The sequence below is a fragment of the Mesorhizobium temperatum genome (assembly GCF_002284575.1).
Taxonomy (GTDB): Bacteria; Pseudomonadota; Alphaproteobacteria; order Rhizobiales; family Rhizobiaceae; genus Mesorhizobium; species Mesorhizobium temperatum.
Map to the genome: position 1 here is coordinate 114454 of NZ_NPKJ01000040.1, position 51598 is coordinate 166051.

57 protein-coding genes, 1 tRNA gene and 1 riboswitch (1 of these 59 cut by a window edge) are annotated in these 51598 nt (G+C 61.6%); of the genes, 46 read left to right on the forward strand and 12 right to left on the reverse strand.

What is annotated here, in order from left to right:
- Window positions 1-177: the final stretch of a Tex family protein gene (locus CIT26_RS11715; RefSeq protein ID WP_095492714.1), read on the forward strand. 2139 nt of this gene lie to the left of the window's left edge; 177 of the gene's 2316 nt are visible here — the last part of the coding sequence; the start codon falls outside the window, past its left edge; its stop codon occupies window positions 175-177.
- On the opposite strand, the gene CIT26_RS11720 is transcribed toward CIT26_RS11715, so the two are convergent.
- Window positions 178-1074: a LysR family transcriptional regulator gene (locus tag CIT26_RS11720; protein WP_095492715.1), complete on the reverse strand. Its 897-nt coding sequence runs from the start codon at window positions 1072-1074 to the stop codon at window positions 178-180.
- 158 nt (window positions 1075-1232) lie between these two features.
- Between CIT26_RS11720 and CIT26_RS11725 the strand changes: the two genes are divergently transcribed.
- The 17 genes from CIT26_RS11725 to CIT26_RS11800 all read left to right on the forward strand — a co-directional run bounded on the left by CIT26_RS11725 (window position 1233) and on the right by CIT26_RS11800 (window position 24907).
- Complete coding sequence (locus CIT26_RS11725; protein ID WP_095492716.1) at window positions 1233-2423, forward strand: acyl-CoA dehydrogenase; 1191 nt, start codon at window positions 1233-1235, stop codon at window positions 2421-2423.
- 121 nt (window positions 2424-2544) lie between these two features.
- Window positions 2545-5922 carry a transglutaminase family protein gene (locus CIT26_RS11730; RefSeq protein ID WP_095492717.1) on the forward strand — a complete coding sequence of 1126 codons (3378 nt, stop codon included), beginning with the start codon at window positions 2545-2547 and terminating at the stop codon, window positions 5920-5922.
- 6 nt (window positions 5923-5928) lie between these two features.
- Window positions 5929-8334 carry a circularly permuted type 2 ATP-grasp protein gene (locus CIT26_RS11735; RefSeq protein ID WP_095492718.1) on the forward strand — a complete coding sequence of 802 codons (2406 nt, stop codon included), beginning with the start codon at window positions 5929-5931 and terminating at the stop codon, window positions 8332-8334.
- A gap of 24 nt (window positions 8335-8358) precedes the next feature.
- Window positions 8359-9243 carry a transglutaminase family protein gene (locus CIT26_RS11740; protein ID WP_095492719.1) on the forward strand — a complete coding sequence of 295 codons (885 nt, stop codon included), beginning with the start codon at window positions 8359-8361 and terminating at the stop codon, window positions 9241-9243.
- 148 nt (window positions 9244-9391) lie between these two features.
- Window positions 9392-10498 (forward strand): DNA topoisomerase IB, encoded by a 1107-nt coding sequence (locus tag CIT26_RS11745; protein ID WP_095492720.1) that lies wholly within the window; start codon window positions 9392-9394, stop codon window positions 10496-10498.
- Between the two features lie 116 nt (window positions 10499-10614).
- Entirely contained in the window at window positions 10615-10989 is a 375-nt protein-coding gene (locus tag CIT26_RS11750) for a YciI family protein (protein WP_095492721.1), read from the forward strand.
- The gene (locus CIT26_RS11755) at window positions 10986-12260 is read left to right on the forward strand and encodes an RNA polymerase sigma factor (protein WP_095492722.1); all 1275 of its coding nucleotides are present in this window, start codon (window positions 10986-10988) and stop codon (window positions 12258-12260) included. Before CIT26_RS11750 ends, CIT26_RS11755 begins: the two co-directional genes overlap by 4 nt.
- A 171-nt stretch (window positions 12261-12431) precedes the next feature.
- On the forward strand, window positions 12432-13943 hold the full coding sequence (amaB, locus tag CIT26_RS11760) for an L-piperidine-6-carboxylate dehydrogenase (protein ID WP_095492723.1): 1512 nt from the start codon (window positions 12432-12434) through the stop codon (window positions 13941-13943).
- A gap of 346 nt (window positions 13944-14289) precedes the next feature.
- Window positions 14290-15825, forward strand: coding sequence for an FGGY-family carbohydrate kinase (locus CIT26_RS11765; RefSeq protein WP_095492724.1), 1536 nt, complete (start codon window positions 14290-14292; stop codon window positions 15823-15825).
- On the forward strand, window positions 15822-16598 hold the full coding sequence (locus CIT26_RS11770) for a DeoR/GlpR family DNA-binding transcription regulator (protein ID WP_095492725.1): 777 nt from the start codon (window positions 15822-15824) through the stop codon (window positions 16596-16598). Before CIT26_RS11765 ends, CIT26_RS11770 begins: the two co-directional genes overlap by 4 nt.
- The gene (locus CIT26_RS11775; RefSeq protein ID WP_095492726.1) at window positions 16595-18373 is read left to right on the forward strand and encodes a glycerol-3-phosphate dehydrogenase/oxidase; all 1779 of its coding nucleotides are present in this window, start codon (window positions 16595-16597) and stop codon (window positions 18371-18373) included. The genes CIT26_RS11770 and CIT26_RS11775 overlap by 4 nt, the downstream gene beginning before the upstream one ends.
- Before the next feature lie 223 nt (window positions 18374-18596).
- The gene (locus tag CIT26_RS36545; RefSeq protein ID WP_167391369.1) at window positions 18597-18755 is read left to right on the forward strand and encodes a hypothetical protein; all 159 of its coding nucleotides are present in this window, start codon (window positions 18597-18599) and stop codon (window positions 18753-18755) included.
- Between the two features lie 134 nt (window positions 18756-18889).
- Complete coding sequence (locus tag CIT26_RS11780; protein WP_095492727.1) at window positions 18890-19540, forward strand: DUF2291 family protein; 651 nt, start codon at window positions 18890-18892, stop codon at window positions 19538-19540.
- Window positions 19537-21078 (forward strand): sugar ABC transporter ATP-binding protein, encoded by a 1542-nt coding sequence (locus CIT26_RS11785; RefSeq protein ID WP_095492728.1) that lies wholly within the window; start codon window positions 19537-19539, stop codon window positions 21076-21078. Before CIT26_RS11780 ends, CIT26_RS11785 begins: the two co-directional genes overlap by 4 nt.
- A 25-nt stretch (window positions 21079-21103) precedes the next feature.
- On the forward strand, window positions 21104-22240 hold the full coding sequence (locus CIT26_RS11790; protein ID WP_095492729.1) for an ABC transporter permease: 1137 nt from the start codon (window positions 21104-21106) through the stop codon (window positions 22238-22240).
- Window positions 22241-22272: 32 nt separating this feature from the next.
- Window positions 22273-23232, forward strand: a complete 960-nt coding sequence (locus tag CIT26_RS11795) for a D-ribose ABC transporter substrate-binding protein (RefSeq protein WP_095492730.1) — start codon at window positions 22273-22275, stop codon at window positions 23230-23232.
- Between the two features lie 562 nt (window positions 23233-23794).
- The gene (locus tag CIT26_RS11800; protein WP_095492731.1) at window positions 23795-24907 is read left to right on the forward strand and encodes an AI-2E family transporter; all 1113 of its coding nucleotides are present in this window, start codon (window positions 23795-23797) and stop codon (window positions 24905-24907) included.
- On the opposite strand, the gene CIT26_RS11805 is transcribed toward CIT26_RS11800, so the two are convergent.
- From CIT26_RS11805 to CIT26_RS36550, 5 genes are all read right to left on the reverse strand, one after another.
- Complete coding sequence (locus tag CIT26_RS11805; RefSeq protein WP_095492732.1) at window positions 24880-25185, reverse strand: hypothetical protein; 306 nt, start codon at window positions 25183-25185, stop codon at window positions 24880-24882. The two genes, CIT26_RS11800 and CIT26_RS11805, sit on opposite strands and share 28 nt — an antisense overlap.
- Window positions 25182-26195, reverse strand: coding sequence for an ABC transporter substrate-binding protein (locus CIT26_RS11810; RefSeq protein WP_095492733.1), 1014 nt, complete (start codon window positions 26193-26195; stop codon window positions 25182-25184). The genes CIT26_RS11805 and CIT26_RS11810 overlap by 4 nt, the downstream gene beginning before the upstream one ends.
- A complete protein-coding gene (locus CIT26_RS11815; RefSeq protein WP_095492734.1) occupies window positions 26192-26950 on the reverse strand; it encodes an ABC transporter ATP-binding protein in 759 nt (252 codons plus the stop codon). Before CIT26_RS11815 ends, CIT26_RS11810 begins: the two co-directional genes overlap by 4 nt.
- Entirely contained in the window at window positions 26947-27747 is an 801-nt protein-coding gene (locus CIT26_RS11820; RefSeq protein WP_167391371.1) for an ABC transporter permease, read from the reverse strand. Before CIT26_RS11820 ends, CIT26_RS11815 begins: the two co-directional genes overlap by 4 nt.
- 22 nt (window positions 27748-27769) lie before the next feature.
- Window positions 27770-27916 carry a hypothetical protein gene (locus tag CIT26_RS36550; protein ID WP_167391372.1) on the reverse strand — a complete coding sequence of 49 codons (147 nt, stop codon included), beginning with the start codon at window positions 27914-27916 and terminating at the stop codon, window positions 27770-27772.
- Window positions 27907-28019, reverse strand: a riboswitch (TPP riboswitch). It overlaps the preceding gene by 10 nt.
- A 361-nt stretch (window positions 28020-28380) precedes the next feature.
- Between CIT26_RS36550 and CIT26_RS11825 the strand changes: the two genes are divergently transcribed.
- The 4 genes from CIT26_RS11825 (at window position 28381) to CIT26_RS11840 (ending at window position 31814) form a co-directional block, all read left to right on the forward strand.
- Window positions 28381-29157: a sulfite exporter TauE/SafE family protein gene (locus CIT26_RS11825; RefSeq protein WP_095492735.1), complete on the forward strand. Its 777-nt coding sequence runs from the start codon at window positions 28381-28383 to the stop codon at window positions 29155-29157.
- A gap of 134 nt (window positions 29158-29291) precedes the next feature.
- Window positions 29292-29801, forward strand: a complete 510-nt coding sequence (locus CIT26_RS11830) for a superoxide dismutase family protein (RefSeq protein ID WP_095492775.1) — start codon at window positions 29292-29294, stop codon at window positions 29799-29801.
- A gap of 199 nt (window positions 29802-30000) precedes the next feature.
- Complete coding sequence (locus CIT26_RS11835; protein WP_095492776.1) at window positions 30001-31011, forward strand: ATP-binding cassette domain-containing protein; 1011 nt, start codon at window positions 30001-30003, stop codon at window positions 31009-31011.
- Window positions 31008-31814 (forward strand): ABC transporter permease, encoded by an 807-nt coding sequence (locus CIT26_RS11840; protein WP_095492736.1) that lies wholly within the window; start codon window positions 31008-31010, stop codon window positions 31812-31814. Before CIT26_RS11835 ends, CIT26_RS11840 begins: the two co-directional genes overlap by 4 nt.
- A gap of 69 nt (window positions 31815-31883) precedes the next feature.
- Here the strand turns inward: CIT26_RS11840 and CIT26_RS11845 are convergent, their stop codons facing one another.
- The 4 genes from CIT26_RS11845 to CIT26_RS11855 form a co-directional block, all read right to left on the reverse strand.
- Window positions 31884-32333 (reverse strand): hypothetical protein, encoded by a 450-nt coding sequence (locus CIT26_RS11845; RefSeq protein ID WP_095492737.1) that lies wholly within the window; start codon window positions 32331-32333, stop codon window positions 31884-31886.
- Window positions 32334-32349: 16 nt separating this feature from the next.
- Window positions 32350-32445 (reverse strand) — tRNA-Sec (locus tag CIT26_RS36555).
- Window positions 32446-32514: 69 nt separating this feature from the next.
- Window positions 32515-33528: a site-specific integrase gene (locus CIT26_RS11850; RefSeq protein WP_245319370.1), complete on the reverse strand. Its 1014-nt coding sequence runs from the start codon at window positions 33526-33528 to the stop codon at window positions 32515-32517.
- Between the two features lie 149 nt (window positions 33529-33677).
- On the reverse strand, window positions 33678-34439 hold the full coding sequence (locus CIT26_RS11855) for a DUF924 family protein (protein WP_095492739.1): 762 nt from the start codon (window positions 34437-34439) through the stop codon (window positions 33678-33680).
- A 120-nt stretch (window positions 34440-34559) separates the two neighbouring features.
- Between CIT26_RS11855 and CIT26_RS11860 the strand changes: the two genes are divergently transcribed.
- The 20 genes from CIT26_RS11860 (at window position 34560) to CIT26_RS11960 (ending at window position 47649) form a co-directional block, all read left to right on the forward strand.
- Window positions 34560-34769: a hypothetical protein gene (locus CIT26_RS11860; protein ID WP_167391373.1), complete on the forward strand. Its 210-nt coding sequence runs from the start codon at window positions 34560-34562 to the stop codon at window positions 34767-34769.
- Window positions 34766-34972 carry a hypothetical protein gene (locus CIT26_RS11865; protein ID WP_143747831.1) on the forward strand — a complete coding sequence of 69 codons (207 nt, stop codon included), beginning with the start codon at window positions 34766-34768 and terminating at the stop codon, window positions 34970-34972. Before CIT26_RS11860 ends, CIT26_RS11865 begins: the two co-directional genes overlap by 4 nt.
- The gene (locus tag CIT26_RS11870; protein ID WP_245319371.1) at window positions 34969-36414 is read left to right on the forward strand and encodes a replicative DNA helicase; all 1446 of its coding nucleotides are present in this window, start codon (window positions 34969-34971) and stop codon (window positions 36412-36414) included. Before CIT26_RS11865 ends, CIT26_RS11870 begins: the two co-directional genes overlap by 4 nt.
- Window positions 36414-37319 (forward strand): hypothetical protein, encoded by a 906-nt coding sequence (locus CIT26_RS11875; protein WP_095492742.1) that lies wholly within the window; start codon window positions 36414-36416, stop codon window positions 37317-37319. The genes CIT26_RS11870 and CIT26_RS11875 overlap by 1 nt, the downstream gene beginning before the upstream one ends.
- Window positions 37316-37981, forward strand: coding sequence for a hypothetical protein (locus CIT26_RS11880; RefSeq protein ID WP_095492743.1), 666 nt, complete (start codon window positions 37316-37318; stop codon window positions 37979-37981). The genes CIT26_RS11875 and CIT26_RS11880 overlap by 4 nt, the downstream gene beginning before the upstream one ends.
- Window positions 37978-38838 (forward strand): hypothetical protein, encoded by an 861-nt coding sequence (locus tag CIT26_RS11885; RefSeq protein WP_095492744.1) that lies wholly within the window; start codon window positions 37978-37980, stop codon window positions 38836-38838. The genes CIT26_RS11880 and CIT26_RS11885 overlap by 4 nt, the downstream gene beginning before the upstream one ends.
- Window positions 38835-39239: a hypothetical protein gene (locus tag CIT26_RS11890; RefSeq protein WP_095492745.1), complete on the forward strand. Its 405-nt coding sequence runs from the start codon at window positions 38835-38837 to the stop codon at window positions 39237-39239. Before CIT26_RS11885 ends, CIT26_RS11890 begins: the two co-directional genes overlap by 4 nt.
- Window positions 39236-39628, forward strand: a complete 393-nt coding sequence (locus CIT26_RS11895) for a hypothetical protein (protein WP_095492746.1) — start codon at window positions 39236-39238, stop codon at window positions 39626-39628. Before CIT26_RS11890 ends, CIT26_RS11895 begins: the two co-directional genes overlap by 4 nt.
- Entirely contained in the window at window positions 39621-39845 is a 225-nt protein-coding gene (locus CIT26_RS11900) for a hypothetical protein (RefSeq protein ID WP_095492747.1), read from the forward strand. The genes CIT26_RS11895 and CIT26_RS11900 overlap by 8 nt, the downstream gene beginning before the upstream one ends.
- Complete coding sequence (locus tag CIT26_RS11905) at window positions 39838-40026, forward strand: hypothetical protein (protein WP_095492748.1); 189 nt, start codon at window positions 39838-39840, stop codon at window positions 40024-40026. Before CIT26_RS11900 ends, CIT26_RS11905 begins: the two co-directional genes overlap by 8 nt.
- On the forward strand, window positions 40010-40483 hold the full coding sequence (locus CIT26_RS11910) for a terminase small subunit-like protein (RefSeq protein ID WP_095492749.1): 474 nt from the start codon (window positions 40010-40012) through the stop codon (window positions 40481-40483). Before CIT26_RS11905 ends, CIT26_RS11910 begins: the two co-directional genes overlap by 17 nt.
- Window positions 40461-41885, forward strand: a complete 1425-nt coding sequence (locus tag CIT26_RS11915) for a hypothetical protein (protein ID WP_095492750.1) — start codon at window positions 40461-40463, stop codon at window positions 41883-41885. Before CIT26_RS11910 ends, CIT26_RS11915 begins: the two co-directional genes overlap by 23 nt.
- A gap of 368 nt (window positions 41886-42253) precedes the next feature.
- The gene (locus CIT26_RS11920; RefSeq protein ID WP_167391374.1) at window positions 42254-43345 is read left to right on the forward strand and encodes a hypothetical protein; all 1092 of its coding nucleotides are present in this window, start codon (window positions 42254-42256) and stop codon (window positions 43343-43345) included.
- A 9-nt stretch (window positions 43346-43354) separates the two neighbouring features.
- Entirely contained in the window at window positions 43355-43975 is a 621-nt protein-coding gene (locus CIT26_RS11925; RefSeq protein ID WP_095492752.1) for a lysozyme, read from the forward strand.
- A gap of 2 nt (window positions 43976-43977) precedes the next feature.
- A complete protein-coding gene (locus CIT26_RS11930) occupies window positions 43978-44190 on the forward strand; it encodes a hypothetical protein (protein ID WP_095492753.1) in 213 nt (70 codons plus the stop codon).
- Window positions 44190-44453 (forward strand): hypothetical protein, encoded by a 264-nt coding sequence (locus CIT26_RS11935; RefSeq protein ID WP_095492754.1) that lies wholly within the window; start codon window positions 44190-44192, stop codon window positions 44451-44453. Before CIT26_RS11930 ends, CIT26_RS11935 begins: the two co-directional genes overlap by 1 nt.
- Complete coding sequence (locus CIT26_RS11940; RefSeq protein WP_095492755.1) at window positions 44438-44641, forward strand: hypothetical protein; 204 nt, start codon at window positions 44438-44440, stop codon at window positions 44639-44641. The genes CIT26_RS11935 and CIT26_RS11940 overlap by 16 nt, the downstream gene beginning before the upstream one ends.
- Window positions 44641-44967 (forward strand): hypothetical protein, encoded by a 327-nt coding sequence (locus tag CIT26_RS11945; protein ID WP_095492756.1) that lies wholly within the window; start codon window positions 44641-44643, stop codon window positions 44965-44967. Before CIT26_RS11940 ends, CIT26_RS11945 begins: the two co-directional genes overlap by 1 nt.
- A gap of 630 nt (window positions 44968-45597) precedes the next feature.
- A complete protein-coding gene (locus CIT26_RS11955) occupies window positions 45598-46356 on the forward strand; it encodes a hypothetical protein (RefSeq protein ID WP_095492758.1) in 759 nt (252 codons plus the stop codon).
- Between the two features lie 441 nt (window positions 46357-46797).
- Window positions 46798-47649 carry an ATP-dependent DNA ligase gene (locus CIT26_RS11960; RefSeq protein ID WP_245319372.1) on the forward strand — a complete coding sequence of 284 codons (852 nt, stop codon included), beginning with the start codon at window positions 46798-46800 and terminating at the stop codon, window positions 47647-47649.
- 1 nt (window position 47650) lies between these two features.
- Here the strand turns inward: CIT26_RS11960 and CIT26_RS11965 are convergent, their stop codons facing one another.
- Window positions 47651-47887 (reverse strand): hypothetical protein, encoded by a 237-nt coding sequence (locus CIT26_RS11965; RefSeq protein ID WP_342587009.1) that lies wholly within the window; start codon window positions 47885-47887, stop codon window positions 47651-47653.
- A gap of 36 nt (window positions 47888-47923) precedes the next feature.
- Here CIT26_RS11965 and CIT26_RS36560 point away from each other — a divergent pair, with 36 nt between their 5' ends.
- Window positions 47924-48076, forward strand: a complete 153-nt coding sequence (locus CIT26_RS36560; RefSeq protein ID WP_167391375.1) for a hypothetical protein — start codon at window positions 47924-47926, stop codon at window positions 48074-48076.
- A gap of 276 nt (window positions 48077-48352) precedes the next feature.
- On the opposite strand, the gene CIT26_RS37540 is transcribed toward CIT26_RS36560, so the two are convergent.
- A complete protein-coding gene (locus tag CIT26_RS37540) occupies window positions 48353-48571 on the reverse strand; it encodes a hypothetical protein (RefSeq protein WP_245319373.1) in 219 nt (72 codons plus the stop codon).
- Between CIT26_RS37540 and CIT26_RS11970 the strand changes: the two genes are divergently transcribed.
- From CIT26_RS11970 to CIT26_RS11980, 3 genes are all read left to right on the forward strand, one after another.
- The gene (locus CIT26_RS11970; protein ID WP_245319375.1) at window positions 48554-50512 is read left to right on the forward strand and encodes a hypothetical protein; all 1959 of its coding nucleotides are present in this window, start codon (window positions 48554-48556) and stop codon (window positions 50510-50512) included. The two genes, CIT26_RS37540 and CIT26_RS11970, sit on opposite strands and share 18 nt — an antisense overlap.
- Entirely contained in the window at window positions 50509-50748 is a 240-nt protein-coding gene (locus tag CIT26_RS11975) for a spike base protein, RCAP_Rcc01079 family (protein ID WP_095492761.1), read from the forward strand. The genes CIT26_RS11970 and CIT26_RS11975 overlap by 4 nt, the downstream gene beginning before the upstream one ends.
- Window position 50749: 1 nt before the next feature.
- Window positions 50750-51598: hypothetical protein (locus CIT26_RS11980; protein WP_206072754.1), on the forward strand; the 849-nt coding region annotated here is incomplete at its 3' end.

Consider the following 51598-nt stretch of genomic DNA (forward strand, 5'->3'; position numbering starts at 1 on the left):
CGCAAGCGCATCGGCTTGTCGATGCGTAAGGACGGCGATGGTGGCGCATCGAAGGGACCTCGCGACAATGGCGGCAAACCGGTGCCGCGAGCGCCGGCGCCGCAGCGTCAGCCGGAGCGGCCGGCGCAACAGGGCGCGTTCGGCGCCGCGTTGGCGGATGCGTTGAAGCGTAAGTAGCTATTTCTCCGGCGGCACATGGGCCAGCAGCCAGTCGCGAAAACTGGCGACTGGTGGATGGCCGCGCTTGTCGTGCGGCACGACGAGATAGTAGGCGCTGCGGCTCTGCATCGGCCGGCCCGGCGCCGGGACGAGCTGGCCGCGCTGCAACTCGCCTGAGATGAGGACCTGCGGCAGCAGCGCCACGCCAAGCCCGGCCATGCAGGCCTGGGCGGCGGTGCCGAATTGCTCGAACTGCATGCCCGGTCCGGTCGGCGCGCTTAAACCCTGGTGCTCGAACCACTCGGTCCATGCGCCGGGCCGCGTCGCCATATGCAGCAGCGGCAGGCGGCCGATGTCGGCGGGTGTGGCAAGGTCCCGGCCGGCCAGAAATTCAGGCGACACGACAGGCACCACCGTCTCGCGCACCAGCAGCGTCGAGTCGGCATCCGGCCAGTCGGGCAGGCCGAAATGGATGGCGGCATCGAGTCGTTCGCGGGCGAAGTCGAAGCGGCCGATGCGAGTGACGAAATTGATGGTGATGTCGGGGTTGTTTTCAACGAAATCCGGGATGAGCGGCATCAGCCAGCGCGTGCCGAAGGTCGGCAGGATGGCGAGATTCAAGATGCCACTATGCCGATTGCTCATCAATCCCAGGGCTGCATCGCGCAAGTGCCCAAGGGCGGCGCGCACCGCTTCGGCATAGATCTCACCTGCCGCCGACAGTCTGACATTGCGGCTGTCGCGATCGAACAGCCGGCGGCCAAACTGGTCCTCCAGAAGCTTGATCTGCCGGCTGACGGCGCCCTGGGTCAGATCGAGCTCCTGCGCGGCGGCGGTGAAGCTGCCCAACCGGGCCACCGCCTCGAAGGCGGCAAGGGCGCTGATACCAGGCAAAAGGCGGCGCTGTACGTTCATAATCCATTACTATCGCTCATTGATCGCCGAAGCAATTTCGTTTGATTTTTTCGAGCTGGAAGCCGATAAGCCGCGCACTTCATGATTTTTGTTTATGCAGTTATCCCAAAACCGCCGAACATTTCTGGGTAACATGCAAGAGTTTGGGAGACCGAGCCATGGCCGCCGACAAGAATGCATTCGTCTGGGACGATCCTTTCCTGATCGAGAACCAGCTTTCGGAAGACGAACGGATGGTGCGTGATGGCGCCGCGGCATTCGCGGCCGACAAGCTCGCTCCCAGAATCGAGGAAGCCTATCTCGAGGAAAAGACCGATGCCGGGATCTTTCGCGAGATGGGCGAGGCAGGCCTGCTCGGCATCACCATCCCCGAGGAATATGGCGGGCTCGGTGCCAACTATGTCACCTATGGACTGGTGGCGCGGGAAGTCGAGCGCATCGACTCGGGCTATCGCTCGATGATGAGCGTGCAGTCGTCGCTGGTGATGTATCCAATCCATGCCTATGGCTCGGAAGAACAACGCAGGAAGTACCTGCCGAAGCTCGCCAGCGGCGAATGGATCGGCTGCTTCGGCCTGACCGAGCCGGATGCCGGTTCCGACCCGGGCGGTATGAAGACGCGGGCCGAAAAGACGGCGAGCGGCTACAAGATCTCCGGCTCGAAAATGTGGATTTCCAACGCGCCGATCGCCGACTTATTTGTCGTCTGGGCGAAATCGGCCGCGCATGACAACGAGATTCGCGGCTTCGTGCTGGAAAAAGGCATGAAGGGGCTGTCGGCGCCGAAGATCGGCGGCAAGCTGTCGCTTCGTGCATCGATCACCGGCGAAGTGGTGATGGAAGGTGTCGAGGTCGACGAAGACGCGCTGCTGCCTAATGTCTCCGGCCTGAAGGGGCCGTTCGGCTGCCTCAACCGGGCGCGTTATGGCATTTCCTGGGGGGCGATGGGTGCGGCGGAAGATTGCTGGCACCGCGCTCGCCAATATGGCCTCGACCGCAAGCAATTCGGCAAGCCGCTGGCCGGCATGCAGCTTTTCCAGAAGAAGCTCGCCGACATGCAGACCGAGATCGCGCTCGGCCTGCAGGGCAGCTTACGAGTTGGGCGGCTGATGGATGAAGGCAAGATGGCGCCTGAGATGATCTCGATCGTCAAGCGCAACAATTGCGGCAAGGCGCTCGACATTGCCCGCCAGGCCCGTGACATGCATGGCGGCAACGGCATCCAGATCGGCTACCATGTAATGCGCCACGCGCAGAACCTGGAGACGGTCAACACCTATGAGGGCACGCATGACGTGCATGCGCTGATCCTCGGGCGGGCGCAGACGGGGTTGCAGGCGTTTTTCTGAGCGACCCCTAGACCGGCAACGCTGCTTAATTTAGGTGCAGCGCAACATCTCTGCTTGGAGAATGGCCAGCATTTGTGTCAGGGTTCGGCGATATCGTTTGAACGCCGACTTTCGGGGCCCCATGGCAATTCTGGCAGCCGTCTACCACCTGACCCATTACAAATATGACCGGCCGGTTGTTCTCGGCCCTCAGGTCATCAGGCTGCAGCCGGCGCCGCATTCCCGCACCAAGGTGCTCAGCCATTCGCTGAAGGTCGAGCCGGCGAACCACTTCGTCAATCTGCAGCAGGACCCTTACGGCAACTTCCTTGCCCGCTTCGTGTTTCCAGAACCGGTGGCGGAACTGAAGATCGAGGTCGACCTCGTCGCCGACATGACGGTCTACAATCCGTTCGATTTCTTCGTCGAGCCGTCGGCCGAGATCTTTCCATTCGAATACCCGGAAGAGATCAGCGCCGATCTCGCCATCTACCGGACGCCGGAACCGGCCGGACCGCTGCTGTCGGCGTTCCTGCAAACCATCGATCGCAGCCCGACCAACACCGTCAATTTCGTCGTCGACCTCAATGCGCGCCTGCAGCGCGAGATCGCCTATATCGTGCGCATGGAAACCGGCGTTTTTTCGCCGGAGGAAACGCTGGCCGCCAAGAAAGGCTCGTGCCGCGACACGAGCTGGCTGCTGGTGCAGATCCTGAGGAACCTCGGCATCGCTGCGCGCTTCGTTTCCGGCTACCTAATCCAGCTAAAGCCCGACCTCGTCGCGCTTGACGGACCGCCCGGCACTGCCGTCGACTTCACCGATCTCCATGCCTGGTGCGAGGTCTACCTGCCGGGCGCCGGCTGGATCGGCTTCGACCCGACCTCCGGACTGCTCACCGGCGAAAGCCATGTGCCGCTCGCCGCAACGCCGCATTTCCGCAACGCCGCGCCGATTTCCGGCATGGCGAGCTTCGCCAATGTCGAGTTCGGCTTCGACATGCGGGTCGACCGCATCGCCGAGCATCCACGCATCACCAAGCCGTTCTCGGATGAAAGCTGGCAGGCGCTCGATGCGCTGGGCAACCGGGTCGACGCCGCGCTCGATGCCGGGGACGTGCGGCTGACCATGGGTGGCGAGCCGACCTTCGTGTCGATCGACGATTTCGAGGCGGAGGAGTGGAATACTGCCGCCGTCGGCCCGACAAAACGCGAAAAGGCCGATGCGCTGATCCGCCGGCTGCGTGAGCGTTTCGCGCCCGGCGGCTTCCTGCACTACGGGCAGGGCAAGTGGTATCCGGGCGAAAGCCTGCCGCGCTGGACGTTCTCGCTGTACTGGCGCGCCGACGGCGAGCCGGTGTGGAGCGACCCATCGCTGATCGCACGGGAAAACAGCGAAGCAGATGTCGGACCGAAGCAGGCTGAAGGCCTGCTGACGGCGATTGCCGATGAACTCGGCATCGACAAGACCATGGTCAGCGAAGCCTATGAGGACCCGGGCGAGTGGCTGCTCAAGGAAGGCAAGCTGCCGGAGAACGTCGATCCGTCCAATTCGAAGCTGGACGACCCCGAGGAGCGCAGCCGCATGGCGCGGGTGTTCGAACGCGGCCTGACCAAGCCGTCGGGCTATGTATTGCCTGTCCAGCGCTGGAACAGCCAGGCGTCGGGACCGCGCTGGCGTTCGGAGAGATGGAAAACGCGGCGCGGCAGGCTGTTTCTGGTGCCGGGCGATTCACCGGTCGGCTACCGCCTGCCGCTGGGCACGCTTCCCTATGTGCCGCCGGCGCAGTTCCCCTACATCGTGCCGGTCGATCCTTCCCTGCCGCGCGGGCCATTGCCGGCGCGCGAGGCTATTTTGCCTGAAGCCGCTCCCTTGTCGGAGGCTGCACCGGCCGAACTTGAAGGCGCCGACGAAATGGCGCGCCGCCAGCAGGCGGCGTCCTTCACCGCCGCGACCGGCCAGCAGGACCGTGTCGAACAGGAGATCACCGAGATCGGCGGCGCGGTACGCACCGCGCTCTCGGTCGAGCCGCGCGATGGACGGCTTTGTGTGTTCATGCCGCCGGTCGAGGCGCTGGAAGATTATCTCGAATTGGTCGCGGCGGCCGAGAATGCGGCAAAGGCTATCGGCCTGCCGGTGCATATCGAGGGCTACGGCCCGCCGCACGATCCGCGCCTCAACGTCATCCGCGTGGCTCCCGATCCCGGCGTCATCGAAGTGAACATCCATCCGGCTGCGAACTGGCAGGACTGCGTGGCGACGACCACAGCGATCTACGAGGAGGCGCGGCAGACGCGGCTTGGCGCTGACAAGTTCATGATCGACGGCCGCCATACCGGCACCGGCGGCGGCAACCATGTCGTCGTCGGCGGCGCGACGCCTAACGACAGTCCGTTCCTGCGCCGCCCCGACTTGCTGAAGAGCCTTGTGCTGCAATGGCAGCGCCGTCCGTCGCTGTCCTATCTGTTCTCAGGCCTGTTCATCGGCCCGACCAGCCAGGCGCCGCGTTTCGACGAGGCGCGCCACGATTCGCTCTACGAGCTCGAGATCGCGATGGCGCAGGTGCCGCATCCGGACAAGGGTCGGGCCCCGCTGCCGTGGTTGGTCGACCGGCTGTTCCGAAATCTTCTGACAGACGTGACAGGGAATACCCACCGCTCGGAAATCTGCATCGACAAGCTGTTTTCGCCGGACGGCCCGACCGGCCGGTTGGGGCTGGTCGAGTTCCGCGGCTTCGAAATGCCGCCCAATGCGCGCATGAGCCTCGCGCAGCAATTGCTGGTGCGCGCCATTATCGCCCGCGCCTGGAAGAGCCCGCTCGATGGCCGCTTCGTGCGCTGGGGCACGTCGCTGCATGACCGTTTCATGCTGCCGCACTATGTCTGGGCTGACTTTCTCGACGTGCTGGACGATCTCAAGCTGAACGGCTTTGAATTCCGTCCCGAATGGTTCGACGCGCAGCTCGAATTCCGCTTCCCGTTCTGCGGCGAGGTCCAGCATGCCGGCATCAAGCTGGAACTGCGGCAGGCGCTGGAGCCGTGGCATGTCATGGGCGAGCAGGGCGCCATCGGCGGAACCGTGCGCTTCGTCGATTCCTCGGTCGAGCGGCTGCAGGTGAAGACCGAAGGGCTCAACCCGGAGCGTCACGCCGTCGTCTGCAACGGCCGCATCGTGCCGATGAAGATGACCGACACCAGAGAGATCGCGGTTGCAGGGGTCCGCTTCAAGGCCTGGCAGCCGGCATCGGGGCTGCATCCCGCGCTGCCGGTCAACACGCCGCTGGTCTTCGACATCTACGATCGGTGGTCGGGCCGGGCGGTCGGCGGCTGCGTCTACCATGTCGCGCATCCCGGCGGGCGCAGCTACGACACCTTCCCTGTCAACGGCAACGAAGCGGAGGCACGGCGGCTCGCCCGCTTCGAGCCGCGCGGCCATACGCCGTCCGGCTACGTGCTGCGCGACGAACAAGCCTCTGAGGATTTCCCGATGACCCTTGACCTACGGCGACCTGCAAGACTCTGATCAGCCATGGCAAAGGGGAATCACAAGAAAATACGCGGCTGGCCGCACAACCTGCTGGAGCACTACCAGCCGATCGACGGCGTCGTCGACGAGATGGTCGATGCATCAGGCAATCCCCGCCCGGTCTGGAAGGAGTTCATCGAGGCACTGGAAGAACTGGGGCCCGAAAAGCTGGCCCAGCGCTTCGCCCGCGCCGACCAGTATCTGCGCGACGCCGGCGTCTATTACCGCGTCTACGACAAGGCCGGCGCCAATGAGCGCGAATGGCCGCTGGCGCATGTACCGCTGCTGATCGAGGAGCAGGAATGGGCCGCGATCAGTGCCGGCCTGGTTCAGCGGGCCGAGCTGTTCGAGGAAACGATCGCCGATATCTACGGGCCGAACCGCCTGGTCGAGAAGGGCATCCTGCCGGCGGGGCTGATCGCGGCCAGCCCGGAATATTTGCGGCCCGTCGTCGGCACCAGACCGGCCAGCGGCCATTTCCTGCATTTCTGCGCCTTCGAGCTCGGCCGTGGACCGGACGGCCGCTGGTGGGTGCTGGGTGACCGCACGCAGGCGCCGTCGGGTGCCGGCTTTGCGCTGGAAAACCGCGTCGCCACCACGCGCGCGCTGTCCGACATCTATGGCGAGATGCATGTGCACCGCCTTGCCGGCTTCTTCCGTCGCTTTCGCGACGCGCTGAACGGTATGGCCAAGATATCAGGCGGCCGTGTCGCCATCCTGACGCCGGGGCCGCTCAACGAAACCTACTACGAACATGCCTATATCGCCCGCTACCTCGGCATCATGCTGCTCGAAGGCGAGGATCTGACCGTCTCCGGCGGCCGGCTTATGGTGCGCACCGTTTCGGGGTTGATGCCGGTCAGCGTGCTTTGGCGACGGCTCGACGCCGCCTTCGCCGATCCGCTGGAGTTGCGGCCGGATTCGCAGATCGGCACGCCAGGGCTGGTCGAGGCGATCCGCCGGGGGGCCGTTTCAGCCGTCAACGCGCTCGGCTCCGGGCTGATGGAAACGCGGGCGATGTTCGCCTTCCTGCCGAAGATTTCGCGCGAATTGCGCAACGAGGAGCTTCTGCTGCCGAGCGTCGCGACGTGGTGGTGCGGGCGGGACACGGAACGCGACCATGTGCTGGCTAACCTCGACCGCATGGTGATTGGTCCGGCGCTGTCGACACGGCTTGCCTTCGAGGACGACGATTGCACGAGGCTTGGCTCGGCGCTGGTTGCCGGGGAGCGGGCCGAACTGATAGCACTGATCGAGCAGAACGGCGGCGACTTTGTCGGACAGGAAGCGGTGACGCTTTCGACCACGCCGGTCTATGTCGGCGGCTGGCTGGAGCCGCGGCCAGCAGCCCTGCGCGTCTATCTGGCGCGAACGCCGGAAGGCTGGACAGTGATGCCCGGCGGTTTTGCCCGCGTCGGCTTTTCGCTCGACCCGACCGCAATCGCCATGCAGCGCGGCGGCCAGGCAGCGGATGTTTGGGTGGTCAGCGACAGACCGGTGGAGCGCGAGACGCTGCTGCCGCAGGAGCATGACAGCTTCACCCGTACCTTGCCGGGCAGCCTGCCCAGCCGCGCGGCGGAAAACCTGACATGGCTCGGCCGCTATATCGAGCGATCGGAAGACACGGTGCGCATCCTGCGCGCCTATCATGTGCGGCTGGCCGAGGCCTCCGACCCGGATATGCCGCTGCTTGCCGATATCAGAGACTATCTCGAACCGTTCGGCATAGACGTCGAAACCGCGATCCCGCCGGGGCTGATCGGCACCTTGGACAGCGCCGTCTACAGCGCCGGACAGATTCGCGACCGCTTCTCGCCCGATGGCTGGCTGGCGCTGAAGGATCTGTCGAAGACCATTCATCAATTCGCGACAACGGTGGCGCCGGGCGATGATGCGACGCGGGCGATGACGGTCATCCTGCGCAAGCTCGCCGGGTTTTCCGGCCTGCTGCATGAAAATATGTACCGCTTCACCGGCTGGCGCTTCCTGGAGATCGGCCGGCGGTTGGAACGCGGCATCCAGATCGCCCGCACGCTCGTCCGGTTGACCAGGACTGCGGCGCCGGACGGCGCGCTCGACATGATGCTGGAGATCGGCGACAGCGTCATGACCCACCGGCGGCAGTATCCAGTGCAGGCCGGCCGGCGCACGGTGATCGACCTCCTGGTGCTCGATCCGCTCAACCCGCGCTCCATCCTGTTCCAGCTCGAGCGGCTGAAGGCCGAAATCGCGCTGTTGCCCTCTGTCGGCAGCGAGGGGCACATGTCGCCGGCGGCGAAGGAGATCCTGCAGCTCAACACGGCAATCGCCATCAAGGAGCCCTCGGACATGACGGCGAAGGCCCTGGACGATCTCGCCACCGAGATCGGCGGCCTCTACAACAGCCTCGCCAAAGCCTATTTCGGCTAAGGACGGGTTCGGATAAAGGCGGGCATGCTCTACGACATCAGGCTCAATCTGCGTTACGATTACGATGCTGCGGCGGGCGGCGGCCGCCATCAGGTGCGCGTGCTGCCGCCGACGATATCGGGCGTGCAGCGCGTGATCGCCGCTTCGCTGTCCTTCGCGCCGACGCCGAGCGAACGCTCGGATTTTTCCGATTTCTTTGGCAACAATGTCACGTCGATCGCCTTTCGCGACGTTCACGATGCGCTCGACATCAGGATGAGCGCGCGCGTCGCGGTTTCGCGGCCGGAACCCGGGCTTGACGTGTCGCCCGACATTCGCCGGCTGAGGGAGGAACTCGATGCGGTGCGGTCGCTGTCGCCTGATACACCGCATCACTTTCTGGCCGCCAGCGACCATGCTGGCATCGATGCTGATATCACGGGTTACGCGCGGAGCAGTGCCGGCAACTCCGCTGTCAGCACGGCCATGGACCTGTGCAACCGTATCTACCGCGATTTCACCTATGATGGCGAGGCGACTACGGTGCAGACCCGGGCAAGCGATGCCTTTGACCTGAAGCGGGGCGTCTGCCAGGACTTTTCGCATATCATGATCGCCGGCCTGCGCGGCATGGGTATCCCTGCCGGCTATGTCAGCGGGTTCCTGCGCACCATTCCGCCGCGCGGAAAACCGCGGCTGGAAGGGGCCGACGCCATGCATGCCTGGGTGAAGGTGTGGTGCGGGCGCGACACCGGATGGCAGGAGTTCGATCCGACCAACGGCATGCGGGCAAGCAACGACCACATCACCGTCGGCCACGGCCGCGACTACTCGGATGTCGCGCCGATCGTCGGCATCCTGAAGACGACCGGAGGGCAGGTCGGCGAGCAAGCGGTCGACGTCATTCCGGTCGTGCTCGAGAAAGCATGACGGCAGGCGATGCCGCATCGATTTGTAAGCGCTGAACATAGACGGAAGACGGGTTCTCATGCGGTGAGCCTGACATGTTTGTGAAAGCCATGGCGGAACCAGCGGCCGGTCCGGCGCTTATCTACGGGAAATTTCTCGCGGAGAGGACATGCTGGATAAATCCGGGTCGCCGTCCGGCCGATTGGCTGCCGGGGATGTTGCACCAAGAAAGGGAACGCCGAAGAATGGTGGGGAGGCCTCGGCCGATCGAGCCTCGCTGGCCTATGTCACCGATACCGAGCCCGGTATCCGCCGTTTTAGGACTGGCAGGGGATTTTCATACAAAGGACCTGACGGGCAGGGTGTCGACGACGACACTATGGCCCGCATCAAGGCGCTCGCCATACCGCCGGCGTGGACGGATGTGTGGATCTCGCCGGATGCTGACGGTCACATTCAGGCGACGGGCCGGGATCAGCGTGGGCGTAAGCAATATCGGTATCATGCGCTGTGGGCGGAGGAGCGTGACGGCGTCAAATATTCGAGCCTGGTTGCCTTTGCAGAAAGCCTGCCTGAGCTGCGGCGCCAGATCGATGCCGATCTGCGCCGTCACGGCCTGCCGCTGGAACGCGTTGTCGCCGCTGTGGTCTGGCTGCTCGACAGCACGATGATCCGCGTCGGCAATGCCGCCTACGCTCGCGACAACAACAGCTTCGGGCTGACCACGCTGCGCGACCGTCATGTCGACATCAATGGCTCGAGCCTGCGTTTCGCTTTCAAAGGCAAGTCCGGCAAGGAATGGAAGCTGAAGCTCGTCGATCGCCGGATTGCCAGGATCGTGCGCGGGGCGCAGGATCTGCCGGGCCAGAAGCTGTTCCAGTATCTCGACGAGGACGGGAGCAGGCGACCGATTCGCTCCGACGACGTCAACCGCTACATCAGGGAGAACGCAGGGGACGATTTCAGCTCGAAGCATTTCCGAACCTGGGGCGGCACCATCCATGCTGCGTCACTGTTTGCGCAAACCGAACGACCCGAAAGCCAGGCACAACAGAAGCGGGTGATGAACGGCGTCATCGACAAGGTGGCCGAGCGGCTGGGCAACACGCGCGCCATCTGCCGCAGGTGTTACATCCACCCGCAAGTTTTCGAAGCCTGGTCCGAAGGACGGCTGCTCAGCGAAATGGCGGATGTGAACAAGCGGAAGCGATCGATACTCGGTCTTGATGACGAAGAAGCCCTCGTTCTGAGATGGCTGAAGGCGCAGGAAAGCTGAACCGAACAGAGCAGCCACAGGCTTTCATTGCGCTGGCAGGACGTAATTTTTTTTATCGACGTTATGTCGGGATAGGTCCTAATGTTTCGTCCTTTGACAGAGAAAAGGACACACCCATGCTCTACGCTATCCTCTGCTATGCCTCCGAAGACGTCGTCTGCTCCTGGAGCAAGGAACAGGACGATGCCGTCATGGAAAAACTCCTGGGCGTGCAGGAAAAATACGCTCAGGCGGGCCGGCTTGGCCCGGTGGCGCGGCTGCTGCCCACAACCGCTGCGACAACGCTGAGAAAGGTCAAGGGCGAAGCGGTCGTCATCGACGGACCATTTGCCGAAACCAAGGAACAGTTCCTCGGCTTCTACACGCTCGAATGCGCCGATCTCGACGAGGCCGTCGACTTTGCGCGCGAACTTTCCGAGGTCAACCCGAGCGGCGGCTCCTACGAAATACGGCCGGTTTCGCTCTTCAAACCCGCCAGGATTCCCGCATGACCGATCTCACCTGGATCAGCACGGCGATCAGCACCGCCCGCCCACAAGCGATGGGCGCGCTGCTGCGCTACTTCCGCGATCTCGATGCGGCGGAAGAAGCTTTCCAGGACGCGTGCCTGCGAGCTCTGAAGAACTGGCCGACAAACGGCCCGCCGCGTGATCCGGCAGCCTGGCTGATCTTCGTTGGCCGTAACAGCGGCATCGACGCGGTACGCAAGCGGGCCAAGCAGGCGCCGCTGCCGGAAGAGGACCAGATCTCCGATCTGGAGGATGCCGAGACTGATATTGCCGAACGGCTGGACGGCGCGCATTACCGCGATGACATATTGCGGCTGCTGTTCATCTGCTGCCATCCCGACCTGCCGGCGACGCAGCAGATCGCCGTGGCGCTGCGCATTGTTTCAGGCCTGAGCGTCAAGCAGATCGCCCGCGCCTTTCTCGTCGGTGAAAGCGCCATGGAGCAGCGCATCACACGTGCCAAGGCGCGCATCGCCGATGCCGGCGTGCCGTTCGAGACGCCCGGTGCGGTCGAGCGGTCCGAACGGCTCGCCGCCGTCGCCGCGATGGTCTACCTGATCTTCAACGAAGGCTATTCGACCAACAGCGGCGAGGCGCCGGCCCGGGCGCCGCTCTGCGAAGAGGCAATCCGGCTGGCCCGGCTGCTGCTCAGGCTGTTCCAGACCGAGCCGGAGATCATGGGCCTGACGGCGCTCTTGCTTCTCCAGCATGCGCGTGCGCCGGCGCGTTTCGACGAGAACGGCGAAATCGTGCTGCTCGAAGACCAGGACCGCAGCCTGTGGAGCCGCAAGATGATCGACGAGGGGCTGGCGCTGGTCGACAAGGCGCTGCGCCATCAGAAGCCCGGTCCCTACCAGGTGCAGGCGGCGATCGCCGCCCTGCATGCGCGGGCGGAAAAGCCTGAGGACACGGACTGGAACGAGATCGAGCTGCTCTACAGCCTGCTCGAGCAGATGCAGCCGTCGCCGGTGGTGACGCTCAATCGCGCCGTCGCGGTCGCCAAGGTGCGCGGGCCGGAAGCGGCACTTGCCATGATCGAGCCGTTGGAACAAAGGCTTTCCGGCTATTTCCATTTCTTCGGCCTCAAGGGCGGACTGCTGATGCAGCTCGGTCGTGGTGAGGAGGCGCGCATCGCCTTCGACCGCGCGATCGCGCTTGCCAACACGGCCGCCGAGGCCGCCCATATCCGCATGCATATCGACCGGCTGATGAAGGAAGGCACCGCGCGGGGAACCGCGCAGACAGCGCGCTGAACGAATCGCTGGTTCAACGGTCTGACATTGGCTTAGACCATGCCGGGGTAGCGATTTTTCCCTGAAACGAGTAATGCCACGCCATGACAGCGCCTGATGTGCCGATCGGCACAGGCATGGCACAAGGCCTTGGCCGTCGCCATATGAGACGGGATCTGAAAGGGACAGAGAATGACGATTGCGAAGGAAACAGCCGGGCTACTGGCGAAACTGGGTGTCGCCGAGGCCGCGCTTTCGGGCGGCGATCTCATCGTGCGCAGTCCGGTGACGGGTGAGCAGATCGCTGCGCTGAAGACGATCTCGCCAGCCGGTGCGGCAGAGACCGTCGACAAGGCGCATAAAGCCTTCCAGGCTTGGCGTCTGGTGCCGGCACCGAAGCGCGGCGAGCTGGTGCGGCTGCTTGGCGAGGAACTGCGTACCCACAAGGCCGAGCTTGGCCGGCTGGTGTCGATCGAAGTCGGCAAGATCCCGTCCGAAGGGCTCGGCGAAGTGCAGGAGATGATCGACATCTGTGATTTCGCCGTCGGCCTGTCGCGCCAACTCTACGGCCTGACCATCGCCACCGAGCGGCCCGGTCATCGCATGATGGAAACCTGGCATCCGCTGGGTGTGGTCGGCGTGATTTCGGCCTTCAACTTCCCGGTTGCGGTGTGGTCGTGGAACGCCGCGCTTGCGCTTGTCTGCGGCGACGCGGTGGTGTGGAAGCCGTCCGAAAAGACACCGCTGACGGCGCTCGCCTGCGAGGCGATCTTCAAGCGTGCGGCAGAACGTTTCGGCGATGCTCCGAAAGGCTTGACGTCGGTGCTGATCGGCGATCGCGCCGTCGGCGAAATTCTGGTCGATCATCCGAAGGTGCCGCTGGTTTCGGCCACTGGCTCGACCCGCATGGGCAGGGATGTCGGTCCGCGGCTGGCGAAGCGCTTTGCCCGCGCCGTGCTGGAGCTCGGCGGCAACAATGCCGGCATCGTCTGCCCGACGGCCGATCTCGACATGGCCTTGCGCGCCATTGCCTTCGGCGCCATGGGCACGGCCGGCCAGCGCTGCACGACGCTCAGGCGCCTGTTCGTGCATGAGAGCATCTATGATGCCTTTGTTCCGCGCCTCAAGAAGGCCTATGAAAGCGTCTCGGTCGGCAATCCGCTGGAGACATCAGCGCTGGTCGGACCGTTGATCGACAAGGCAGCCTTCGACAGCATGCAGAACGCGTTGAAGGAAGCCGCCGCTCACGGCGGCAAGGTGACCAGTGGCACGCGGGTCGAGAATGGCCATCCCGACGCCTATTACGTTCGTCCGGCGCTGGTCGAGATGCCCAAGCAGGTCTCGCCGGTGACGGAAGAGACCTTCGCACCGATCCTCTATGTGATGAAGTACTCGGATTTCGACGCCGTGCTCGACGAGCACAACGCGGTCGGAGCGGGGCTGTCGTCGTCGATCTTCACCCGCGACCTGCAGGAATCCGAGCGCTTCCTCGGCGTCGACGGGTCCGACTGCGGCATCGCCAACGTCAACATAGGCACATCGGGGGCCGAGATCGGTGGTGCCTTCGGTGGCGAGAAGGAGACCGGCGGCGGCCGCGAGTCGGGCTCCGACGCCTGGAGGGCGTATATGCGGCGCGCCACCAACACGGTGAACTATTCCAAGGCGCTGCCGCTGGCCCAAGGTGTATCCTTCGACATCGACTAGGCTGGTGAGACCCTTGTCGTGGCGGCTACGCCAGAGCTGCCACGATTTATCTCGGTCGCCGTTCAGCGGCCTCCGGGAGATCCAAAACAGCCTGCGAAAGCCGCATCAATGATGGCGAGTTCGGGCTGGCGCTCGTACGGGCCCTTGGCCGCCGCAAGATTGCTTCCAAAAATCACGCATGTTGACGTTAATTTAACACCATTATATGGTCGATTCCGTTGGTTCGGAATTCTGATCGGTGTTCGGCGGTTGCTTCGCCGGGCAGCTTTCCCCGCCGTCGTCAAGCGCTATGCACCAAAATCCTATTCGCAACGCGTACCGGCAAGCGATGAGCTGAGAGGTAGCCATGTCCAGCCTGCTTGGGATCGACAACGGCCTGACGGTGACGAAGGCGGTGACCTTCGACGCCGACGGTTCGCAATTGTCGGTAGCGCGCCGGCGGGTGCCGCAATCGATGCCGCACGCGCGCTGGGTCGAACGCGACATGGCCGGTCTCTGGCAAGCGACCGCCGAGGCGATCCGGGAAGCCATTGCCTTGAGCGGCCGGCCGGCCAGCGACATCAAGGCAGTGGCGGCGACCGCGCATGGTGATGGCCTGTACCTGCTCGATAGCGATCGCCGGCCGCTCGGCCCCGGCATATTGTCGCTGGACAGCCGGGCGGGCGAAATCGTCGACAGATGGTCGCAAGGTTCGGTCTTCGCCGAGGCGCTCGCCCTGACCGGCCAGGTGCCGCACGTTTCCTCACCGTCGTCTTTGCTGGTCTGGTTGCATGAGCACGATCCCGAACGCTTCAGCCGAATAGCGCACCTATTCGCTTGCAAGGACTGGCTGCGTTTTTGCCTGACCGGCACCATCGGCACTGACCTCACCGAGGCGAGCACCTCGTTCACCAATGTGCGTACGCAAAGCTATGCCCCGGAGGCGATGCGCATTTTCGGTCTTGAGGCATTGTTTGAAGCTTTGCCGCCGGTGACGCATTCGGCCGACATCGTCGGCTACGTCACCGCCGATGCAGCGGCGCTGAGCGGGCTTGCAGAAGGCACGCCGGTCGCTTGCGGCCTGCATGATGTCACTGCCTCGGCGCTTGGCATGGGCGGCCACGAGCAGGGCGTGGTCAGCATCGTCGCCGGCACCTATTCGATCAACGAAATAGTCTCCACCGAGCCGCGCGTCGACACGCGCTGGTTCTGTCGCAACGCCATCGACTTGGGGCGTTGGAACAACATGTCGATCTCGCCGGCATCGACGGCGAATTACGACTGGTTTCTCGACACGCTCTGCCGCCCGGAACAGGACGAAGCAAAAAGGACCGGCGGCTCGATCCACGAGATGTTGGCGGCAGAGATCGACATTGCGCTTGGCAGGCCTTCGACCATCTTGTTCCATCCCTATCTGTTCGGCTCGCCTTACGGCAATGCCGCCAGCGCCAGCTTTCTTGGCCTGCATGGCTGGCATGACCGCGGCGACATGCTGAAGGCGGTGCTGGAAGGCATCGTCTTCAACCACCGCACTCACGTCGAAGCGCTGCGCGACGGCTTTGCCGTTCGTGAGGTGCGGCTCACCGGCGGCAGTTCCCGCAACCCGGCCTTCGCGCAGATGTTTGCCGACGTGCTCAACGCGCCGGTCATCGTCACATCGACCGACGAGGCGGCTGCCTTCGGCGCAGCCCTTTGTGCCGGCGCCGCGGTTGGCCTGTTTGCCTCACCGCAACAGGGCGCGCGCGCGGTCAGCAAGACGAGCCATGAATATCTGCCCGACGCGGCGCGCAATGCGGTTTTCGAGGACCGTTTTTCTCTCTATTGCCGCATTGCCGAATCGCTCAAGCCGCAATGGCCGGAGATCGAAAGGCTGGCCGGGCAAAGCATTGAGGGGGCTGCATGATCAAGGCCGACGAACGGCGCGAGGAAATCGCCGACTATGTGATCAAATTCGGCCAGGTGCGCATCGACGACCTGGTCGAGCATTTCGGCGTGTCGCGGATGACCATTCACCGCCATATCGACCAACTGGCGCACCAGGGCGTGCTGCGCAAGCTGCACGGCGCAGTGACGGTGCAGCCTTCCGGCCTTTATGAAAGCGCTTTCCGCTATCGGGTGACGGTCGGCAGGGCCGAGAAGGATGCGCTGGCGCATGCGGCGCTGGATTATGTCGAGGCCGGCCAGGCCGTCATGCTGGACGATTCGACGACGGCGAACGCGATCGCGCCTCTGCTGCCCGACATCAAGCCACTGACCGTCATCACCAACAGCGTCGCGACTGCAGCACTGCTGACCAATGTCGACGATATCGACTTCATCTGCCTGGGCGGTCAGTACCACCGCACCTACAACGCCTATATCGGCATCGTCTGCGAGAATGCCGTGGCGCAATTGCGCGCCAATCTTCTGATTTGCTCGGCTTCGGCGATCTCAGGCACCACGGCCTTCATCCAGGACCAGCATGTGGTCCGGGTCAAGCAAGCGATGGTCGCTGCCTCGACCAAGCGCATTCTTGTCGTCGACCATTCCAAGTTCGACAAGGTCGCCCTGCACGTCTTCGACGATCTGACCCGTTTCGACGCGGTGCTGACGACCGACGGCGTAAGCGACGCTCAGGCGCAAAAGCTCGAACAGGCCGGCGTAAAGCTGCGCATCGTCAAGATGGCTCGGTCATGAGCCTTTCCGGCGACGCAGGCGCATCGGACCCTGTGTCGGATCCCGGTGCATCTGACCCCATCGGGCGCCTCGCCTTTATGAACAGGACGGGCGACGTCGACGTCGTCATTCTTGGCGCCGGCATCAATGGGGCTGGTCTGTTCCGGGATCTGAGCGCGCAAGGCGTCAATTGCCTGATCGTCGACAAGGGCGATTTTGGCTCGGGCACAAGTGCTGTGCCATCGCGGCTGATCCATGGCGGCCTGAAATATCTCGAAACTGGCGAGTTCGGCCTGGTGGCGCAGTCGACGCTGGAGCGCAACCTGCTGTTGAAGAACGCGCCGCACTATGTCAGCCCGCTACCGACAATCATCCCGATCTTTTCCTGGGGCAAGGGCATGTGGGCGGCGTTGCGCACGCTGCTGGGCTCGACCAGCGCGCCGCGCAGCCGCGGCGCCATCCTCATCAAGATCGGCCTGACGATCTACGATTTTTATGGGTCGCGGCATCGTGTCATGCCGCGCCACCGACTGGTCGGGCGACGGCGGGCGCTGAGCGAGATACCGGCACTGACCAGGTCGATCGTCGCCACCGGCATCTATTACGACGCCAAGATCAGCCATCCCGAAAGGCTGGTGCTCGAACTGATCACCGACGGGCTTGCAGCAAATGCCCTCGCCGCGGCCGCCAACTACACGACGCTGGTTTCGTCGTCCAATGGCGTGCTGACTTTCCAGTCAAAAGGCGGGGGCCAGTCAAAAGACGGGGGTCGGTCCGAGAACGGCGCCGTATTTGCGGTACGGCCGAAACTGGTCGTCAATGCCGCCGGTCCGTGGATCGACGATGTCAACGCCTCGCTCGGCGCGCCGTCGAAAATGATCGGCGGCACCAAGGGCTCGCACATCCTTTTGAAGCATGACGAACTGGTACGAAGCCTGGCAGGCCGCATGCTCTACTTCGAAGCCGACGACGGCCGCATCTGCCTTGTCTACGACTATCTCGGTCTGGCGCTCGTCGGCTCGACCGACATCCAGGCCGACAACCCGGACACAGTACGCTGCGAGCCGCAGGAGATCGACTATCTGCTCGAGAGCGTGCGTGCGCTGATGCCGGGCATGAGCTTTGGACGCGACCAGATCGTCTATGCCTATAGCGGCATCAGACCGTTGCCTGCATCCGACGCCTCTGTCCCCGGCTTGATCAGCCGGGATCATTCGGCACCGGTCGTCGAGCCGAAAGGTTCGCGTCCGTTTCCGATTATCTCGCTGGTCGGCGGCAAATGGACGACGTTCCGCGGCTTTGCCGAGGAGGTTGCCGACACGGTACTCGACCGGCTGGGACGCGGCCGCAAGGTCACCACGCGATCGATGCCGATCGGCGGCGGCAAGGGTTTTCCAACCGAGCCTGCGGCGCGAGCTGCCTGGCTGGCGGATGCCAGATCGGCTTCGGGCGCCGACGAACGCCGTCTCGACCAACTTCTGTCGCGCTACGGCACCAAGGCGTTGCCGATCGCCCGCCACCAAAGTTCAGGAGACAATGAAGATCGCCTGCCGGGGGCAAGCGACTACGGCACATCCGAAATCGACTACATCGTTCGTAATGAATTCGTCGAGCATCTGGCCGATATCGTCATGCGGCGCACGACCCTGGCCATTGGCGGTTCCCTGACCATGAGCGATTTGAAGCAGATCGCCGCCATTGCCGGCCGTGCACGTAACTGGGACCCGCAGCGGATGTCCGACGAACTCGATGCCGCTGTCGCGCAGCTCAGCGACAGGAATCTGATGCGATTGTGATGGCGCCCTGATTTGGGACGAACACCTCGCGGGTATGCGCTGTTTTCAAAAAATACCACACGAAAACAGCATATTAAGCTTTGTTGACAGGTGCCTATTCTCCGGCAGTGCCGGAGAACGGGCAAAATATCACAGATCTTGACGTGAATTTAACACTAACGTATGGTCGATTTTGTGCCTGGGGCCTGACTGTTCCGAAAGGCTTCGGCTCGTGAGGAATTTCTTGCTTACGGCAGTTGGGCTGACGACCAGCGCATGCAATCGCGGTCACGCGATCGTGCAGCCGAATACCGGCTGGGTTCTCGGTCGCAATCAACTGCAACGCGACAAAGTTCTTCTCGATGACGCCGGCTGCACGCTGATCCTGGTGAAGGCGAATTGACAACGACATGAACGCGTGAAAAATTTTTCAACTGAAGATAATAATATCATCTCGGGAGGAGATGGAATGAAAGCCAGCAGCGCCGCCAGCCGTGATCGTGACCTAAGCGGCGTCATGCGGCAGGTCGTTGCGCCATGAGCTCGCAGCCCGCCACCATGATCAATCGGCGGGTCGGCGTTCGTTGGATTGTCGCCGCGGCCGCGATCCTGATTTTGCTCGGCGCAATGGTTCTCGACACCAAGGTCGTCATAATTGGTTCGGCGGAGGACGCGCGAAAGGCTGCGTTTTCCCCTGAGGAATACGGCAAGTCCGAGTTTCCGAAGGTTCAATCCGCCGTGGAGCAGCGCGCGGTGAGCGCCGCTACCCTTGCGTCGGCCATCGCCAAGGACAAGGCGGCAGCAGAGAAGGAGTACGGCGTGCCGGCCAATGTCGGTACGGAATTCTCGGTCAAATTCACCGGCGTGGTCGGTGAGGGAAAGTCCGGCATCTACGCCGTCAAAGTCGACGAGGTTCCCAGCACTTTGGTCATTCGCGTGCAGACGGGGCCGGCGATCAACGGAACCGATCTGCGCGATGCCACGGGAACGATCACCTTCGGGCAATTCACCAACCAGATCGAGTATCAGAACGCAGGATCGGCCTTGAACAACGAGATGAAGAAGCAGGTGTTGTCGGCCATCGACAATACCAAGCTCACCGGGAAGACGATTTCGGTGATCGGCGTCTTCAAATTGATCAATCCCAAGGGCTGGCTCGTCACACCCGTAAAGCTGAGCGTTCAATGAATGCGGCGCCTCAATTCGAGCCGGCGGCCGGCGATACCGTGCTCGCGGCGCGCAACATCGTAAAATCCTATGGCGGAACGCATGCCCTCAAGGGGGTCAATTTCGACATCCGCCGTGGCGAGGTCACCACGCTGTTCGGAGAGAATGGCGCAGGCAAGTCGACGCTGATGAAGATCCTTTCCGGTGTCGAGACGCCGACATCCGGAAGCATCGAACTCGATGGCCGTCCTGTCGTCTTCTCCTCGACCGTCGACGCGCGGGATCGAGGCATCTCGATAATCCATCAGGAGTTGAGTCTCGCGCCCAATCTGAGTGTGCGCGACAATATTTTCATGGGTCGTGAGTTGCGGGGCGCGACCGGCCTCGACTTCGCGGAAGAGGCTCGTCAGACGCGGATGCTGATGGTCGATCTCGAGGAAGACATCGATCCGATGACCTTGGTGCAGGATCTGCGCCTGGGCCAGCAGCAGATCGTCGAGATCGCACGCGCGCTCTCCGTCGATTCACGCATCCTGATCATGGACGAGCCTACCTCCGCATTGAGTGCGACCGAGGTGGAGGTGCTGTTCAAGGTGATCCGGGACCTGACCGCCCGCGGTGTTTCGATCGTGTACATCTCCCATCACCTCGAAGAAGCGCTGCAGATCACCGACCACGCGGTGGTGCTGCGCGACGGAACGATCACCGCCACGGGCAAAGCGAAGAACATCGATCTCGAATGGATCGTCCGTAACATGGTGGGCGAGAACTTCGACCTGGGATCGCCGCCCACGGGATACGCATTCGGCGACGTTGCCCTGTCAATCGACGATGTGAGCATCGCCGATGTTTCGGGTTCGGACCGCCTGGTCGTCGACCGGCTATCGCTCGATGTCCGCGCGGGCGAGATCGTCTGCATTTACGGGCTGATGGGCGCCGGGCGCACGGAACTGCTGGAGTGCGTCGCCGGACGCTTGCCGGTGACGGGCGGCCGGGTCTTGCTGGAGGGCGACGACATCTCCCGCCTCAGCATTGCGGAGCGGATAAACAGGGGGCTTGTGCTGGTGCCTGAGGACCGCCAACGCGACGGGCTGGTCCAGACGATGACCGTGGGGGCAAATCTGTCGCTCGCCAGCATTGGCGCCTTCGTCAAGGGGATGCTGCTTTCGCGGTCGCAGGAGCGGTCGCTGATCGACGGAACCATTCGCGATGTGCGCGTCAAGACGGCGGGCGCAGGCGCGCCCATCGGATCGCTGTCCGGCGGCAATCAGCAGAAGGTCGTCATCGGCAAGATGCTGACCACCGACCCCAAGGTCATGCTGCTGGACGAGCCCAGTCGCGGGATCGATGTCGGTGCCAAGGCGGAGGTGTTCCGGCTGCTCGGCGAGCGGGCCGCGCAGGGGCTTGCGGTCGTTTTCTCGACCTCGGAAGTTGCCGAGTGCCTTGGTATCGCGCACCGGATCATCGTCATGCGCCGAGGCAGGATTTCGGCTCAGTTCGGCGCCGATGTCACGAAAGAGCAGATCATGGCCGCCTCGGGCGAGGCGGTGCTTGTCTGATCATGAAGAATACAGGAGCCAGACCGTGACCAGCGCCAGTCAGAATAGTAGCCGCTCCGGCCCGAGGACATCGAGCGGTGGCTTCAGCCTGGCCAAGTTGTTGCTGGAGGGCCGGGCATTCCTCGCGCTGATGGTGATCATCCTCGTCTTCTCGATGCTGTCGCCCTATTACTTCTCGCTGGGCAATTTCCTCACCATGGCGTCGCATGTCGCCATCTTCGGCATCCTCGCGGTCGGCATGCTGCTGGTCATCCTCAATGGCGGCATCGACCTGTCGGTGGGGTCGACGCTTGGGCTGTCGGGGGTCGTCGCCGGATTCCTGATGCAGGGCGTGCAGTTGCAAACGCTCGGCGTCGTGCTGTTCCCTCCCGTCTGGGTGGTTGTGGTGCTGATCTGCGTGCTGGGCGCACTGGTCGGTCTGGTCAACGGCGTCCTTATCGCCTGGTTGAAGGTGCCGGCCTTCGTTGCCACGCTGGGTATGCTCTATGTGGTGCGCGGCGCCGCGCTGCTGATGACAAACGGCCTCACATATAATGATCTCGGCGGCAAGCCGGAGCTGGGCAATACCGGCTTCGACTGGCTGGGCTTCAACCGCCTGTTCGGTATTCCTATCGGTGTGCTGGTCATGGTGGTCATCGCGATCATCGGCAGCATCATCCTCAATCGCACGGCCTTCGGCCGGTGGCTCTATGCCTCCGGCGGCAACGAGCGCGCCGCGGAACTGTCCGGCGTGCCGGTGAAAAAAGTGCAGGTGTCGGTGTATATGCTGTCCGGCATCTGCGCCTCGGTAGCCGGCCTCATCCTGTCCTCGGAACTGACCTCGGCAGGGCCGACCGCCGGCAACTCCTACGAACTGACCGCCATTGCAGCCGTCGTCATCGGCGGCGCGGCACTCACCGGTGGTCGAGGCAATATCCGCGGCACGCTGGTCGGGGCCTTCGTCATCGGCTTCCTCTCCGATGGCCTCGTGATCATCGGCGTGTCCGCCTACTGGCAAACAGTGTTCACCGGCGCGGTCATCGTGTTGGCGGTGCTGCTCAACGCCATTCAGTATCGCCGTCGCGTCAAGCTCCCGGGCTCGAACGGCGGCCCTTCGACTTCTCCGCAACAAGCCGGCAAAGCCCGAACGGCCGATCCCGCTCACGAGAAGATTGCCGGTTGACCGGTACCATCGCTAACCAAGGAGGAAATTTCATGTATGGCAAGGCAAGAATTCTAATGCTCACGGCCTTTGCGCTGGCCGCTCCGGTCCTCGCAGGGTCGGTAAGCACAGCGTCGGCCGAAGGCCTCATTTCGATCATCGTCATCGATCCCGCCAACCCATACTGGCTCACCGAAGGCAATGTGGCCAAGGCCGAGGCCGAAAAACTCGGCTACACCGCGACTGTCGGCGCATCGAAAGCCGACACAAACACGGAAAGCAGACTGATCGACACCGCTATCACCAACAAATCCGTGGCGATCATCCTCGACCCTGCCGACGCCAGCGGATCCATCGGCGCCGTCAAGAAGGCGATTGCCGCGAACATCCCGGTCTTCCTGGTCAACGCCGAGATCAATCAGGAGGGTCTGGCCAAGGCGCAGCTCGTTTCCAACAACGCACAGGGCGCCGCTCTGGGGGCACAGCAATGGGTGACGAATATCGGCGAGAAGGGCAACTACGTCGAACTGTTGGGCGCCCCGTCCGACAACAACGCCGCCACCCGGTCAAACGGATACGAGACCGTGATCAGCCAGTATCCGGACCTCAAGAAGGTCGGCTCGGAGGTCGCCAACTGGGACCGGACCCAGGGCCACGACAAGATGCAGAGCCTGCTGCAGGCCCATCCCGATATCATCGGCGTGACGAGCGGCAATGACGAGATGGCGCTCGGCGCGATCGCCGCGCTGAAGGAAGCCGGAAAGCTGTCGAGCATTAAGGTCGGCGGCTTCGATGGCTCTCCGGACGCTGTCGCCGCGATCAAGGCGGGCGACTTGCAGTACACCGTGCTCCAGCCGGTGGCCGTCTACTCGGCGAAGGCCGTACAACAGGCCGACTCGTTCATAAAGACCGGCAAAACCGGCGCGCCGACCGAGAAGCAGCTGTTTGACTGCCTTCTCATCACCAAGGACAACGTCGACAAATACACGGCTCCCTTCACGCTCTCGGAGTAAAAAACGAAGGAGGAGTGTCCCGCGGGACACTCCTCGCCTGACCCGAGGCGGCGACCTCTTTGATCGGGCCGACGCACCGCTCGTATGTCTGTCACGCCAAAACTGAAACACGGGCCGTGACGATTGAATCCGCGCTGGTGGCTCTATGGAGCGGCTGATGTGGCCCACCACAGCTCGTTGAAACGTCACCCGTGCCCACCCATATACGCACTGCGTCGGATGTTTTCCTCCCATTGCGTCCGGCGCGTTCCCCTCTGGAGGTTTTGAACCTTCATGCCTGGCCGGACTTTAACAGTCCGGCCTTTTTCTATTGGTCCTGTGAAGCTGCGCTGCCGCGAGCGAGCTGTAGAACCGCCGTAGGTCAGAGCATCCACGACCGGGCAGGCCGCGGTGCTGGCAGCGCGCACGGGCGCCCAACCGGCATAACCAGCCCAATGACCGAGAAAATGGCCGGGCCATTTTCGTCACACTCGACAGCGGCCTGGCCGTAGGGTGCGGCAACGGAAGCTGCCATTTTGTCGGGAAATCCACTAGGCTCGCTTGGTTTGCGAGACGGCGAGAGATGCCCGGCCTGAAACAGATGCCCGATATGAAACAAATGAGGTTGCTCGGCATCGTGGCCGCGACGGCGATCGGTCTGTATGTCTGCTATCTCTTGGCGTTGCCTTTTTTGCCCGCATTGACCTGGGCGGTGGTGTTGGCAATCATCCTGTATCCGGCTCATCGACAGGTCGAGGAAAGGCTCAGGAACCAAAACCTGGCTGCACTGATGTCGGTCAGCATCGCGGCGGTTGCAGTCGGCCTGCCGCTCATCTTCGTGGCACAGCAGCTTGTTCGCGAGGCGGTAAACGGCGCCACCTATATGGAGGAGGTCATCCGGGGTTGGAACACAGATGCCTTCGTGTCGGGCTATCCCAGGCTTTCGGCGGTTGCCCAGTGGGTTGAGAACCAACTCGATCCGGCCGGCACGGTCGCCGCATTTGTACAATGGCTGACGGCACAAAGCACATCGCTATTGCGCGGCTCGATCAATCAGGCCGTGATGTTCGTTCTGACATTTTATCTGCTGTTCTATTTTCTGCGGGACCGTGAATCCGCCCTGCGGGGGATCGAGCGTCTCTCGCCCCTGCGTACCGCGGAGACGGCATACATGCTGTCCCGCCTTGCCGAGGCGGTACATGCGATCCTGATAGGCACCGTGCTTGTCGCCGCTGTGCAGGGGACGCTGGGCGGCCTGATGTTCTGGTGGCTCGGCCTGCCCACTCCGGTCTTCTGGGGCTTGGCAATGGGACTTCTTGCCATCGTGCCGGTGCTCGGCGCATTCGTGATCTGGGTGCCGGCAGCGATCTATCTCGCGCTGGAGGGGGCTTGGGCGAGCGCGGCGATCCTGACCGTCTGGGGGGGCGTGGTCGTCGCCGGCATCGACAATCTGCTCTATCCGATGCTTGTCGGGAACCGGCTGCGGCTCCACACGGTGGTGGCCTTTGTCGGTGCTGTCGGTGGCATCGTCCTGTTTGGAGCATCCGGGCTCGTCCTCGGCCCGGCGGTGATCGCGGTCACCGTCAGCCTCATTGACATCCTCAAGAAACGATTGAGCGACCAGCCCGAGGCGGAACTGACGCCAAAGCGCGACACAAAGCCATCACGTCAGTCCGGAGCCGCGCCCAGTGAGTAAGCACCGCCGCGCCCGACCAGTTCATCATGCGGACCTTGTTCGACGATGCCCGTATCGGCGACCACCACGATTGGCATGAGCAATTGTCCCAGCATCAGCCCGTCCCACCCTGCGATTACGACCAGCACGCCGACCCGGCTCTGGCTGGACTGGTTCGGCCGTGCGCTCGACAGGGCGGCAGCGGCGCGTCGAAGCTGGTCGATGCAGTTCCGATCTGTCCGATCCTGCTGGTGACGACGGCGAGCCCCGACAGGATGCATGCGCCGCGGCGGGCTCATTTTTCGCCGTCCAGATAGGCGTTGCTGTAATAGGCCGCGAAATCGGGTCGTTCGCCGACCGGGTTCCCATCGCCGTCGCGCAGGGCGCCGGCCTTGAACAGGTAGTTGCCGATAGCCTCCATCTTTGCGGGATCGATCGTGCCGATCGCGCCGGCGGGGCTTTGCAGATAGTGGCCGTCGACCAGCGCCTTCAGTGAGGCCTCGATCAATGGACGGTCAGTCAGCACGTCGCTGTTTGCTGCGATCAGGATATCAGCCGCTTCTTGCGGATGTTCGACAGCGAAGGCATAGCCGCGCCTGGTCGCGGCGATGAACGCGGTTGCCGTGTTCTTGTTCTTCTCGAGGTAGGCCCGGCTCGAGCCAATGAAATTGGTGTGTTGGTCGGGCACGCCGAAACCCGCGTAGCGGAAGGCGCGCTGGGCCTTGCCGTCAAGTTCCGCCTTGATCCCCTCCCAAGTGTAGACCTCGAGCGTAAAATCGACTGCGCCGTTGGCCAGGGCCTTATAGGCGGAGGTGCCCAGCGTCACTGTTTGGAATTTGCCCTCGCCGCCATCATGGCGGATGATGGTGCCGATCAGCGCATTCTCCCAGGCGCTGCCGAAACCGCCATAGGTCAGGCCGTCCAGATCCCTGGGGGACTGTATATCGGCGCGGTCGGCGTTGAACACCAGCCTGCCGGTTTCTGTCTGCATGATGGCGTAGGTGGCGACGAGGTCGGCGCCGGCCGTGCGTTGGGTAAACAATCCTATGGATCCCAGTATACCGAAATCGGCCACGTGGTTGGCGATCAGCGTACCGGCCGCAGTGTCGCTGTAGGGCAGGATCTGCACGTCGAGCCCGGCCTCGGCGTAGAAGCCTTTCGCCCGGGCGACATAGAGCCCGACATGGTTTGTGTTCGGCGTCCAGTCTAGCGCGACGGTGACAGTCTGCTGGGCGGAGACGGACGTGACGGGTCCGAGCCCGGCGATCAACGCGGCAGTGATGAAGAGGCGTCTGGAAAGCATGGTCATGTCCTTTGGGCGGGCTGTGGTTCGAGCAGGGTATCGAGGATGTCGGCTTCGATGGCGCTGGCTTCCGGCGAGGCAAGATCCTTACGCGGGCGCGGAAGAGGTATGATGATTTCGCGCAGCACGCGGGCGGGGCGGCCGCTCAGCACATAGATGCGGTCGGACAGGAAGACTGCCTCGCGCACGTCGTGGGTGATCAGCAGGACGGTCCAGCGGTGTCGGTCCCACATCATCTGAAGCCAGCGCTGCATGCCAGTGCGCGTGAGGGCGTCGAGTGCGCCGAACGGCTCGTCGAGCAACAGCATGGCGCGGTCCTGCACGACGGTACGCAACAGCGCGGCGCGCTGGCGCATTCCGCCCGAGAGCTGTGCCGGATACTTATGCTCGAAGCCCGCAAGGCCGAATTCGCCAAAGAGCGGCGCCACCTTGCCGCGCGCCGCCTTGCGGGACATGCCTTGCACTTCCAAGCCGAGCGCGGTGTTCTCGATAACCGTGCGCCAAGGCATCAGGGCATCGTGCTGCGGCATGAAGGCAAACGGTCGGCACGCGTCGGCCAATGGCCGCCCGTCGAAGTCGACACAGCCGCCGTGGCCTTCGAGACCGCCCGTCAGCAATCTGAAGATCGTGGATTTGCCGGCTCCGGAGGGGCCGAGGATTGAAACGAATTCGCCCGGCTCGACATGCAGGGTGATGCCGGCAAGCACGTCAATGTCGCCAAAACGCTTGCTGACTTGGCGCAGCTCCAGCCGCCTGCTCATGATTTTCGTGCGGCTTCGAGCCGCTCCCATGGCATGGCGGCGCGCTGGATCAGCACCGTGGCGGCAAACAGGGCCAGCGTGAGCAAGGCGCTGATCAGCACGGCTGCGAGCACGAGATCGGGCCGGAAATTGTTCTTGGCGTTGAGCATATAGATGCCGAGCCCTTTGGCCGCGCCGGCATACTCCGCGAAGATGGCGCCCACCACGGCATAGGTGATCGAGATGCGCAGTCCGGCGAAGAAATAGGGCAGCGAGGAGGGCAGGCGGGCCAGCAGGAAAATGCGCATGCGGGAAGCGCCCATCGAACTCAGAAGCGCCGAGATATCCCGATCCGTCGAGTCGTAACCCTGCACCAGCGCGACCAGCATGGGAAAGAAAGTCACGAGTGCGACCAGCATGATCTTCGGCGTCAGCCCGAAGCCGAACCAGAGCACGACCAGTGGGGCGATCGCCACCAGCGGCAGCGTCTGGCTGATGATGAAGACCGGAAACAGGGCGCGGCGCAGCGGCTTGAAGAAGTCGATCAGCACCGAAAGGATGAAGGCAACGGCCAGCGAGCAGGCGAAGCCCGCCAATGTGGCGCTGATCGTCGGCACGGTGTTGTCGAACAGCGCCTGGCGCTGCTGGATGGCCTGGGCAAGGACGCGTGACGGCGCGGGCAGCGTGGTGGGCGAGATGCTCGAGATGCGCGCATAGAGCTCCCAAGCCAAAACCAGCGTGCCGACCGATAGCAAGGCCGGTCCGACCTTGGCGAACAAGGCTGCGATTCGCGGCGCGGCGGAGAAAGGCTGGGACATGCGAGACCTCCGGCGCGAAAGATCAGCGCGGGGCCGGACTGTTGGCCGAAACCATGAGGTCGATCGCGACATGGCCATCGAGCGGGCTGACCGGGAGCGTCGAAATATTGACGACGCCGACGAAATCGCCGGTTGTCGGAGAAAGAGAAATCTGTGCGTCAGAAAACATCGCCCGCCTCGCTCCGCTGGTATTATCCAGATCAGCTCTAGGGTTTACGGGCTTGCAGCCCATCTCTCAGCCCCGACGATACGGAGCACCCCTGTGGATGGCGGCAATTAAACAGATATGGGGTGGAGCTGCAAGTCTGCGTCTGACCCTTGAAACCGCAGGTCAGGGGAGGTGCGGCTTGAGCGACTGGCGTGGTCTTTCGAGGACGGTCGATTAATGCGCGGCTTCAACTTAAGAGGGTGCCAACCCAGCATCTTGTTCGAGATCGCCTCAATGTTCTGAGAAGCTAAATGACTTTGAAGATGTGAGGAAAGACGTCGATCGAGCGGACAGTTTCCCGTTCGTCGCCATTGTCGATGCCAGGCGTTTGGTGAATTGTGGAAGCATGAAGACATGAATTGCATTCGTTGTAGGCAGCGGGTTTCTATTTCGCCCATTACGACCGCGCTTTGTTGGAGAGCCAAATGCAAGAATTTATCCTTTTTGCGCTCGTAGGGTTTGTAGCTCAGGCTGTCGACGGGGCTCTCGGCATGGCCTACGGCGTGGTTTGCTCGACAACACTACTGGGGTTTGGCGTGTCTCCTGCACACGCTTCGGCTTCAGTTCACGGGGCTGAGCTGTTTACCACTGCGGCCTCGGGTTCGGCTCACATCTATCACCGCAATATCGACTGGAAACTTTTCTGGCGGCTGATGCCGTTTGGCGTGCTCGGCGGCGTTCTCGGCGCTTATGTGCTCACCTCGTTTGAGGGGGCCGTCATGAAGCCATATGTGACCACATACCTTGCGCTCGTCGGAGCTTGGCTCCTGTTTCGTTCATTCCGGCGGATCCCAAGTAAGCCGGTCCCTGCAGGCGCGGTACCTCCGCTTGGACTTGGTGGTGGATTTCTGGATGCCGCAGGGGGTGGCGGGTGGGGTCCCATCGTAACGACGGGCCTTCTCGGTTTTGGCGGGACGCCCCGCTACGTTATTGGTACGGTAAATGCCACCGAGTTCCTCACCACGTTGTCGGTGTCTCTAACCTTCTTGTTTGCCTTGCTAACCGGCCATTGGCAGGAGGCAGGGGGGCTGATAGAAAATCTACTCCCCGTTGCCGGCTTGGTCCTTGGTGGTGTTATCGCAGCGCCTATGGCCGGATTGATGGTGAAGTCAATCGCAGAAAAGACGCTTCTCAGGCTCGTTGGTATTCTCATCATACTGCTTGCAGGCTGGCAAACCGCCCAACTCTTCGAACTGGTGTAAACTGAAGACACATCGAACATGTTGTCGGCATCGCTCCCCTGGCGGCGGTGCCGGAGACAAAAAACTCAATTTTCAAATGGAACGAAAAGACGCCTTTGTGGTTTGGCTCGCTTGGACAACCGGAGGCCGAGTCGATGAAAAGATTGGTTGCAACAACAGGGTTGGCGCTGGCGGTCGCGATGCCTGCAGCGGCTCAGGACACCGCGACCGCGAAAGCCGAATTCGTCAACATGGCCGGCGAGAAGAATGGCACGGCCACGCTGACCGAGACGGCGCAGGGCGTGCTGATAGCGTTGGAGGTAACAGGACTGCCTCCGGGCGAATGGGTCGCGTTCCATGTTCATGAAACCGGAAAGTGCGACCATCAGACCGGCCATGACTCGGCCGGTGGGCACTTCAATCCGACGAATGCCGAACATGGATACCTCACTGGAAAAGGCCCGCACGCGGGCGATATGCCAAATCAGCGGGTCGGCGCCGACGGCGTTTTGCGTGCCCAGGCTTTCAACAGCATGGTCAAGCTGGATGGTGGAGAAACGGCGATACGAGGCAAGGCATTGATGATCCACGGCGGACAGGACGACTACAAAAGCCAGCCTGCCGGTGATGCCGGAAATCGTCAGGCCTGCGCCGTGATCGAGTGAGAAACCCCAAGATGATTAGAGACCTGTCCAACATATGATCGGACCGGCTTTTCAACCTCGGCGGCCAGGTAGTGGTACGTCGTCGGAGCCTCTGGCACTAGGAGAAGCCAGACGGTAAGTTCGTGCGCCTGCAGAGGAATTGACGACGCAGCCATCGCGCCGAAGCTGGCCTTTCATTTTGCGACTGCCGGATGATTGCATGAACGATACTTCTCCTATGGGTGTGCCCTCCACGGGTCTTGCCCAGTCAGCCATTTCCGCCCGCGGCCTGGTCAAGACGTTCGGCAAGCTGCGCGCCGTCGATGGTATCGATCTCGATGTGCCGCGCGGCATGATTTTCGCCATCCTGGGTCCGAACGGTGCCGGCAAGACAACGCTGATGCGCATGCTCGCGACGCTGTCGCGCCCCGACGCCGGCTCTGCGACCGTGATGGGGCACGATCTCGTGCAGGCCCCGCATGCGGTCCGTGCGGCAATCGCCATGACCGGGCAGTTCGCTTCGCTCGACGAGGACTTGACGGGCCGGGAGAACCTCGTCCTGCTCGCCCGACTCTGGGGTTTTCGCGGTCGCGCCGCGAAAGCCCGTTCGGACGACCTGCTCGCGGCTTTCGGCTTGTCCGAAGCGGCGACGAAGCAGGTGAGGGATTATTCGGGTGGCATGCGAAGGCGGCTCGACATAGCCGCCTCGCTGGTCATCACACCGGGCGTGCTGTTCCTTGACGAGCCGACTACAGGCCTCGATCCAAACGCCCGCAAGGATGTCTGGGGCATGATCCGCGGCCTCGCCGAGGCCGGCGTCACCATCCTGCTCACCACGCAATATCTCGAAGAGGCCGATCAACTTGCAGCGCGCATCGCCGTCATCGACCACGGCAGGAAGATCGCCGAGGGTACCAGCCGCGAATTGAAGGCGGCCACCGGCTCCGGTTTTCTCCATGTCGCGCTCGCCGATGTCGCACGGCTGGACCAAGCGGCGACCATTCTGGAACGCCGGCTGGAGCACCCTGTCCAACGCAGCGCCGAAGGCGCGGAACTCTCCGTCCTTGCCGGCACAGCGAAGGCCGCCAACGAGGCGCTGGCCGAACTGGTCGCCGCCGGCATCGAGCTGTCGGATTTCTCCATGGGCCAACCCAGTCTCGAGGAGGTCTTCTTCGCGCTGACGGGCCAGCCAGGCCTCGGTGAAAGCCGGAAGGGAGGCGACAAGCCATGATCGACTCGACATCCCTGCAGCGGCTGCAAAGCGTCGCCCGACCTAAGACCCCATCAGCCCTTTCCAACGCGCTGGTCTTCGGATGGCGCGCGGTGCTGAAATTCAAGCATGTGCCGGAGCAGCTCTTCGATCTGGTGATGACTCCGATCATGTTCACCCTGCTCTTCACCTTCGTCTTCGGCGGTGCGCTCGCCGGTTCGCCTGGCGAATACCTGCAGTTCTTCCTACCCGGCATCCTCGTACAAACCGTGGTGTTCAACGCAGTCTATTCGGGCATGGGTTTGTCGACCGACCTCGGCAAGGGCTTATTCGACCGCTTCCGATCGCTGCCGATCTGGTCGCTGTCTCCGTTCGCCGGCCTGATGGTGGGTGACATCCTGCGGCATTTGATTGCCGCCTCGATCATTCTCACCATCGGGCTGATCCTCGGCTACCGGCCTGAGGCAGGCATCCTCGGCGTGCTTGCCGCCTTCGCCATGCTGATCGCCATCGGGTTCGGCATGGGCTGGGTATTCATCGTGCTCGGCCTGCTGATCCGCACGCCAACCACGGTGATGACGCTCGGCTTTACCTTCCTGTTCCCGCTCGTCTTCGCCTCCAACATCATGGTCGACCCCGGCACCATGCCGGACTGGCTGCGGGCCATCGTCGAAGTCAATCCAGTGTCGCTGATGACGACGGCGCTGCGCGGGCTGATGGCTGGCGGGGCGACGCTCGGTCAGGTCGTCCTCGCGCTGATTGCGCCGGTGGCGCTCACCGCGATCCTGGCGCCGACGACACTATGGCTGTATCTCAGAAGGTGAGAGGAGCCAAACGGTCGCGGTCCTGATCGCCTGAGCGTCAACAATGCGCCCAGGATGGACCTGCGCTTCTTAAAAGTCGACGCGAGGCGTGTCCTGCATCTGGCGCTCGAACACGAGCCAGAAGGGCGATCCCCGGGTTTCGGCATACCAACGCTCGAAACCCGCCAGGGCCTCAGGAATGTCGTTAGCGGATTCCTCTTTGTCCGAGGCCCGGAATATCGCCAGTACAACCTGGCCGAAACGCGCAATCACCTCCGAACGCGCTTCGCTGTCGGAATTCCAGCCGAGTCGCGTGCGCAGCGTGGCGAAGGCGCTGGCGACGGCTATCTCCTCACTCTCGGCCGATGCCATGGCCTCGGCGATCGCCTGCATGAGATTGAGCCGCCTGAAGGCGAAGGCGCGCTCTTGTTCGAGCGCAGCTATCCGGACTGCAGCTTCCCGCCGGAAACGGCCTTCGGCGACCTTGGCGGCCTCGGCCGCTGACTTGAGCTCAACGAGAAAGCGGGTTGTCACCGTCATCGCGCCTTTGCGAGAGTGGCGGAAGAGAGTGGGAGTCGAACCCACCAAGGACCGGCTCGCGGCCCCTCCCGGATTTGAAGTCCGGACGCCCCACCGGGGACGATGCTCCTCCAACTATTTGAAATAACTTCATTTTCTTCGTTTTGCCACGGTATCAAAAACGACGTTTGCTACCGGATTGCTACCCAATGGGTTTTAGCGCGCGCTGAATCGCCTCGTCAACGCGCTCGGCGGCGTCAGCCTGCATGCCCGGCATCACATGGCTGTAAAGGTCCAGCGTGATGCCGATCGACGAATGCCCAAGCCGCTCGCTCGCAATCTTCGGATGGACGCCGGATGACAGCATCTGCGACGCGTGAGTGTGCCGCAAGTCATGGAATCGGATCCTGGGCAGGGCGCTGCGCTGGATGATTTTATTTTTCGTCCACTCGCGCGTGAGTGAACGGGGCTGGAGGGCGCTGCCGTCGATCTGGGCGACGACGAAACTGTCTGGCCCCGGTCGAATGCCAAGCCGCAACTGTTCCTCAGCCTGCCGGGCGCGATGCGCCTTCAGTTCGGTAATGACGGTCGAAGACAGGGCAATGGTCCGCGCGCGACCGGACTTCGGTTCCTTGTAGCGAACATCTCCCGCGTCTGTTTGTTCGGCGCTCTCGACCACGGACAGTTGGCGAAGATTGTCGCCAAGCTCGACATTGCGCCAACGCAGGGCGATGATCTCGCCGCGGCGCAGCCCGCACATGACAGCCAGCAGCACAGGCACGAATAGGCGCGACGGTCTGAGTGCGTCGAGCAGGGCGCCAGTCTGCGCGGCGTCATAGACAGTCATCCGCTTGCGCTCGACCTTGGGCGGGGTCGTGGCCCTAGCCGGATTTTTGGCCAACCGCTCCCACGTGACAGCTTGCTCTAAGGCTTTGATCAGCGCTCGCCGCATATGATGGACCGTGTGCGGCGAAAGCCCGCCTGTGCCGTCACTCCGGCCTGACCGAAGGGCCTTGGTGAAAGCAGCATCAATGCGGTCCGTCTTCAGCTTCGCCAGCACAACGTCGCCCATCAGCGGGACGATGTTCTTGCGGCACAGTTCGGTATAGCGCTCCAGCGTCTTCGGCGCGACCGACGGCTTGATGAAGGCAATCCATTCGTCGAGGAATTGCGCGACGGTCTGCTTCGTGGGCTCGACGTAGTTGCCGCTCTTCAATTCGGTGATGAGGCGAGCGCATTCCTCTTCGGCCTTCCGTTTCGATGTGGTTTCGAAAGTGTGCCACTTGCGGCGGCGCTTGCCGGCCGCATCGTAGATATCGAGAACGATTGCCCATTTGCCGGGTGAGCGCTCTTTGACGTGGCCTTTCATTTCGGTTCTCCTCCGTATTTTGTTTTGTAGAGCCGGCGCAACCGGGTCCCCCATCCCGACTGGTCCCAGAAGGGCGGCGGGATACCATACCGCTCGGCAAAGGCTTGCGGGTCCGCCGCCTCTTCTTCAGACAGTTGTTGGATCTGGGCAGCGATATAGTTTTCCTGCTCGTCGTCCGAGAGTGCTTCGTATCGTGCTACTTCCTCTGGCGTGTCCTCGCGGTGGTAGAGGATCCCGAGGAATCGATTTTGGCGTCGTATCTCGTTCCGTCGCTCGATCTCCTCCACGTGTTCACGGGCCGCTTCCACATGCTTTTCAGACTTTCGCAAGCCGCCCTTCAGCGTCCGCGACTGCACGATGTCGCCGATCATGTTGTACAGCGTGACAACCAAGTGGTGGATGGCGAGAACACCCTCGGAGGCGACTTCTCCGTGGTCGCTCGCCAACGTGAAGATGTCATTTATTTCGTCTTGGCCGAACAGCAGGTCTTTGTTGTCGGGTCTTACGAGCCGCCGCCATACAGCGTGCAGATCGACCGACTGGTTTGCTAGGACCTTTGTACCATCGCTCGAAAGATCGACGATTTGCTCAAGCTCGTTGTCGATTAGCAGCCCGAGCTGACAGAGACGCCGAATCGCTTCCGACTTGCTCTGAATGCGGTTCTGATGCTGCCACTCCTCGATGGCTTCCAGTTCCTCAGCACTGATCACCATCTGCAAGCGCTCGCTGTCGCCCTTGCCAAGCTTCGGTCTCGCCATGTCGTTTCCCACAGTTTGATGTGAAAAATACACACAAAACGGTTGCAGGCAAGACAAAACAGGACTAGGACAGTTTCCTACACATGTTTGGTATCTTTATGATGAATGGAAACGGAACAGATGACACTCGACGAAGCGCTCTCTCATGCCACCGTGTCTGTCCCTGACGCGGGCAGGCTGTTTTTCAACCTTGCTCGCAATGCATCATACGATGCCGCCAAACGTGGCGACATTCAAACGATCAAGATCGGCGGGAAGATGGTGGTGCCGGTGGCGCCGATAGCCGCCCAGCTCGGACTCCAATTTAAGGCGGCGGGGAGGGCGGCTTGAGCACACAAGTGAGCCAGATCGACGACGACATGAACGCCGAACAAGAGCGCGCCTTTTTCGAATGGCGCGACCTTCGCAATAAGGCAGCAGCTACCGGCGACATGGCCGACGCTCACGCCGCCGGCAAGGCCTTCGGCGCGTTCTTCTACGCCTATGTCGCCAACACCTATCGCCCCGCACCAAACACAGGGCATCGGCCTTGAGCGCAGCGTCGCAGACCATCCCCGACGCTGCATACGTTCCGGAAATCGAACAGGACGTGCTTGGCACGCTTCTGTTCGGTGGCGACTTCCGCAAGGTGATGAGCTTTCTCCGGGAAGACCATTTCGTCCCTGATATCCACCGCATGCTTTTCCGGGCGATCCGCGCTGCACATGAACAGTACGGCTCGACGACCATGCCAATCGTCTCCCGACTTTTGCCGGAAGATGCCAAAATCCTATTCATTCAAAAGACTGATCAGTCTCCATCAGCCTATATGGCAGATCTTGCTTCGTCGATCGTCGCCGGCCCCGCAGGACTGGAGCGAGGCGGCAAGGCTGTCGTGGCTCAATGGGCGAGGTTGAAGACGGCCGAGGTCGGAAAGCTCCTACGGGAAACCGCGCACGACGCAACGTCTGACACGAAGGTAACCATCCAGTCGGTATCGTCGGACCTGGACACGATTGCCGCCGAGTTGCGCGCCGGTCCCCGTCGCAAGTCGCGGGTGACGTTGGCGGAAGCCGCGGTCGGCGCCTTTGCCGAGATCGAGGAAGCCCAGCAGCGCGGCAACGGTCTTACTGGCGTCACGTGGGGCCTGACAGACGTTAACCGCGCCACAGGTGGCATCCAGCGCGGCGAAATGACCGTCATTGGTGCCCGCCCATCCATGGGCAAGACCGCTGTCGGATTGTCGGTGGCTATCAGGACTGCGAAGAGCGGCGCCGGGACCGGTTTCATATCCCTTGAAATGGGAGCGAAGCGGCTGGCGATGCGGGCTCTAACCGATATCGCTTATGATTGGGGCATCCAGATTGCCTACAGCAACTTGATCACCGGCAGGGTGGAGCCGGGCGAGATCGACACATTGAAATCCGCATGCCGAGACCTCGACACGCTGCCGTTGTGGATTGAGGAGCAACCTGGCCTGTCGATGACTGACGTTCGGGTCAAGACCGAACGCATGATGGAGAGCGCCGAAGCTGTCGGCTGTCCGCTTGGTGTCCTCTTCGTAGACTACCTCCAACTCATCCGCCCGTCTGCTCGCTACCAGGGCAACCGCAACAACGAGATCACCGAGATTTCCGGCGGGCTTCGCGAACTGGCGCGGGAATACAACTTGGGTGTCGTCGCGCTTTCGCAGCTCAGCCGCAACATCGAAAGCCGCGCCATGAACGAGCGCAGGCCGATGATGTCGGATCTCCGCGATAGTGGCGCGATCGAGCAGGATGCGGACACCATCATCTTCCTGTTTCGAGAAGCCTATTACCTCGAAAAGGAAAAGGGCAAGGACGCCGAAGCGGAAGTCAACCGCGTCTCGCGGCTCTCCGACGTTCAAAACAAGCTGGAATTCATCATCGGCAAGCAGCGCAACGGGCCGGTCAAGACGATTGACCTGTTCGTCGACATCGCCTGTTCCGCCGTTCGCAATGCAGCGAGGCTCTAATGTCGAGAATCCGCACCATCAAACCAGAGTTTTTCAAGCACGAAGAGCTATTCGACGCGGAGGTGGAAACTGGCTTGCCGCTTCGCCTGTCGTTTGCCGGTCTATGGACACAGTGCGACCGGGAAGGCCGCTTTGTGTGGCGTCCTCGCCAGTTGAAGGCGGACATACTTCCTTACGATGATGTCGATTTTTCACGCGTGCTCGACGCGTTGGCCACGCGTGGTTTCATCGTGAAATACGCGTCGGCGGACCGGTCTTTCGGGTACGTCCCGTCATGGAACCGGCACCAGGTCATAAACAACCGGGAAAGCGCCAGTAGTTTACCTAACCCTATTGATATCATTGCAAAAACTGACGCGTCCGCCACGCGTCATCCACGCGTGAGGCACGACGGTAAAGTGGAAGGGAAGGGAAAGGAAGGGAAAGAAGAACCTAACGGTTCTTTGTCCGGAACAAGTCCGGACCCCGCACAAAGACCGAAAGCAAAAAGCAACTACTCGGAAGCCTTCGAAGCATTCTGGCTTGCCTATCCTCGATCACCGAACATGTCCAAGGTGAAGGCGTTCGATGGATGGAAGAAGCTCACTGAGCCAGAGCGGAAGGCTTGTCACGACGCCGTGTCGGCCTATCGGTCTTTCCTCGCCTCGAAACCCGACCATCCGACGATGCACGCGGCGACGTTCATCAATGAGCGGAGGTTCGAGGGCTTCGCCGCCGGCATCGCCACCACTGCAGCAGATGAGGACGCGCAATGGCCGAAGCGCCTAGCGTACGCCCGAAGCAACAAAACTTGGTCGACATCCATGTGGGGGCCTGGGCCGGGACAGCGCGGCTGTCGCGTCCCCACTGATCTACTCAACGAAAGCGACGGCGATGGCTGGCGCGAATGGGAGCAAGCAGCATGAGCAGGATCAAGATCCCGCAAGCGAAAGCAGTCATATTTTGGAATGATGATCCGCGCGACCTAAAGAAGGTGCGCGTCATGTCGGCCGAAGATCCGGCTACTAATTGGGCGGGAGGCGGATATGAAAATTGCATAGGTGCATGCGCGTCAGAATGGCTGAGCGGGCCGGAAGCAACTCCACGAGGAGTGTTCGATGAATTCATGTCGAGTCCCTTGATGGTCGCGGCTGACAAGACGTTGGCGACAGACGTTCGGGGTGATTGGCTTCTGGAATTTATTAAGATTGAAGGTTGCGAATGGGCCGGCCAGGAACTCGAATCGATGAACTGTTTTCCGGGAGAAGACGAACGCGAGATACATCAAGAAGCTGTAATCGCATGGGATGCGCTGGCTGAGCTTTCTAACGAACTATCCGAGCTCCTATCGGCCAAGATCAGCGCGGTCCCCAGCCAAGCGTATGGGGATTTTTACGGGCTTGTTCATTCAGAATTTGAAGTGCTCGGGCAAGGTTCCCCGGCATGGCTTCAGCATCTTATGGCGGCGACAAATGCCGACACCGACCGCCGGGTAAGGCTCGCCGAACGAATTGAACTGTTCGCGCAGCGACACGGACTCACCATCGAAGGCGCAACAACTATTCTCCTGCGGGGCACTCAACTATGAGCACGCCTGCCAACCCACTTCGCCGCATTGAACCGGTTTCGATCTCGGGACTGAAGCCAAAGGCGCCCGCGACCGGCCAGCCCATCATGGAATACGTCAACCCGCGCAGCCTCTACATTGACCCGGCCTATCAGCGGTCGATCGGCGAGCGCGGCTTGCGCCAGATCCGGAAAATCATCGAGCATTTCGACTGGTCGAAGTTCAAGCTTCCGACTTGCTGCTATTCGGAAAACCATGCCGGTGAGACCGTCTTGTTCGTTCTCGACGGGCAGCATACTGCCATCGCATGCGCCTCGCATCCGCACATCGACACGATCCCTGTCCAGATCGTCGAGGCCGCGACGGTCGAAGCGCAAGCTGCTGCCTTCATCGGCCTGAACACTGAACGGCTTGGCGTCACCTCGTTGCAGCTCCACCAGGCTGCGGTCGCGGCCGGCGACAAGGCGGCGCTGAAAGTCGTCGAGGTCTGTCAACGCGCTACCGTGTCCATCCTTCGTGGCACTCCTGGAAGCGGCAAATTCAAATCCCATGAGACTGTCGCCGTTCAGGCGATCGGCGGGCTGATCGCCCGACGCGGTGAAGAAATGGCCGGTCGGGTGCTGGATGTTCTGTCGCGCGCACAACTGGCGCCCATCACGGGGCCACATATCAAGGCGGTCGACCTGCTGCTGACCGACGAGGAATATTGCCAGAGCATCGACGATTCTGAGTTGGTTACGGCGATCATCAGCCTGAAGACGACCGGCGAGGATGAAGCCAAGGTGTTCGCCGCGGCGCACAAGGTTCCGATCTGGAAGGCGTTGGCGATCACATGGTTCAAGAAATGCCGCAAGCGCCGGCTGAAGGCGGTCGCATGACGGTCGTTGGAGCGCCTGACGGTGCCGGCTGGGTGGTGGTTTCGGGCGGGGAAACCCTCGCCGGGCCTTTCCCAACAAACGCCGAAGCCTGGCGCGCGGCTGACCGATTGGAAGGCTCGCCCATGTCGCCGGCAGAAAAGCGAGCCGACTGGATTTCGAACAAAATCCTGTCGAGCGGGCCGATGCCGGTCGTCCCGAAGAAGAAGACCAGGCGTGAGCGCAAGCAAGCCAAAGCCGCGGCGAAGGCTCCTCGCTGGGTCCGCGACATCGCAGCGGCAAAGTTCGATCCGCTTGGCAACCGCCAGCATCGGGAATGGCAGCTTGGGACGTTCGGCCCGGCATCGCCAGTGCGAAGGATTGACCCAGCTGACTATGTGGCGGGGAGGCCGACCAGCAAATGAAGCAACATCGATCCGGACACCGCGCCTCGCTGCCATTCCATGCCTTCAGCAGTTTCAACAAGAAGGGCGGGATGGTGGACCGGCGCGTTGAACGACAGCGAAACCGCGCGCTCGACATGTATCAGGAGATGTCGACCTACGAGAACATTGCGGAGTGTCTAGACATTTCGGTGACGACAGTCGTCCAGTACGTCGCGCGAGCTCGACAAAAGGGCGATGTCCGCGCCAATCGACCGTTTAAGCATCGCGGCCGGTTGCAGGCTTTGCAGCGGCGGAAAGCCATCCGCGAAATGAAGGCGCTGGGCATGTCGGCTCGAGAAATCGCCAAGCAGCTCGGCATCAACGTCCGGCTCGTCCAGATCAGGCTGAAGGAGTCCGGCAATGGGTAAGCTCCCGGAAGGCAAACCAATCGTAAAGGGCAGCCCGGTCTATGCGGCAATCGTCGCCGACCAGAAGACGCTTTGCCCTGACGCTCCGGTCGACATCCTCGACCAGGCCATGTCCGAATGGGAACAATATCCAGACGGCACGCTGTCACCGATTTACCGTCGATTCCTTCTCCGGGCGTCGGTTCATGATTTGATGAAGAGGCGAGCCAATGGGTGACCGTCAAAAACTCGTCGCCCGATCGGCGTCGGAAAAAACAGAGGATTGGCCGTTCTGGTTCATCGCCGACGAGGCGGGCCGGAACGTCCTGACAGATGGTCGCGGGTACGGCGGCAAGTTCGACACGCGCGGAGAATGCGAGCGGCGGGAAAGGGACGCATCCAATGGCGCGGCCAAGTAGCTTCACCCAAGAGATAGCCGACGCGATTTGTGAAAAGCTTGCGGACGGGCGAAGCCTGCGGTCGATCTGTGAGGCTGACGACATGCCACATGTTGCGACAGTATGCCGATGGCTTGCCGATGAGCGGCGGGCTGAGTTTCGCGAACAATACGTGCGCGCACGCGAGATCCAGGCAGACGCTCTCTTTGAGCAGGCGTTGGACATCGCTGATACCCCGGTGGAGGGGATCAAAACCAAGGTGACTTCGGACGGTAAGACCGAAGAGATGCGCGGCGATATGATCGAGCACAGGCGGCTACAGGTTGAAACCCGAAAGTGGATGGTTGGTAAGATGGCGCCAAAGAAGTATGGCGACAAACTTGCGCTGACAGACGGCGAGGGCGGCCCGCTGGTCGTCCAGGTGCTGAAGCTCGCGGATCAGGAAGCGAAGGCTGATGCCGACAATCCAGCTACCTAACGCCGGCTGGCGTCCTCGCTGGTATCAGAAGAAGGCATGGGACACATGGGAGCAGGGCTGTAAGCGCCAGCTCTTGTTCTGGCACCGCCGCGCCGGCAAGGACGAAATCAACCTGAACATGCATGCCGTGTCTGCCCATGAGCGGCCCGGAACCTACTGGCACATGCTGCCTGAGGCCGCCCAGGCACGCAAAGCGATCTGGAACGCGGTCAACCCGCACACTGGCAAGCGCCGGCTGTTCGAGGCCTTTCCTGAGCCTCTAATCGAGAACATGAACGACAATGAAATGTTCATCCGGTTCAAGATTGGGTCAACTTTTCAGGTGGTCGGCTCGGACAACTTCAACAGCCTGGTTGGATCGCCACCGGTTGGAATTACCTTTTCGGAATGGGCATTAGCGAAGCCGGCGGCGTGGGCGTACCTGTCGCCGATCCTTGAAGAGAACGGCGGTTGGGCCTCATTCATCACCACACCGCGCGGCAACAACCATGCGAAATCGATGCTCGACGAGGTGAAGAAGGACGCGTTCGATCGGGTGACGAATCCGGCTGGCTGGTTTTGGGAAGTCCTTCCGGTGTCGGTCACGGAAGCGATGACAGCCGAGGGCATCGACAAGCAGCGCAAGATTTACGTCGGCCTGTTCGGGCAAGAAACTGCTGATCTGCTGATTGATCAGGAATTCTATTGCTCGTTCGCGGGCGCGCTGGTCGGGTCGTATTGGGGCGCCGAAGTTGCCAGGGCAGAGCGTGAGGGCCGCATTGGTCGGCCGATCGCGGTCAATCCGGCGTATCCAGTTCACACTGTGTGGGATCTGGGCAAGGCGTCCAACAACCCGATCTGGTGTTTCCAGGTCATCGACGGTACGCCCATCATCGTCGATTTCTATCTGCCGGACAGTGAAGACCTCGCCGACTGGTGCAAGTGGCTCGACGACCAGGGCTACAAGGGCAACGACTACGTTCCGCATGACATCATGCACCCGCAATGGGGAACGGCTCGAACCCGCCTGCAAACGCTGAAGGATCACGGTCGCAAGCCGAAGATGGTTGGCATAGCCAGCTTTGCTGATGGCGTGAATGCCGGCCGGCAGACGATCAAGCTGGCGCGTTTCGCGGACAACGAGCGGGTGGCCGATGGCATCGAGGGCCTGAAGGCATTCCGCCGCGAGTGGGACGACGACAAGAAATGTTTCCGTGACGTGCCCGTGAAGAACTGGGCCGAACACTATGCGTCCGCGTTCCGCTATCTAGGTCTCGCATGGCGTGAAGCTATCGTGGCGGTGGTGAAGCCAGCGGGCGATCCAGGCACTTACGAGGCCCGACCAGATGGATCGATCCGCAGCAATCAGACCGTCAAGGAGGCGGTTGATGCAATGGTCAGGCGGCGCCGGGCAGCACGTTAGAAGCTATTTCCTGAAGATCCGACGGACTAAGCAAGCTGCTGCTGATGCGGCCAACTAGGCCTCCTCAATTTTGAGGAGACCCCCTATGGACCAGACCACAATTCAAACGGCTTATCTTTTCGTGATGCTCCAATCACGGTGTCGCCAATCAACGGATTGGAGCGGCGATGCCTCGCGCTGGTGGAATATACTCAGCCCCTCCGGGCACGACCGCAGCACCGAACACGACGATCGAGAGCGCAAAATACAATGCCCTCGTCGCCGATCTTGTCGATGATGCCAACACCGCCCGGCCTGTCACGGCGGGCGGATCGGGCTCGACGACCGCAGTCGGCGGCAATGACAATTTCAATACCTACAGCTCGGACATGCTGTCGGCCGCGACGGTCAATCTCGCAAATGCCACAGGGACCATCGTCAACATCACTGGAACGGTCACGATTACCGCGCTGGGAACGGTTGCAGCCGGTGCTGAACGGGTCTTGATCTTTGCCGGGATACTGACACTCACGCACAACTCCTCAAGCTTGATATTGCCGACGGGAGCGAACATCACCACCGCGGCCGGCGACGTGGCGACAATGCGCTCCAAGGGTGGCGGCAACTGGGTCTGCGTCGGCTACCAGCGCGCCAACGGCAAGCCGCTGGTCGTCAATGTCGACGACACCTTTATCGTCACCAATACCGATGCCGGCGCCGCTGCCGCGCCAGTTGTGGACGCTTACCGCAATTCGGCATCCCCCGCCGCTTCCGACGCGATTGGCCTGTTCAATCTCACCGGCAAGGACAGCGCTGACAATAAGACGACTTACGCTGCTTTGGCCGGAACAATTCTTGATCCGACGAACGGCTCTGAAGACGGTCGCGCCGCTCTGAGGACCATTGTCGCCGGAACTGAGGCTGATCGGCTGCGCGTCGAAGTGGGCGTCTATACCCCAAACGCGACCGGAGGCGACAAGGGCGCCGATACGATCAACACCAAGGCTGTCTATATCGACGGAGCCCGTCTTGGTGGCGCCCCGGATGCTATCCTCGAAGATCAGAAGGCGTCCACCACAGACGGCGGGACGTTTACCAATGGCGCTTGGCGCACCCGCGATCTGAACACAGAAGTGCGGGACGCTTCAGCGCTCGTCTCTTTAGCTGCAAATGCGTTCACTCCGACTGTGGATGGGTGGGTAGAATGGTCGGCGCCCGCGAACGATGTCGCTGCGCATCAAACAAGGCTGTTCAACGTCACTGATACCACCGTGGCCGGTGTCGGCTCGTCCGAGCGATGCCCTGGATCTTCCGACGTGACAACGAGGTCATGCGGGGGAGCGCCAGTTGTTGCCGGCAAAGCTTACCGCGTCGAACATCTGTGCAGTAGCACAATAGCCACCTTTGGGTTTGGTCGGGCGTGTGGCTTCGCCACTACGGTGGAAGTTTTCACCCGCGTTCAGTTCTGGCGGACGGCATAGGAGGCTATCATGAAAACCAGTTCAGCAGGACGGGCAGCAATCGCGCGCCGCGAAGGCAACGTGCTGACTGCCTATCTCGATAGCGTCGGCGTCTGGACGATCGGCGTTGGCCATACCTCCGTTGCCGGTCCTCCGAAGGTTAGCAAGGGCCTGAAGATCACCGCTGCGCAGTCCGACGAGATTTTGCAGCGGGATCTGGCGGGCGTCGAGGCGTCTGTTTCAGCCATGGTGAAAGTGCCGCTCAATCAGAGCGAATTCGACGCGCTGGTTTCACTGGTCTTCAACATCGGGGCTGGCGGGTTCAAGGGGTCGTCTGTGCTGAGAAACCTCAACGCCGGCAATCGCCGGGGTGCGGCCGATTCCATGCTGGCGTGGAACAAGGGAACGATCGGCGGCAAGAAGGTGGTTCTGAAGGGGTTGGCCAATCGCCGGGCTGACGAGCGAGCGCAATTCCTGTCGGGTGCCCCGGTAGCAGCCTCGCCAACGCCCGCGAAGCCAATTCCGGCTCCACAGCCACCCATCGCGCCAAAACCGCCTCTAGTGGCTCCTGTGCCGCCCGAGTACCCGGAACGCAATTGGCTGTGGGCAGCGCTTTTCGCCATTCTGAAATGGATATTCGGAAGGAAATGACCATGTGGACCCGCATCAAGAGCTATTTCTCAGACAGCGAAACCATTTTTTGGGCGCGACTTCAGGCGGCGCTCGGTGTCGTCGCCGCGGTCGTCACGTATGTTGACCCGCACGTTCTTGCGCCGATCATTCCGGGGGAGTGGTTCCCCTGGTTCCTCGTCGTCAACGGGGTGCTGACTGAGTTCCTTCGCCGTCGCCGCGCTGAGGATTTGTGATGTTCGGCGCGATACTCGGCGCCATCCTCGGCAACAAGACCATCATGGCTCTCTTCGCCGCGGTCGTTGGCGGGCTCAGCCTGTATGTCGCTGGCGGCATCAACCGGGCCAAGAAGGAAGCTGCAAAGCAGGCGGCGGGAAAACTCGCTGCCGCTGAAGACCGCCTCGAAATGGACCGGGAGGCTACGGCGGCCGAACGCCACGCCGCCGGCATGACCGACGATGCAGCGCGCAAGGAGGCAGAGCAATGGGCAAAGCGCTAGTCCTCTGCCTGGTGCTCGCCGGCTGCACGACAACACCGCCGATCGGCAACCCGCGTGAAGTCTGGTGCGACCACAATCAACCGCGCCGGCCGTTGCTCGCGGTCGTTCAAGTGATGAGCCGTGCCGAGCTTGACGAGATGAACACCCACAACGCTCGGGGCACCAGGTGGTGCGGCTGGAGACCATGATGCAAGAAATGTTCGATCTGCTTGGCATCAAAGGCCCGGTGGTCGCTGCTGGCCTTGCCGGTGGCGTTCTCAGGGCTTTGTCGCGACATCGGTACAAAGTTCGCGAAATGGTGGCGTCGCCGATCTGCGGCGCGCTGGCGGCGGCTTATCTGACATTGCCGGTGGTGTCTTATTTCAAGGCGACTGGTCTGCCTGTTCCTTCACCGGATGATGACACGACGACGCTGGCCGCGGCGTTCCTGATTGGTGTGTCGGCAATGTGGATTTCGGATGTCCTGTTCGAGTTCATCGTGCGGAAGTTGAAGCCGACCGCGGAAGAGCGCTAGCTTTGCCTGCTAAGCGAGAGGACGCGGGTTCGAGTCCCGCCCACTCTCTCTTAATTTCCAGAGGACTCGGATTCCCGCTTAAGCTGTGCTCTAAGCACGGCTGAATGGTTGATCTACCCCCAGACATTGTAGCGCTAGTCGCAGAAGAAAAGTCCCTCATCCGGTCTCCGGTCTGGGATACAAAATCCGACGATAGATACTATGTTTTCTCTGTTCCGCTGGTGATAACCAGTGACGGCACATCGAACTTTCAGTTGCGGGTCAAGACTTCAAAGCGCTTTGTCGATCGGGACGCCATAGTCCAACTAGAGTTCGCCCCAAGCGACAAGAGGGTAACGCCTCTGTGGAGGATAGAATGGCGGGCCTTCGGCCTACACACCAACAAGCTGTGGGGACCACCAGGATTTGAATTGGCCGTGGTCAAGCTTACTCATGAGCATCGCTTTGATGACAATTGGCACTCGCCCGAGCACAGGATGCGTATCGGGAACCTTCCGGCGGCGCGGCCAATAAATCGTGATCCAAATACCTTATCCGAGTTCCTTGCTTTCTGCGGACAAAGCTTTAGAATCAAAGACATACGTCGCATAGAGCCGCCGTTAATCACTCAGGACATATTCTGGACGCGAGATGATTGATTTCGCAAGGAAAATTCCGAATACGAAAGAGGCGATTGGTGAAGCCATTCGCGGGATGGTCAATGCTGACCATTTTTTCGGCGGGTCTATAGTCACCATGCCGGTCCTCTATCCAAGCGGCACAACGGTCGCGCTTGAAGTCACCCGTCAGGGTGACAAATGCCTCGTTTCAGATCGTGGTGGCGGTTGGCAAGAAGCGGACATGATGGGGGCCACGAGATATTTTAAGAAGGAAGCTAATCGCGTCGCTGAGGCTTCTGGAATCCGTTTCGATGGCCACGACATGTTCGTTGCCGAAGTAGCGCCCGCAGCCCTGCAAGGGGCAATGATGGTGGTTGCGAATTGCTCACAGGAAGCCACGGCCTTTGCCGCCTATCGGATGGCAGAGAGATCTGAAAGCGATGCGAAGGATATTCTGTTCGCACGACTTTCAGCCATTTTTGGTGCAACCGACGTGGCTAAGGACGCAGAGCTTGTAGGTGCATCCAATCATACTTGGAAGGTATCCGTCCTAGTGACTGGCAGGCCGCATCTCGGACTATTCGAGCCGGTGATGAATAAATATATTTCGGTCGTGGGAACCGCCGCGAAATTTCACGATTTCTCACGGCTTGAACACCCGCCTTCCCGTATCGCAGTAGTAAAATCGCGGGAAGATATCGGCGATTTTTATGGAGTTGTGGCTTCTGCCTCTACTCGCGTCGTAGAGCAATCGGCATCCAACGAACAGTTTCTAAGGCTAGTCGCATGATCAGTCTGTCAAAGGCTTTGAAAGAGGACCGATTGGAAGAGTTCATCCGCCCAAGAGCCGCTGGCGGCGGGGGGCTTCCAACTGCCGGTTGGTAGACGCACGCCGCCGACGAGCATAGGTTTCTACGATCCGTGCACCGGGCACACCCATCCCCCGCCCACACCCCGTGCCTGGTGAACGACTGATCGCCCGCCGTGCCGAAAGGTGCGGTGGGCTTTTTTCGTTTGGAACAAAGGATTGAGACGACAGTTTGTGCTTTTGCAGCATGTTCTCGCAGACCAATGCTGTAAGATCGGATCCTCCCACCGATCACTGCCCGCGTCCTTCCCCGGGAGCGCGGGCGCTTTTTTATTAGCGGAACCGAATTCATCAAAGTTTATTGATTCGGGTCTGTTGCGTGGGGTTTGTATGATCGGGGCGAGGCTGGCGTTTATTCCTCCAATGGAGCCGAAGCTGGTCGCCAAGCCGCCAGAAGGCGGGGACTGGATTCACGAGATCAAGCTGGACGGCTACCGCGTGCAGGTCGTCATCAACAGCCCCGAGGATATTCAAGTTTTCACCAAATCCGGCGCTGACTGGACCACCAAGTTCACCGGCATCGTCGAAGCCGCGCGCGAGCTCGGGGTCGAGAATGCCATCATCGACGGCGAGGCTGTCGTTCCCAACGGGGCAGGGCTGCCCGACTTTAACGCGCTCCAGAAAGCCGTCCATAACGATCCCTATGCGATGATCATGGGCGCGTTCGATGTTTTGCATCTCGAGGGCCACGATCTGCGCGACATCAGCTGCAAGGGCCGGCGGGAGATGCTCTACGGCATCATCAAGCCGAACAGCCGGATCCAGTTTAGCGAGTCTCTACCCGGTGATGCCAAGGCAATTTTCTACCTCGCCGACCAGGCCGGTCTCGAGGGGATCGTCTCCAAGCGCGCCGACAGCAAATATCGAAGCGGCCCGACGACGAACTGGCTGAAGACCAAGAGCTGGACGGTCGACGAGTTCGAACTGCTTGGCGTCGAGCGGGAGCAGGGCAAAGCCGCCTTCGCGTTGCTGGCGGAGCCAGGCACCCGCAACTATGTCGGATCCGCCTTCATTACCTTGGGCCGGGACATGAAGGAGCGGTTGTGGAAGCGGGTCCAGGAACACGCCGGCCCCCCGCCAAAGGCTGTGAACATGAAGAAACGGCCGGCTACGCAGTGGGTCGGGCCAGGGGTGAAACTGCGCGTCAAGCATCTGCGCGGCGACCACAGCCACATACGCCATGCGTCGCTGCTCGGCTTTAGCGATGAGGAATAGCTCAGTCGGCGAACAGGAACTTTGAGCCTGTCGTCACCATCCAGTTCGCCCGGTCGATATGGCTGCGGACAGCGTTGCGGGCGCGCACCGGTTCAAGAGCCGGATCGATGCCAAGGATGAGGTCTGCCATCTCCTCTATGCTGGCATTGTCGGCGCAGGCGTCGAGGATCTGCAGATAGACCCTGAAATTCTCTTTGTCGTAAACCGTAATGGAGTCCGACCACGGGACTTCTTCCATGATTCCAGGCTTCATGACGAACTAGCTCGCTGGTGAATGGCGCTGCTGTACCACCGGATGATTGGCGCGGGATTGGCAATCGTCAAGAGCCAGAGCTATATCGACCGGATGGCGAAAGGCTGGACACTAAGGCGAGGGCAGGGCGCTGACTGCGCGTTGGGCATGACGCTTGCGCTGCGCCGTAACTGATCACCGCGCGGAAGCCGCTTCGGGTCTCGTTTCGCTTATTTCGTTCCTGCAAACGGCTTATCTTTTCGCTAACCGGCCTTGCATCGTGCCGCCATGGCCAAGGCAGACAAGCGCACCCCGGAAGAGCAGAAGCAGGGAAAGGCCCTTCGCGACGAGGGCTCCAAATGGCTTGCCCGTGTCGATGCCGCGTCGAAGCTCGAAAAGCAGTGGTTGGACGACGCGGAAAAGGCAATCAAAGCCTTCACTGGCGAAACGTCGAGCCGCGACTACACTACGTCAACATCGCTGGGCACGACCTACGATTTCAATATTCTCTACGCGAACGTCGAAACCATCGTGCCGGCGGTCATCAACAGCCCGCCAGCGCCGGACGTGCGCCGCCGATTTGCGGATGAAGACCCGGCCGGCAAGGACGTGGCCGAAATCATCGAGCGATCGATAAAGGTTCAGGTCGACGATTCGAAGCTTCAGGTCGAGTTGGAGGGCGAGGCGCAAGACGCCTTCCTGGCTGGTCGCGGCGTGGTCAGGCTCCGGTTCAAGAGCGACTTCGTAAAGGACGCCAACGATGAACTCGCCAAAGACGTGGCCGCCGACCCTGTGGCCGATGCGCCATCGTATGACGGCGTATCCCCGGGTGATGATAACGGCGACGATGCCGAAGCCGGCGGCGATGCCGATCCTGCAACAGCAGCCCAGCAGCCTGCCGAACGCCTCGCCAACGAACGCATTGAGTTTGAGGCTGTAAGCTGGCGCGATTTCCGCCATGGTCCGGCCAAGCGCTGGAGCGATTGCCCGTGGATGTCGTTCCGTTTCGTCGTCTCGCGAGAGAACGAAGATACGGCGTTCGATTCCGCCATGATCGGGATGCAGACGAGCGACCAGGAAAAGAAGGCTCGCGGAGAATCTGACAATGATCTGACCGGCTGGGAAATCTGGTGCAAGACCAGCCGCAAGGTCTATTTCGTCGACGATACCGGCGTGGTCCTGAAAACGGTCAACGACCCGCTGGGCCTCACAGACTTCTTCCCGATCGCAACGCCAGTCCAGCCGATCGAACTTACTGGCCGCCTGATGCCGGTCAACCCGTTCTCGATTTATTCGAAACTGGCCGACGAGTTGGACCTGACGACCAAGCGCATCAACGTCATCACCAACCATATGAAAGTCAAAGGCTGGTATTCGGGCGATGCCGGCGACATTGCCAACATGCTGGCGGCCGATGACACGGAATTTGTGCCGATCGGCAATGCGGACATCTGGGCGGCCAATGGCGGGCTCGCTGGAGCGGTCGCGTTCTGGCCTGTGGAAAAGTTCATCCTCGTTCTTCGCGAGCTGTACAACGCCCGCGAACAGACCAAGCAGGCCATTTACGAAATCACCGGGATTTCGGACATCGTTCGCGGTGCCTCCCAGGCAAGCGAGACGCTTGGCGCCCAGCAGATCAAGACACAGTGGGGCTCGCTGCGCATCCAGAAGATGCAACGCATGATGGAGCGCGGCGCGCGCGACCTGTTCGTGATGATGTCCGAAATCATACCCGCGAAGTTTTCACACGAAACGCTCCAGCAGATGACCGGCGTCCAGATCATCCCGACGCAACAGGATCTCACTCCCATTCAGCCGCCGCCGCCTCCTCCGCAGGGCGCTCAACTCCCGCCCGAGACGATGCAGCAGTATCAGCAGGCGGTGCAGGCTTCCCAGATGGCGGAGAAGGCACGGCAGGCCAAGCTGGCGCGGATGCAAAGCGTTCAACAGCTTCTCACCCAGAAGCTTTCGGCCATGTACCGCATCGATGTCGAGAGCGATTCGACCGTGAAGGCCGACCTGTCGCGGCAGAAAGCCGAAGCGGCGGAATTCCTCCAGGCGGCCGGTGCCTATTGGGCCGCAGTCGGGCCGCTCGTCCAGCAGGGTGCCCTATCGAAAGAGGTTGCGGTGGAAATCTTCGCCGCGAACTCGCGCCTATTCAACCTCGGCAAGTCGGTTGAGGACACGCTTGAAAAGATGGTCACCGATGCCAAGGCGAAAGCCGCACAGCCTGAGACACCAAAGCCTAGCCCCGAGCAACAAAAGGCAGAAGCGGAAGCGAAGGCGAAGGAGCAGGAAACCGCCGCCAAGGCGCAGCAGTCTCAGGCCGATGCGCAGGCCAAGGAACGGGAAATGGCCATGAGAGAGGCCGCGGAGGTTCGCAAGGGCGAGCGCCAGGCGGCGGCCGATCAGCGCAAGATCGAACTGGAGCGCGAACTGGCAGCAATCACCATGCGGATCAAGGAAGCGGATCTGCAAATCAAGGAAATCGAGCTCGATCTGAAGCGGCAGGAAGCGGCGCTCACTCTGCACGCTAAACAGCAGGAAACAGCGCTGAAGCTCTCGGCACAGCAGCAATCGAACGATTTGAAGGCCGAACAGGCCGCGCAGAACGGAAAGGCAAAGCAATGAGCTACGTTGAAGCAGCGTCCGCGAAGGACGGTTTTGCGGTCACCCCAAGTGATTCCACGGCGATCAAGGCCGATGCGCTCTATGTCGGCGTGACCGGCAATGTCGCGGTGGTGACGTGGCGCGACACGACATTGACCTTCGTTGGCGTGCCGGCGGGCACGGTCATACCGATTACCTGCAAGAAGGTGATGTCCACCAACACGACGGCAACCAGCATCGTTGGGTTGAAGTACTAACATGGCGATGAGCCTTGGCCCTCTCGGACTTGGCCTGACCAGCCCATTGGTAGGGCAGAGAGGGTCGCCGTCCCAAGCTGCGGCGCGTTTCGGATCGCGCACTGACGGCATTGTCCTGAGTTTCGTAGACGACACGTTCTACGCCACCACAGGCTATTACGGCTCCGCTCGGGTCAAGGATATCGCAACCCCGGCGAACAACTACAACAGCCATCCATTTGGATTGCTGACCTACACCAGCCCGACCGTGAAGATGGTCAGAGGCTCGAACGGCCTCTATCGCTACCAGAAGCACAACCTGTTCCTGAACTCCGGCGCCCCGGTCACGCAAAGCATAACCACGCTGGCCAACGCCACCTATCAGGTGCTTGTCACCGGGTCCGGCACGGTTACGCTGACGAATGCAGGCACGGGTGTTGCATCTGCCGGGTCGCCAGTGTCGTTCACCGCGTCGTCTGGAACGCTGACATGCACCGTAGCGGGCGGGCCGACAACGGTTCAAGTCGTCCGGACGCCGGTTGAGGCGGGCTATGTCGCTACCACGGCAGCGAGGCTTTTCGATCTTCCATACGAATGGGATGAATTCGGCAATCTTCTGGGTATCCTGACAGAAGACCAGCGTGTCAATTTGGCCCTGTGGGGATCTGATCTTACCAATGCGGTTTGGGTCAAAACGAATATCACTGCAGCCAAGACGGCGACCGGCATTACCGGCGTGGCAAATAGCGCGACGACACTGACAGCGACCGCCGCTAACGGAACTGCCCTGCAGTCCATAACGAGCGCATCGGCGTCGCGGATAACCTATTGCTGGATCAAGCGCCGCACCGGCACCGGCACGGTGGAGATG

What these genes read in the sequence shown, in the direction of transcription:
- CIT26_RS11840 (WP_095492736.1), top strand. Translation starts at nt 31,008, where the DNA reads ATGATCGACTCGACATCCCTGCAGCGGCTGCAAAGCGTCGCCCGACCT.
- CIT26_RS11930 (WP_095492753.1), top strand. Translation starts at nt 43,978, where the DNA reads ATGTGGACCCGCATCAAGAGCTATTTCTCAGACAGCGAAACCATTTTT.
- CIT26_RS11945 (WP_095492756.1), top strand. Translation starts at nt 44,641, where the DNA reads ATGCAAGAAATGTTCGATCTGCTTGGCATCAAAGGCCCGGTGGTCGCT.
- CIT26_RS11925 (WP_095492752.1), top strand. Translation starts at nt 43,355, where the DNA reads ATGAAAACCAGTTCAGCAGGACGGGCAGCAATCGCGCGCCGCGAAGGC.
- CIT26_RS11920 (WP_167391374.1), top strand. Translation starts at nt 42,254, where the DNA reads ATGCTGTCGGCCGCGACGGTCAATCTCGCAAATGCCACAGGGACCATC.
- CIT26_RS11765 (WP_095492724.1), top strand. Translation starts at nt 14,290, where the DNA reads ATGTCCAGCCTGCTTGGGATCGACAACGGCCTGACGGTGACGAAGGCG.
- CIT26_RS11800 (WP_095492731.1), top strand. Translation starts at nt 23,795, where the DNA reads ATGCCCGGCCTGAAACAGATGCCCGATATGAAACAAATGAGGTTGCTC.
- CIT26_RS11810 (WP_095492733.1), bottom strand. Translation starts at nt 26,195, where the DNA reads ATGACCATGCTTTCCAGACGCCTCTTCATCACTGCCGCGTTGATCGCC.
- CIT26_RS11905 (WP_095492748.1), top strand. Translation starts at nt 39,838, where the DNA reads ATGGGTGACCGTCAAAAACTCGTCGCCCGATCGGCGTCGGAAAAAACA.
- CIT26_RS11750 (WP_095492721.1), top strand. Translation starts at nt 10,615, where the DNA reads ATGCTCTACGCTATCCTCTGCTATGCCTCCGAAGACGTCGTCTGCTCC.
- CIT26_RS11845 (WP_095492737.1), bottom strand. Translation starts at nt 32,333, where the DNA reads ATGACGGTGACAACCCGCTTTCTCGTTGAGCTCAAGTCAGCGGCCGAG.
- CIT26_RS11820 (WP_167391371.1), bottom strand. Translation starts at nt 27,747, where the DNA reads ATGTCCCAGCCTTTCTCCGCCGCGCCGCGAATCGCAGCCTTGTTCGCC.
- CIT26_RS11860 (WP_167391373.1), top strand. Translation starts at nt 34,560, where the DNA reads ATGACACTCGACGAAGCGCTCTCTCATGCCACCGTGTCTGTCCCTGAC.
- CIT26_RS11830 (WP_095492775.1), top strand. Translation starts at nt 29,292, where the DNA reads ATGAAAAGATTGGTTGCAACAACAGGGTTGGCGCTGGCGGTCGCGATG.
- CIT26_RS11875 (WP_095492742.1), top strand. Translation starts at nt 36,414, where the DNA reads ATGTCGAGAATCCGCACCATCAAACCAGAGTTTTTCAAGCACGAAGAG.
- CIT26_RS11975 (WP_095492761.1), top strand. Translation starts at nt 50,509, where the DNA reads ATGAGCTACGTTGAAGCAGCGTCCGCGAAGGACGGTTTTGCGGTCACC.
- amaB (WP_095492723.1), top strand. Translation starts at nt 12,432, where the DNA reads ATGACGATTGCGAAGGAAACAGCCGGGCTACTGGCGAAACTGGGTGTC.
- CIT26_RS36550 (WP_167391372.1), bottom strand. Translation starts at nt 27,916, where the DNA reads ATGTTTTCTGACGCACAGATTTCTCTTTCTCCGACAACCGGCGATTTC.
- CIT26_RS11910 (WP_095492749.1), top strand. Translation starts at nt 40,010, where the DNA reads ATGGCGCGGCCAAGTAGCTTCACCCAAGAGATAGCCGACGCGATTTGT.
- CIT26_RS11805 (WP_095492732.1), bottom strand. Translation starts at nt 25,185, where the DNA reads ATGAGCCCGCCGCGGCGCATGCATCCTGTCGGGGCTCGCCGTCGTCAC.
- CIT26_RS11880 (WP_095492743.1), top strand. Translation starts at nt 37,316, where the DNA reads ATGAGCAGGATCAAGATCCCGCAAGCGAAAGCAGTCATATTTTGGAAT.
- CIT26_RS11785 (WP_095492728.1), top strand. Translation starts at nt 19,537, where the DNA reads ATGAATGCGGCGCCTCAATTCGAGCCGGCGGCCGGCGATACCGTGCTC.
- CIT26_RS11895 (WP_095492746.1), top strand. Translation starts at nt 39,236, where the DNA reads ATGAAGCAACATCGATCCGGACACCGCGCCTCGCTGCCATTCCATGCC.
- CIT26_RS11730 (WP_095492717.1), top strand. Translation starts at nt 2,545, where the DNA reads ATGGCAATTCTGGCAGCCGTCTACCACCTGACCCATTACAAATATGAC.
- CIT26_RS11935 (WP_095492754.1), top strand. Translation starts at nt 44,190, where the DNA reads ATGTTCGGCGCGATACTCGGCGCCATCCTCGGCAACAAGACCATCATG.
- CIT26_RS11900 (WP_095492747.1), top strand. Translation starts at nt 39,621, where the DNA reads ATGGGTAAGCTCCCGGAAGGCAAACCAATCGTAAAGGGCAGCCCGGTC.
- CIT26_RS11725 (WP_095492716.1), top strand. Translation starts at nt 1,233, where the DNA reads ATGGCCGCCGACAAGAATGCATTCGTCTGGGACGATCCTTTCCTGATC.
- CIT26_RS11740 (WP_095492719.1), top strand. Translation starts at nt 8,359, where the DNA reads ATGCTCTACGACATCAGGCTCAATCTGCGTTACGATTACGATGCTGCG.
- CIT26_RS11755 (WP_095492722.1), top strand. Translation starts at nt 10,986, where the DNA reads ATGACCGATCTCACCTGGATCAGCACGGCGATCAGCACCGCCCGCCCA.
- CIT26_RS11720 (WP_095492715.1), bottom strand. Translation starts at nt 1,074, where the DNA reads ATGAACGTACAGCGCCGCCTTTTGCCTGGTATCAGCGCCCTTGCCGCC.
- CIT26_RS11745 (WP_095492720.1), top strand. Translation starts at nt 9,392, where the DNA reads ATGCTGGATAAATCCGGGTCGCCGTCCGGCCGATTGGCTGCCGGGGAT.
- CIT26_RS11795 (WP_095492730.1), top strand. Translation starts at nt 22,273, where the DNA reads ATGTATGGCAAGGCAAGAATTCTAATGCTCACGGCCTTTGCGCTGGCC.
- CIT26_RS36560 (WP_167391375.1), top strand. Translation starts at nt 47,924, where the DNA reads ATGGCGCTGCTGTACCACCGGATGATTGGCGCGGGATTGGCAATCGTC.
- CIT26_RS11825 (WP_095492735.1), top strand. Translation starts at nt 28,381, where the DNA reads ATGCAAGAATTTATCCTTTTTGCGCTCGTAGGGTTTGTAGCTCAGGCT.
- CIT26_RS11955 (WP_095492758.1), top strand. Translation starts at nt 45,598, where the DNA reads ATGATTGATTTCGCAAGGAAAATTCCGAATACGAAAGAGGCGATTGGT.
- CIT26_RS11965 (WP_342587009.1), bottom strand. Translation starts at nt 47,887, where the DNA reads ATGGAAGAAGTCCCGTGGTCGGACTCCATTACGGTTTACGACAAAGAG.
- CIT26_RS11885 (WP_095492744.1), top strand. Translation starts at nt 37,978, where the DNA reads ATGAGCACGCCTGCCAACCCACTTCGCCGCATTGAACCGGTTTCGATC.
- CIT26_RS11815 (WP_095492734.1), bottom strand. Translation starts at nt 26,950, where the DNA reads ATGAGCAGGCGGCTGGAGCTGCGCCAAGTCAGCAAGCGTTTTGGCGAC.
- CIT26_RS11855 (WP_095492739.1), bottom strand. Translation starts at nt 34,439, where the DNA reads ATGGCGAGACCGAAGCTTGGCAAGGGCGACAGCGAGCGCTTGCAGATG.
- CIT26_RS11940 (WP_095492755.1), top strand. Translation starts at nt 44,438, where the DNA reads ATGGGCAAAGCGCTAGTCCTCTGCCTGGTGCTCGCCGGCTGCACGACA.
- CIT26_RS11770 (WP_095492725.1), top strand. Translation starts at nt 15,822, where the DNA reads ATGATCAAGGCCGACGAACGGCGCGAGGAAATCGCCGACTATGTGATC.
- CIT26_RS11780 (WP_095492727.1), top strand. Translation starts at nt 18,890, where the DNA reads ATGAGCTCGCAGCCCGCCACCATGATCAATCGGCGGGTCGGCGTTCGT.
- CIT26_RS11960 (WP_245319372.1), top strand. Translation starts at nt 46,798, where the DNA reads ATGGAGCCGAAGCTGGTCGCCAAGCCGCCAGAAGGCGGGGACTGGATT.
- CIT26_RS11890 (WP_095492745.1), top strand. Translation starts at nt 38,835, where the DNA reads ATGACGGTCGTTGGAGCGCCTGACGGTGCCGGCTGGGTGGTGGTTTCG.
- CIT26_RS11735 (WP_095492718.1), top strand. Translation starts at nt 5,929, where the DNA reads ATGGCAAAGGGGAATCACAAGAAAATACGCGGCTGGCCGCACAACCTG.
- CIT26_RS11835 (WP_095492776.1), top strand. Translation starts at nt 30,001, where the DNA reads ATGAACGATACTTCTCCTATGGGTGTGCCCTCCACGGGTCTTGCCCAG.
- CIT26_RS11775 (WP_095492726.1), top strand. Translation starts at nt 16,595, where the DNA reads ATGAGCCTTTCCGGCGACGCAGGCGCATCGGACCCTGTGTCGGATCCC.
- CIT26_RS11915 (WP_095492750.1), top strand. Translation starts at nt 40,461, where the DNA reads ATGCCGACAATCCAGCTACCTAACGCCGGCTGGCGTCCTCGCTGGTAT.